Source organism: Amycolatopsis nivea, assembly GCF_004522235.1.
GTDB classification, from domain to species: Bacteria; Actinomycetota; Actinomycetes; order Mycobacteriales; family Pseudonocardiaceae; genus Amycolatopsis; species Amycolatopsis nivea.
In genome coordinates, this window is sequence record NZ_SDLT01000050.1 from 1 (window position 1) to 57,671 (window position 57,671).

The window sequence follows — 57,671 nt, forward strand, 5'->3', positions numbered from 1 at the left end:
AGCCGCTTGACAAACAAAACCCAGGGATGTCTTCACGGACGGTCAGGCTGGGATCAGCGCTCCACGTCGCCGCGGATGAAGGCGTCGACCGCGTCGCGGGCGGTCGAGTCGTCGTACTGCTCCGGCGGCGACTTCATGAAGTAGGACGAGGCGGACAGGATCGGGCCGCCGATGCCGCGGTCCTTGGCGATCTTCGCCGCGCGCACCGCGTCGATGATGATGCCCGCCGAGTTGGGGGAGTCCCACACCTCGAGCTTGTACTCCAGGTTCAGCGGCACGTCGCCGAACGCGCGGCCCTCGAGGCGGACGTAGGCCCACTTGCGGTCGTCGAGCCACTGCACGTAGTCCGACGGTCCGATGTGGACATTGCCCTTGCCGAGCTCGCGGTCCACCTGCGACGTGACCGACTGGGTCTTCGAGATCTTCTTCGACTCGAGCCGCTCGAGCTCCTTCATGTTCAGGAAGTCCATGTTCCCGCCCACGTTGAGCTGCATCGTGCGGTCGAGCTGCACGCCGCGGTCCTCGAACAGCTTCGCCAGCACGCGGTGCGTGATGGTGGCGCCGACCTGGGACTTGATGTCGTCGCCGACGATCGGGACGCCCGCGTCCTCGAACTTCTTCGCCCACTCCGGGTCGGAGGCGATGAACACCGGCAGCGCGTTGACGAACGCGACGTTCGCGTCGATCGCGGCCTGCGCGTAGAACTTGTCGGCCTCTTCGGACCCGACGGGAAGATAGGAGACGAGCACGTCGACCCGCGCGTCGCGCAGCGCGGCGACCATGTCGACCGGAGCCTCGTCGGACTCCTCGATGGTCTCGCGGTAGAAGCGGCCGAGGCCGTCGAAGGTGTGCCCGCGCTGGACGGTGACGCCGAGCGGCGGCACGTCGGCGATCTTGATCGTGTTGTTCTCGCTGGCGGAGATCGCCTCCGAGAGGTCCCGGCCGACCTTCTTCGCGTCGACGTCGAACGCGGCGACGAACTCGATGTCGCGCACGTGGTAGTCGCCGAACTGGACGTGCATCAAACCGGGGACGCGCGCACCGGGATCCGCGTCGCGGTAGTACTGCACACCCTGGACCAGCGACGAGGCGCAGTTGCCGACGCCCACGATGGCCACCCGAACGCGGCGGTTCTCGCCCATGCCGGTTTCTCCTTCAATCTCATTCACTTGCATCTGCAGGTCTGCCGCCCCGTTGCGGCCCGCCGCTCAACTCGGTCCCGGCTGCTCCGGGCCGCGCTGCTCGGCTTGTTCGTGCGCGATCAGCTCGTTGAGCCAGCGCACCTCCCGCTCGCTCGACTCCAGCCCCAGCCGGTGCAGCTCGCGGGTGTAGCGGTCGATCTTCTCCTCGGCCCTGGCCAGCGCGTCCCGCAAGCCTTCGCGCCGCTCCTCGACGCGGCGGCGGCGGCCTTCCAGGATTCGCATCCTGACGTCGGCCGGTGTCCGCGAGAAGAACGCCAGGTGGACGCCGAATCCCTCGTCGTCCCACGTCTGCGGTCCCGCGTCGCCGAGCAGTTCGGCGAAGCGTTCCTTGCCCTCGGCGGTGAGCTTGTAGACGCGGCGGCCGCGCCGGGACCACGCCCGGTCGTCCGCCTCGTCGAACTCCTCGACGAGGTAACCGGCCCGCAGCAGCCGGCGCAAGGTCGGATACAGCGAGCCGTACGAGAACGTCCGGAACATCCCGAGCGTCTCGTGCAAACGTTTGCGCAGCACGTACCCGTGCATGGGCGCCTCGTGCAGCAATCCGAGGATCGCGAGTTCGAGCACACCACACCCCATTCCGGGAATACGCCGCGGCCAGCCTCGTTGATCACCGGGACCGGCTCAGCCAACCTACTCGCCGATTATATCGCGCCGATACATCGAAGTGGCGGAAGTAACCCGCGACCAGCATCCGCCCGCCGATCCGTGATCAGAGCGTTATCTAACTTTCGGCGTGTCCGAACGGTCGCCCAGGGTGCGGGAAAGCAGGGGGCACCGCGGACACAGCAAGAGCCCGTACTCTGTCCTCGTGCGAAACCAGCGGCAGGTTGTGGATTACGCCTTGCAGCGCCGTGCGCTGCTGGCCGGCGTCCGCTCCGGGCGCGTCGGAGACCACGAGGTCTGCGACGCGAGCCCGTACCTGCTCCGCGCGGCGAAATTCCACGGCAGACCCGAGGACCGGGCCTGTCCGATGTGCCGCCGGGCTCCGCTGCACCTCGTCTCCTGGGTGTACGGCGACGAGCTGAAGCACGTCTCGGGATCGGCACGCACCCCCGCCGAACTCGCCCGGATGTCGGGGATTTTCGGGGAGTTCACCGTCTATGACGTAGAGGTGTGCCGGACGTGCCATTGGAACCATCTGGTCCTGTCCTATGTCCTCGGCACGGGAGAGCCCCAGCCGACCCGGCCGCGAAGGACTGCCGGGCAGTGACGAGTACCACAACCGCTGCAGAACGCGGGGCGGCGCCAGTGCAGACAGTGCTGCCTTCGGAGGCCCATTCGTGAACGACGACCGCAACCGCTCCTGGCCGAGCCAGGAGCCAGATGCACCTCGCCGTGCCCGGCGACCGCAGGAGGACCCCGGTCCCGCCTGGCCAGCCGACGACGCGCCCCGGCGCCCCGCACCGCCCCGCCGTCCTCCCGCGGGCGGCCCGCGCCCGCCGCGCGCCCCGCGAGCCGAAGCCGGTCCCGAATGGCCGAGCGGCGACGAAGGCGGTCCGCAGTGGCCCGCCGACGAACCGCGCCGTCCGCAGCGCCCGCCACAGAACCGCGCGCCGCAAGGCCGTCCGCCCCAGGGCCCCGGCCCGCAGGACCGCGGTTCGGGCACCCGTGCGTCGCAGATCCTCGACGGACAGGGCGCGCCGCCTCCGCGTCGCCAGCCGCCCGCCGGACGCCCCGGTCCCAACGGCGGTCCCAACGGGAACGCCACCCAGGGCTTCCGGCAGCCGCCGCCCGGCGGACGGCCGCCGCAAGGCCGCCGGGTCCCGCCGCCGCCTCCGCCGTCCTATCCGGAAGCGGAGCGCGAACCGGACCTGATCACGCACGCCGCGCACAACGGCTACGCCCCCTACGACGACCGGTACGACGACGACCACTACGACCCGTACGACGAGGAAACCCGTCTCGCGCAGTACTCGGACGACGCGGACTTCGAGGACGACCCGGAAGGCGAGGAGGACGGCAAGAAGTCCAAGATCCCGCTCTCGCCGATGCAGCGCCGCAAACGCCGGTGGAAGATCGTCCGGCGCGTGCTGTACGCGATGTTCGGCCTGTTCGTCGTGGTGCCCGCGATCGCGTTCGTGATCACCTATTTCACCGTCGACGTGCCCTCGCCGCAGGAAGTGCTCGCGAAGCAGAGCCAGCCGATCACCTTCTATTACGCCGACAAATCGGTGATGGGCCGGGTAGTCCCGGAGGGCGGCGACCGCGAGCTGCTGCAGCCCAACCAGGTGCCCGAGGTCGTCAAGCACGCCGTGTACGCGGCCGAGGACGCGACCTTCGAGACCAACTCCGGCTTCAACGTGATGGCGATCCTGCGGTCGGTCTTCAACCAGGCGACCGGCGGCACCGGCGGCGGTTCGACCATTTCGCAGCAGTACATCAAGCAGGCGACCAAGAACGACGCCCCGACGCTGACGCGTAAATGGACCGAATTGGCGAAGTCGTTCAAGCTCAACAACGAGACGTCCAAATCGGACATCATCACCGGCTACCTGAACATCGTCTTCTTCGGCCGCGGCTCGAACGGCATCGCCGCCGCGTCGAAGGCGTACTTCGGCAAGGACGTCAGCCAGCTCAACGCTTCCGAGGCGGCGCTGCTCGCCGGGATGATCCAGGGCCCGAGCCGCGACCGCGACACCGCGTACGTCCAGAAGCGGTGGAGCTACGTGATGGACCAGATGGTGGCCAACCACTGGCTCTCGCCCGCCGACCGCAAGGCCGCGCAGCTTCCCACGATGATCCCGCGCGATTCGCAGAAAAAGGAGAACGCGGGCACGCTGGACTACTTCATCCAGCAGCGCATCCTCGACGAGCTGAAAGACAAGGGCTACGACGAGGACAAGCTGTACTCCACCGGCGCGAAGATCTACACCACGATCGACCCGAACGCACAGAAGACCGCGGTGCAGGCAGTCCAGGACAACATGGAGGGCCAGACCGACGAGAACCTCCGGGGAGCGCTGGTCGCCGTCGACCCGAGAACCGGGGGCGTGCTCGCCTATTACGGCGGGCCGACCACGGTGAAGAACGACGCGGGCAAGGACGTGCTCGCCACCGACTGGGCGAACACCCCGCAGAACCCCGGCTCGTCGATGAAGGCCTACGACCTCACCGCCTGGCTCAAAATGGGCAAGGGGCTCGGCGAAACCTTCGACGGCACCAACAACCGCGAACTCGGCGGGCGCGTGGTCCGCAACGCGGGCGAGAGCGCCAGCTGCGGTCCGCAGTGCACGGTCAAGAAGGCTATGGAGGTCTCGGCGAACACCGTGTTCTACGACATGGTGCTGAACTGGACGAAACCGGCCAGGGTCGCGGAAGCCGCGAAGGAGGCGGGCGTGATTCCCGCCCCGAAGGGCAAGGCCAAGCTCGGCACGAGCGACGCCAACATCGCCCTCGGCGGTGGCGCCACCTCGGTCACCCCGGAGGACATGGCCGCCGGCTATTCGTCGTTCGCCTCCGGCGGCCTGCGCCGTGACCAGCACTTCGTCGCGAAGCTCACCAACTCCCAGGACGAGGTCATCTTCGACGACACCAACGGGCAGGGAAAGCCCGCGTTCGACGACAGCGCGGACAAGAGCAAGCAGATCGCGGGCAACGTGACCGACGCGCTCATCCCGGTCATCGCCGAATCGCACCTCAAGTGCCCGAGCGGCCACGAGTGCGCGGGCAAGACCGGTACCCAGCAGTACGACCCGAAGGACAGCGACCCGAGTTCGTACAGGGACCGCAACGCCCAGACCTGGATGGTCGGGTACACGCCGTCGGTGTCGGCCGCGGTCTGGGTCGGCGGCGACGGCAACAAGCCGCTGCACGACAAGAACGGCAAACCGATCTACGGCAAGACGGTCGCGGGGCCGGCCTGGCAGGACTTCCTCACGAACTACCTGAAGGACAAGCCGGGCGAGAAGTTCGACAAGGTGCAGCCGATCGGCAAGGACGCGGACGAGGTCGTCACCTCGAGCAAGGCGCCCCCGCCGCCGCGCGAGACGTCCAGCGAGCAGGCTCCGCCGCCGTCCACGACGTCCTCGTCGTCGGCACCGCCGACCAGCTCGTCGCATCCGCCGTCCTCGACGACGACCAGCCCGACCAAACCGGGCGGCATCTTCGGCGGCGGCACCGAAGGCGGCAACCCCGGCAGCGGGGGCGGTCCCGTGGTGAACGGCGAACCGCCGCGGCGCACCGGCTGACGCGCGCCCGAACCCCGACTGTGCCGATCGTTACTAATCCGACCACAGCCACGGCCGAATGACTTCGCTGCAACGGTTACGTGCCGCTGCGGGGTCGGCCTACTTTTGGTCGGATTAGTAAAAGAGGCTCCTCTCCACCGCGGAGAGGAGCCTCTTTTTGCCGGTACCGCCCGGCTGGGGGTGCGGTAGGTTCACCGACGGTCTCCTCCCCCGCGAAGGGGATCGGCCAGGAGAGTGAACCTCGACCGGGGTTGCCGCGTCTGGTCATCAGAGGGCCTTCTGCGTCCGCAGGCTGCCCGTGTCCGAGAAGAGGATCCGCAGTGAACGACGACCGCAGCCGCTCCTGGCCCGACCGGGATCCCGACCCGCGGCGTCAACCACCTCCGTCCCAGCCCGGACCGCCGCCGTGGGCGCGCGGCCCGCAGCGTCCCGCCGCCGGCCCGACCGGTCCGGCGGGTTCTCCGCCGCCGCCCGGCCGCCGCCCGCCACCTCCCGGACGCCGCCCGGTTCCGCCGCCGCAGCGCGAGCCGGAGCTGATGACCCACCGGATGATCGAGGACGATTACCGCGATCCGGGCTATCGCAACGACGGCTACCGGGACGCGGAGTACCGCGACGAGGGTCCGCTCGACCCGGACGACGGATATCCGGCGGAAGACCTGGACAAGAAGGGCCGCACGCCCGCGCAGCGCAAAAAGAGACGCTGGAAGATCATCCGGCGCTGTGCGTACGCGTTCGTCGGCATTTTCATCGTGATCCCGGCGATCGCCTTCGTGATCACCTACTTCATGGTCGACGTGCCCTCGCCGCAGAGCATCGCGCAGGGCCAGAACCAGGCCGTGACCTACCTCTACGCCGACGGCAGCCCGATGGGCAAGGACGTGCCTCCCGGCGGCAACCGGCAGATCCTGACCCCGGCGCAGATCCCGGACGTGGTGAAGCACGCGGTGATCGCGACCGAGGACTCGACGTTCGAGACCAACTCCGGCTTCGACGTCACCGGTCTGCTCCGCGCGGCGTTCAACCAGCTCACCGGCAAGGCGGGCGGCGGGTCCACGATCTCGCAGCAGTACATCAAGAAGGCCACCGACAACGACGCCCCGACGCTCACCCGTAAATGGACCGAGCTGGCGAAGTCCTTCAAGATGAACCAGACGTACGAGAAACAGGACATCATCACCGCGTACCTGAACATCATTTACTTCGGGCGCGGGGCGTACGGCATCGGCGCGGCGTCGCAGGCCTTCTTCCACAAGGATGTTTCCAAGCTGGACTATTCCGAGGCGGCGCTGCTCGCCGGGCTGATCCAGCAGCCGGGCCGTTCGGAGAACCCGAAGGTGGCCCAAGGCCGCTGGAACACCGCGCTCGACCGGATGCTCGAGAACAAGTACATCACCGCGCAGCAGCGGCAGTCGGCGAAGTTCCCGGACGTGATCCCGCTGGAGGAATCGAAGGACGACGCGAACGCGCCCTACAAATTCGTCGTCACCCAGGTGAAGGCCGAACTGGCGCAGCACGGCATCGACGACGACAAGTACTACTCGGGCGGCTACACGGTCCAGACCACCATCGACAAGCACGCCCAGGAGGTCGCGACCCAGACGGCGACCGACGCGCTGAAGGACCAGTCCGACGACCGGCTGCTCGATTCGCTGGTGGCGGTCGATCCGAAGACCGGCGGGGTGCTCGCGTACTACGGCGGGCCGGCGACCATCGAGGTGAACGGGAAGAAGCAGGGCGCTCGCGACTGGGCGAACACGCCGCAGAACCCCGGTTCGTCGATGAAGGCGTTCGACCTCACCGCGTTCCTGAAGATGGGCAAGGGCATCAACTCGACGTTCGACGGCAGCAACAACCGGGTCTTCGACGGCCGCGTCGTGCGCAACGCGGGTCCCAGCTCCAGTTGCTCCGGGCAGTGCACGGTCGCCGAGGCGATGAAACGGTCGGCGAACACGGTGTTCTACGACATGGTGCTGAACGAGACGCATCCGGGCCCGGTCGGGCAGGCCGCGCAGGAAGCGGGCGTCAAGACCAAGGACAACGGCGGCCAGTCGCTGATCTCCACCGCGGACGCCAACATCGCGCTCGGCGGCGGGAACACCCAGATCACGCCCGCGGACATGGCCAGCGCGTACGCGACGTTCGCGGCCAACGGCATCCAGCGCGACCGGCACTTCGTGCTGAAGGTGACCAACTCCCAGAAGGAGGTCGCCTACGAGGCGCAGCCGAGTGCGGGCAAGCCGGCGTTCGACAGCAGCGCGGACAAGGCCAAGCAGATCGCGGGCAACGTGACCATGGCGCTGGGTCCGGTGATCGACTTCTCGCACCTGAAGTGCCCGTCCGGCCACGAATGCGCGGGCAAGACCGGTACCCAGCAGCACACGAAGCGAGCGGGCGAACCGGCGTGGGCGGCGAACGCGAACGCGCAGACCTGGATGGTCGGCTACACGCCGTCGGTCTCGGTCGCGGCGTGGGTCGGCGCGGACGGCGACCAGGCGCTGCACGGTTCGGGCACGTCGCCGATCTACGGTTCGACGATCGCGGGTCCGATGTGGCAGAAGTTCCTCGACGGATACCTGAAGGGCAAGCCTGCGGAGAAGTTCGACCAGGTGCAGCTGATCGGCGCGCAGGCCCCGCCGCCGCAGGGGGACGAGAACGCGGGCGACGAGCATCCGCCGCAGCAGACCAACAGCAACCAGCCGGACCCGGGCGGCGACGGCAACGACCACGGCGGGCCGATCACCGGCGGGCCCAGCCAGCCGCATTGGCCGAGCGGGCTCCCGCACTGGCCGTCGGGCAAGCCGTCGTCGTCGCACAACCCGCCGACCGGCGGTCCGTCGACGGGCGAGGATCCGCCGCAGGAGTAAGGAAAAGGCCGTGGCCGCGACGGTGGGGGGAGGCCGTCGCGGCCACGGCCGTTCGGAGGGCGGCCTCAGCCGCCGAGTGTGATCACGCGTCCTTCGGCGCCTGAGCGGTGCGCGGCTTCGATCACGCGCAAAGTCTCGACCGCGCTCGCCGGGTCCACCGGGAAGTCCGCCTCGCCGCGCAGCGCGTCCCGGACCTGGGCGTAAAACGCTTCGTAGCAACCGGTTTCGGTCGGCACCGCTTCGGTTTCGTCGTTCACTCCGAGCAGGCCGGCGTCGCTTTCCGGCTCCACGCCCCAGCCGTCGTCGCCGGGGCGGAGACCGGCTTTGATCTGCGGTTCCTGGACGTCGAGGCCGTACTTGGTGAACGTCGCCTGATCGCCGAGCACGCGGAAACGCGGGTTGCGAGTGCCGGCGAGCGCGGACGACCACAGGTGCGACCGCACGCCGTTCGCGTGATGCAGAGCCACGAACACGTCGTCGTCCACCTGGACGCCGGGGCGGCGGCGATCCACCTCCGCGTACACCTGGGCGACCGGCCCGAACAACTGCAGCGCCTGGTCGACGATGTGCGCGCCGAGGTCGTACAGCAGACCGCCCGCCTCGGCCGGGTCGCCGAACTCGCGCCAGTTGTCCTTGATCTTCGGCACCCAGCGGTCGTAGCGGGATTCGAAGCGGAAGACGGTGCCGAGGCGACCGGATTCGAGCACCTTGCCGACGGTCCGGAAATCCGAATCCCAGCGGCGGTTCTGGAAGACCGTGAGACCGACGTTCTTGGCTTTCGCCGCGTCGACGACCTGCTGTCCTTCCGCCGCGGTCGGCGCGAACGGCTTGTCCACGACCACCGGAAGCCCGGCCTCGATCGCGCGGAGGGCGAGCGGCACGTGCGTGCGGTTCGGCGTGGTCACCACGACCAGGTCGAGATCACCCGCGCGGGCGAAAAGTTCGTCCGCGTCCGGGACCACCTCGGCGCCCGGGTAGTCGGCGCGCGCCTGGGCGGCCCGGTCCGAGTTCCCGGTCACCAGCACGGCCGGGACCAGGCCGGGGGTCGCCGCGACCAGCGGCGCGTGGAAAACCCGGCCGCCGATCCCGTATCCGAGGATGCCGACCCGCGCGTCATCAGCCATGGCCCCTATTAAACAACACTGTTGCGTAATAGGCCACCCGTCCGCGATGATCGGCCGATGGCGGAAACCGGCGTCAACCTGCGCGGGCTGCGACGCCACAACCGCGCGCTGCTGCTCGGGCACATCCTGCGCGCGGGCGGGCTGAGCCGGGTCGAACTGGCGCAGCGGTCCGGGCTGACCCAGCAGGCCGTATCGAAAATCGTGTCCGACCTGCTTCCGGAAAGGCTGCTGGACGTCGAACGCGCGCCCGCGGCCGGGGTCGGCAAACCGCGCACGATGCTGCGGCTGCGCGCGGAAGCCCGCTGCGCGCTCGGCGCACAACTCGACCGCGACGGCTTTCTCGTGCTGCGCACCGGCCTGACCGGCGAGGTCGAGGAGATCGTGGAGGGCCCGCTGCCGATCGGCTTCGGCCCGGAAGCCGCGGTGACCGCGATCGCCGACGGCGTGCGCAAACTGGTCACCGACGTCGATCCGGCGCGCGTGCTCGGGCTCGGCGTCGGCGCGGTGGGACCGCTCGACCACCACGCGGGCCGCGTCCGCGACGCCACCAACATGCCCGGCTGGCACGACGTTCCGCTGCGCGATCTGCTCGCCGAACGCACCGGTCTGCAGGTCACGCTGGACAAAAACACCAACTCCGCCGCCTTCGCCCATGCTTGGCCGGAGGAAACCTCGGCCGCGACCGCGGTGGTCCTGGTCGGCACCGGAATCGGGGTGGGCCTGCTGATCGACGGACGCGTCTATCGGGGACCGCGCACCAACGCTGGTGAGTTCGGCCACACCACCATCGCCTACGCCGGACCGCGCTGCGCCTGCGGACGTCGCGGCTGCGTCGAGGTCATGCACCGCGCCGCCGGCACCCCGCACGACGCCGCCCGGCTGCTCGGCATCGGGCTCGCCGACCTGGTGCAGGTGCTCGATTTGGAACGGATCGTCCTGTTCGGACGGACGGTCCGCGGCGCGCCCGAGGTCTACCGCGAAACGGTCTCGCAACAGCTGCGCGACCTGCTGCCGGTGCCGTACTGGCAGCGCATCGACGTCGAATTGAGCGACCTCGACGAGGAGGCGGTAGCCCTCGGCGCCGCTTTCGAGGTGCTTGCCGGGTTTTACGAGGATCCGAAATGACCGGCACCCCACCCGCGGACCGATAGCATCCCGACGTGTCCCGCGTCTCCCAGCCCGCCGCCGCCGAAGAGCCGGATTCGGCTCCCCGCACGCTGACCCCGGCGGAGCGGATCGCCCCCAGCCGGCACGACCCGCTGGTGGCCGCGGCGACGAGACCCGTCGGCGGTCCGCTCGGCGAGCACGCGGCGGTCGGCAGGCAGTGGTTCTGGTCGCCGCAGCGCGTCGGGCTCGCGATGGCCGTGCTCGCGCTCGTGGTGTGCTGGTTCGGCAAAGCCTCGTGCATCCAGCAGTACAGCGACTCCAACGGCGTGCACCAGCTCGACTGGCGCTCCGGCCGTCCGTTCGTCGCGATGTGCTACTCCGACATCGTCCCGCTCTACAGCTCGGAAAAGCTCGACGACGCGCGCACCTTCCCCTACGTCACGTCGTGGCAGGAGGATTCGCAAACCGCGGAGAACCAGACCCGGTACATGGAATACCCGGTGGTCACCGGCCTGTTCCAGTGGATCAACGCGAAACTCGCGGCGGGCTGGACCTCGGTCGCGAACGCGGGCTGGCTGCCCGGCGCGCTGCCGGTGGCGATCTACTTCAACATCTCCGCGTTCTGGCTCGCGCTCGCCTGGCTGGTCACCGTGTGGGCCACCGGGCGGACGACGAAACGCAGGCCGTGGGACGCGGTGCTCGTCGCGATCTCACCGCTGGTACTGGTCCATACCTTCACGAACTTCGACGCGCTCGCCACCGCGGCCACCGCCGCCGGGATCCTGGCGTGGTCGCGAAAACGCCCGGAGGTCGCCGGAGTCCTGTTCGGACTCGGCGTCGCCACCAAGCTGTATCCGCTGCTGCTGCTCGGCGTACTGTTCCTGTTGTGCCTGCGCGCCGGGAAACTGCGCGCGTGGAGCCGGACCGCGGCGTTCACCGTGCTGGCCTGGCTGGTGGTGAACGTCCCGTTCATCGTGGCCGCGCCGCGCGGCTGGTGGGAGTTCTTCCGGCTCAACACGTTGCGCCCGATGGACCCGGATTCGCTCTACAACGTGGTCTCCTACGCCACCGGCTGGGCGGGCTTCGACGGCGTGCTCCAAAAAGGACAGTCGCCGACCGTGCTGAACATCGTGGTCGCGGTACTGTTCCTGGCTTGCTGCGCGGGAATCGCGTACGTCGCGCTCACCGCGCCGCGCCGGCCGCGGTTCGGACAGCTGGCTTTCCTTGTCGTGGCGGCGTTCCTGCTGACGAACAAGGTGTGGAGCCCGCAGTACTCGCTGTGGCTCGTCCCGCTGGCGGTGCTGGCGATCCCGCGCTGGCGTCCGCTGCTGGCCTGGATGGTCATCGACGCGGCGGTGTGGGCGCCCCGGATGTTCTATTACCTCGGCGTCGACCACAAAGGACTGCCCGCGGGCTGGTTCCTCGGCGGCGTGGTCATCCGCGACCTCGCCGTCGTCGGGCTGTGCGTGCTGGTGCTCCGCGAGATCTACCGGCCGCGCACCGACCTGGTCCGGCTCTCCGGCGACGACGACCCGGCGGGCGGCGTCCTGGAACGGGCCCGCGACAAGGTCACCTTCGCGTCCTTCCGCCGCTCCCGCACCGAGCAACCCGTCTCCTGAAGTCCGTGAAGGACTCCTCCCGGGAACCTGATTCCCTCAAGGAGTCCTTCACGGCCGCTCAGGCGAGTTGTTTGCGCAGGTACGCGATGTCGGCGGCCTGGCCTTCGCCCGGCGTTTCGACGACCACCGGCGCACCCGCCTGGCGCACGACCTCGGCGAGCAGCTCCGGTTCGATCGTGCCGTCGCCGTCGACCACCGACGCGTGCCGGTCGCGGTTGGAACCGTGCTCGTCGCGCGAGTTGTTGCAGTGCACCAGGTCGATCCGGCCGGTGATGGCCTTGACCTTCTCCACCGCGGTCGCGAGATCCCAGCCGGCCGCGTAGGCGTGGCAGGTGTCGAGGCAGAAGCCCGCGCCGAACTCGCCGACCTTGTCCCACAGCCGGGCGATCACGTCGAGTTCGCGGGTCATCGCGTTGTCGCCGCCCGCGGTGTTCTCGATCAGGATCGGCACCGCGAAGCCGCCCTTTTCCGCTTCGCGCTCGAAGAGCTTGCGCCAGTTGACCAAGCCCTCCTCGACGTCGTCGCCCGCGCCGACGTGCCCACCGTGCACGATCAGGCCCTTCGCGCCGATCGCGGCGGCCCCGTCGGCGTGCTGGGTGACGTTCTTGCGGGACGGGATGCGGATCCGGTTGTTTTTGGACGCGACGTTGATCAGGTACGGCGCGTGGATGAACACCTCGACCGGGGAGGCCTTGATCTCCTCGCCGTGCGGATGCGGTTTCGGTGCCTTCCACCCCTGCGGGTCGGAGAGGAAGAACTGGACGACGTCGGCTTCTCGCTCGGCGACGGCGGCCAGCGGATCGTCGTCGCGGACATGGGCGCCAATCTGCATGCCCTGACGCTACTACCGGGCGAATCTCCCCCTTCGGCCCGAGTTGGTGACGCTCGTGGAGTACCGTGAGCGCGTTCCGTGATCCAGTCGGGGGAGGAAAGACATGCGGAAACGCGCTGGACGGACGATTTCGCTGGGAGTCGCGCTCGCGGCGCCGCTGCTGTCGGCGGTCCTGGCCTTTCCCGCCACCGCGTCCGCGGACCCGAGCCCGACGGTGACCGGCGACTGCGAATCCACCCTGCAGAACGGCAAGGACGGCACCGGCCTCGCGCTCGACGCGGGCGCCCCGCTCAACGCGCCGAACCGGCTGACGGTCGGCCTCGATTCGAAGGCGAAGCAGACCGACGGCAACAACACGTTGCTCAACCTCCCGGTCGGCGACACCGTGCGCGCGCTGGGTGTCGGCGAGGCGCCCGTCGTTGGCGAGACGGCCGCGAAGGACACCTGCCCGTTCGTGCAGGCCGCGGGGAACGGCGTCGGCAACGCGACCCAGGGACTGGTCGGCGGACTTCCGGGAACCCCGCTTCCCAGCCCGCCGCCGAGCCCCAAGCCGCCGAACCCCACGCCGAACCCGCCGTCCCCGGCTCCCGGCCCCGGCGGCCCTGGCCAGCCCGTCCCCGGCGGCGACACGCTCGGCCCGGTGACGTCGGTCAGCGGCGACCTGTCCGGCCTCGACTCGGTGTCCGGCATCTTCACCGGGGCCGCGATGCTCCCGGCGAGTTTCGTGCAGGCCCCGATCGTCACCCAGGTCGTGCCCGGCCAGCTGCCGCAGGACCAGGTGCCGACCGTCGACGCGAAGAAGTCCGGCACCGCCGAGGCGCTGCCCGCGGCCAATCCGCCCGCCCGGCTGCCGCTGCTGATCGCGGTGCTCGCGCTCGCGCTGGTGGCCGCCGCGCTGGTGCGCGCGTGGCTGCGGCGCAAGCCCGCCTGACTCTTACCCTGAGTAGCGCCCGCTTCCACCCGAATGCCTGACCTCGGAGGGGAGGCGGGCGTTACTCGTCTTCGTTACCGTCGTTGTCCACAGCAAGGCAGGTACAACGGACGCGGCGAAAGGGTCGACGGCCATGCAGCAGCACCGGGCACGGAGGGCCACCGCGGTGGGCGCCGCCGCTTTCGTCCTGGCCGGCTCGGCCGCGCTCGCCGCACCAGGAACCGCGTCGGCGGACACTCTGACCACCCCGTGCGGTTCCACCATCACCGCCAAACCCGGCGACCACGTCCAGGGCACCCTTCTCGGGCTCCCGCTCGACCTCGGCATCGTCGGCCAGGTCTCGGGCGTGCTCACCAGCACCGTCAACGCTCTCTGCAAGGTCACGGTGAACGTGGTCAACACCGTCGTCTCGCCGGTCCCGGTGGTCGGCGCGCCCGCCGCGAGCGCGGTCAACGGCGCGGTCGCGGGCGGCACCGCCGCGGTGCAGCAGGGCGTCGCCGCCGTCAGCCAGGGCCTCACCGGCGGCCAGCCGGGCAAGCAGAACCCGGGCCCGAACCCGCAGCAACCGCCGTCGTCCGGCGGAAACAGCGGCAGCCCGCAGCAGGGCGGATCGCCGGGCCAGCAGTCCCAGATGCCGGGCTCGACCAGCCCCGTACTCGGCGATTACGGCGGCGCGGGCGGCGGGGCCGCGCCGTTCTCGGCCTTCCTGCCGAACTTCAGCGATTTGTCGTACGGCTACAACACCGGATACGCGCCAATGCGCGATTACAGCGGCATCCCGATGGCGATGGCCGGATTGTTCAGCCCGTCGCCGTCGCTGCGCTACGGCAGCCAAATCCCGGGTTACGCGCCGCAATACGGCATTTCCAACCCGGACGGCTCGAACGGCGGCGACCGCACCATCCAGAACGCGGGTAACGCCCAGGCATTGCCGGGCACCGGCGGCAACCACACGAACGGGTTGGACTGGCCAGTTCTGGTGGCAGTTTTGGCACTCTCCGGAGTCAGCGCTGGCCTGGTCCGCACCTGGGTGCTCCGCCGAATGGCCGCTGCAGGTTAGGCCAACTCACCAGTATCTTTACCGGAGTCCATTCGTTGTTCCTGATGCGACGAACCATGCCCGCGGACCCCGGAGGATAGTGCTCGTGCGGAAAATCCCCACCTGGAAGCGAACCCGTCGAGCACTCACCGTCACCGCCCTCGCCGCCCTCTTCACCGGCGGCGCGTTCCTGGGCACCGGCACCGCGTCCGCGGCGACCACGCTCGCGAACCAGTGCAAGGGCTCGGTCACCGGCGGCATGGGCGATGCGGTCGTCGTGCCCGGTTCGGCGGTCAAGGAGATCGTCCGCCAGTCGGCGAAGGACCAGGTCAACTTCTGGCGGCTGCTCACCGTGTGGCCGGATTCGCTGGCGAACGCCATCGCGAACAAGGGCAACCTGCAGGTCGGCGCGATCCCGAACTCCGCGGGCGGCACGATCAGCGGCGACGCCATCGGCCAGGTCGTCTCGAACGCGCTGAAGGACGAGTGGGGTCTCGGCGTGCTGCCGGACACCAAGACCAAGGTGCTGAACGGGATCCGCAGCGGCGTCGCGTCCGCGTGCGGGCTCACCACGGTGGCGAACAACTACCAGGCGCCGTCGTCCTCGAGCTCGCCGTCGAACGGCGGCACCCAGTCGAACGGCAACGCGCCCGCGCAGAACGGCGGCGGCAACCCGCTCGGCGACTACCAGCCAGGCTCGACCGGGATCGCCCCGCCGCGCGACTACGGCAACATCCCGACCGCGACCCCGGGCAACCCAGGCGTGCTGGGCACCGCGATCGCGCCCGGCGCGCGGTACGGCTCGCTGCCCGGTTCGGGCGCGCTGCCGCAGCAGCCGTCGGCCGGACAGGACCCGCAGGGCCAGCAGGGCCCGGACATCCGCAACGCGGGCAACGCCGAGGCGCTGGCGAGCCAGGGCGGTGCCTCGGACGTCCAGCTGCCGATGCTGCTCGCGGTGATCGTGCTGGCCGGCGTCACCGCCGGGCTCGTCCGCACCTGGGTGCTGCGCCGCGTCAGCTGACCCGCCGCACCGGACTGTCGGACCCGCCGGGTACGCTTACCTGGACAAACCCTCCTGTCACGGATCCGCCGTGACCGCGAGCCCATAGGAGGTGAGTGGTTATGTCACGCCATTACGAGGTAATGGTCATCCTGGACCCGACGCTCGACGAGCGTACGGTCGCGCCCACGCTGGACAACTTCCTCAACGTGATCCGCACTTCGGGCGGAAGCGTCGAGAAGGTCGACGTGTGGGGCCGCCGTCGCTTGGCGTACGAGATCAAGAAGAACGCCGAGGGCATCTACGCGCTGCTGGACCTGAACTCGACGGCCGAGGCCGTCAAGGAACTGGACCGCCAGCTGTCGCTGCAGGAAACCGTGCTGCGCACCAAGGTCATGCGCCGCGAGGTCAAGGCCGCGGCCAAGCCCGCGCCCGCCAAGGCCTGATCCGAGCCCGATCCGAAGGGACGCCATCCGTGGCTGGAGACACCGTCATCACCGTGGTCGGGAACCTGACGTCCGACCCGGAGCTGCGCTTCACCCCGTCCGGTGCGGCGGTCGCGAACTTCACCGTCGCGTCCACCCCGCGCACCCTCGACCGCCAGAGCGGCGAGTGGAAGGACGGCGAGGCGCTGTTCCTGCGCTGCAACATCTGGCGGCAGGCGGCGGAGAACGTCGCCGAGTCGCTCACGCGGGGCGCCCGCGTGGTGGTGCAGGGGCGGCTGAAGCAGCGGTCTTTCGAGACCAAGGAAGGCGAGAAGCGCACCGTCGTAGAGCTCGAGGTCGACGAGATCGGCCCCTCGCTGCGCTACGCGACGGCGAAGGTCAACAAGGTCAGCCGCGGTGGCGGCGGCGGCGGTGACTTCGGCGGCGGAGGCGGCGGCTTCAACGGAGGCGGCGGCAATCGCGGCGGCGGCGGCAACAGCGCGCCCGCCGACGACCCGTGGGGCTCGGCCCCGCCCGCGGGCGGTGGCGGCGGAGGCTTCTCCGACGAACCCCCGTTCTGATCTCATCTCTTTCTAGAATTCCAGGAGTACAACAGTGGCCAAGCCACCCATTCGCAAGCCCAAGAAGAAGGTCTGCGTGTTCTGCAAGGCCGAGAAGAAGGGCCGCCCGGAAACGATCGACTACAAGGACACCAACCTGCTGCGGAAGTACATTTCCGACCGCGGCAAGATCCGTGCCCGTCGCGTCACCGGCAACTGCAGCCAGCACCAGCGCGACATCGCCATCGCGGTGAAGAACTCGCGCGAGATGGCTCTGCTGCCCTACACGTCCACCGCGCGCTGAGGGGAGCACTAGTCATGGCGAAGATCATTCTCACCACGGACGTGGCGAACCTTGGCGGCCCCGGCGACATCGTCGAGGTCAAGGACGGCTACGCCCGCAACTACCTGCTGCCGCGCGGTTACGCGATCGTGGCCAGCAAGGGCGCGGAGAAGAACGTGCGCACGATCCAGCGCGCACAGGAATCCCGCCGCATCCGCGACCTCGACCACGCCAAGGAAATCAAGGCGACCCTCGAGGGCCTCGGCGCGATCCAGCTGACCGGCAAGGCCGCGGCTGGCTCGAAGAAGCTCTTCGGCTCGATCACCGCCGGCGAGATCGTCGACGCGATCAAGGCCCAGGGCGGCCCGCTGCTCGACAAGCGCGTCCTCGACCTGCGCGACCACATCAAGACGGTCGGCAAGCACTCGGTCAACGCCCGCCTGCACCCGAACGTCAAGGTGGACCTCCGCCTCGAGGTCAAGGCTGTGGCCGCGAACTGACGGCTTTTCTGTGAAACCGCCCCTGGGAGATCCTCCCGGGGGCGGTTTCGTTTTCCACCCCGGTGGCCGCGAAACCACCGCAGGTCCCCAGCTCAGAAGCCCTCCGGCGAACTTGCCAACAGCGAGCGGGAACCAACTCGCGTGCGTTAACATCCAAGATGCTGATCTCGCCGGGGAAGAGCGAGGCATGGGTTATAAGGGGGCTAGCGAGATGCCTGAAGGAACTCCCGCATCCGGCGCGAACACGGGGGTTCAGGTGCCCCCAGTCCCGCCGATCATGGTGGGCAGCTACGGCAAGGCCGGCGGCTACAAGTTCACCGAGGACGAGGTCGACTCAGTCATCAAGCAGTGGCAGGACCTGCTCACCGACCTGACCAAGGACCGCAGCTACGCCATCACCGTCGCGGAGGTGAACCCGCCTGCTGACGAAGTGGCCAGCCACACCTTCGTCAACCAGGGTGCCAACCCTTCGGGGAAGAGCCTCTTGGACGAGCACGAGAAAATGGTCAAGTACACCCTGAACTTCATCGACGCGCTCACTGCGGCGAAGAAGAAGATCACCGTTGCCGAGCTGCACAATGCCGAAGACATGAAGAAGCAGACACAGAGTGGGCTCTGATCACCACATGCCAAAACACATCGCGCGGCTCGCCGCCGGCACTGTCGTCGCCCTCAGCTTGCTGACTGCCTGCAGCGGCGGGACCGGCGGCACTGCTGAACCTCCCGCGTCCGGTACCCCCGGCTCGACGAGTTCCGACAACTCGTCGAGCAACGGCGTACCGAAAGTCCCGGCACCGCTTCCGACTGAGAAGCTGCTCGCCGATCCGTGCTCGGCTCTCAGCGACAGCGACGTCCAAGCGCTCGGCCTCGCCTCGCCCGGGAAGGCCAACGACAACACGCCGCGCGGGTGCGACTGGCAATCTTCGGATCCGGAGCTCAGCTCGAACGGGATCGTCATCTCGCCGCTCCCGCAAAACAAGAACGGCCTAGCCGACACCTACTCGATGAAGTCGAGCCAGGCGTACTTCGAGCCGACCCAGATCGCTGGTTACCCCGCAGTTTTCGCTTCTGCGCAAGACTCGCGCAAGTCTGGCGCGTGCGCGCTTGTCGTCGGCGTCACCGATCAGCTCACCGTCGCCATCGTCGATGGAATTAACAAGGGCAAGAACCACGACAACCCGTGCGAGCCGCTGACCAAGATCGGCACCGCGATGATCAACCACCTCAAGACAGAGTCTTGATCGCTACACGGCTGTAGCAGGCCCGGAAGGAAGATTCTCATTATGGGGAATGAGGACAACAGCACAGGCAACACGCTGAAGAACACTGCCAAGGGTGCGGCCATCGGAGCCACCTACGGCGCCGTGCTCGGGCCTGAGGGAGCAGTCGTCGGAGGCGTGGTTGGCGGCCTGGTCGGTGCGGCAACCAGCATCTTCAGCGGCGGACCGCACGCCGAACATGCCCAAGCGAACGTCGGTGGCGGGTCAATCGACGCGTACACGATCTACGACAAGATCAGCAAAGGCAACACCAGTTCGCTCGACGGGGGCAGGAGCGCAGCCGACACGCTCAAGCAGCGGCACTCCGCTCGCTCTCAGCAGATCGATGCACTGAACAACAAGATGAGCAGCGCTTGGCAGGGCAACAGCGCGGGCGCGGCCCAGTCGGGCGCGAATGCGCTGAAGATCTGGCACGACGACTCCGCCAACAATCTTGGCAAGAGCCAGACCTTCATGACCAACCAGGTCGACGCGTTCCACGACGTGCACGGCAAGGTCCAGGAACTGCCCAAAGACCCGCCCGAAATGAAGTGGTACGACCACCAGCCGTTCAGCGACAAAGACGACGAGATCGACAAGTACAACCAGAACAGCCAGACGAACGTCCAGGCCTACACCGCGTACTACGGCTCGAGTTCCCAGAACGCCGGCGGGATGCCGCAGTACAACGTGTGGCAGGGCAACAACATTTCCGACGGCAGCACCGACCCCGGCAAGTACGGCGGCGGTCCGGGCACCGGTCCCGGCGGCAGCGGCGGATTCAGCGGCGGGCCGGGCGGTGTCGGCGGCGGCGGCTTCACCCCGCCGAAAACGAACCCGCCGAAGTTCACCCCGCCGGGCGGTGGCGGCGGCAACTACAAGCCGCCGAAGGTTGATCCGCCGAAGTTCACCCCGCCGGGCGGTCCCGGCGGGCCCGGCCAATTCACCCCGCCTGGCGATGGCACGACGACCTCGGGCTGGACGCCGCCGACGACTGACCCGGCGAAGTTCGACCCGAGCACCTTCGGCCCGACCGGCGGCGGCAGCGGGTACGGCGGTGGAAGCGGGGGCGGCAGCGGTGCCGGTGGCGCTTTCGGACCCGGCGGATTCGGCGGCGCGGGCTTCGGGCCCGGCGGCAGCGGTTCCGGTGCGGCGGCAGGCGGCGCCGGTGCAGGCGCTGGCGGCGCAGGCGCCATGGGCGGCATGCGTGGCGCCGGCGCAGCGGGCAAGGCCGGTGCGGCAGGCATGGGCGGCATGGGCGGCGGAGCCAAGGGCGGCAAGGGCCAGGAGGACGAGGAGCACCAAACCAAGTACCTGCTGGAAGAGGACGGCAACGACATCTTCGGTTCCGACCAGATGACCGTTCCGCCGGTCATCGGTGAATGAGGCTTGGCGACGTGATCACCCTCGACCGGCCCGTGACCTTCACCGCCTACACGCTGTGCAACCTGATCCGGCGGCGGGGCGCGGAGCCGCACAAGGTCATCGGCGAGACAGCCGCGTTCTATGTGCCCGAGGACCAGCGCAAGCTGGACGAGCAGGTCAATGCGGGCCTGCAGCAGGCAGGCTTGATGGGACCGCGGGGGATCGACCGCGACCTGCTCGCGTTGATCGACTCCATCTCGCGGCCGCATTTGGAGTACTACGGCTGGTTTGACGGTCAGTTCGAAGACGGCAGCCCGGCCAACTTCTCCGCGCTGGTGGGCAGCGGCAACGGCGGCGGATTCGGCCTGGTCCGGGTCGGCCGCCAGCCGACGCTCGCTGTCACCCGGCAACGGCCGGAACTGCTCCTCGAGACCTTCCTGGACATCGTTCCGGCCGCCCGAACGCCTCCTGGGCAAGCCCTGCTCGTCGACCGCAAGGAATTCGAGACCGGGCGAGCCAATGACTCCGGCGAACCGCGGAGTTCGATCATGGTCGGCGACCAGGGCCGGAAGCACCAAGCATCGCCGCTGAAGGAGATTCAGCGGATCATGCAGGCGCCGCGGACCGGCAACGGCACGTTGTACGTCGCTGCCCGGACGGCAAACGGCGCACGCAAGCGAATCCCCAAGCCGATCAACTTCGTGGACATCGACGAAGGGCGCTGGCTGATGGAGGAGCGGCCGGGCCGCGAATCCATCGTGGTGTACACGCCGTGGTCCAGGCAGACCGTCTCCGAACGGCTCCGCCAGGCCCAAAGCGCCTTGGGCTGAGCACCCGAGCGTTACTCCGGGTGGGGTTTCCGGCGCGGCACCGTGCGGTGTCCGGCCGGTGAACCTCACCCGGTTTCGCGTTTGCACGCGGTTAACCTGCACTTTTGCCGGATCGCTCACTGTGCGCAGCCATCGGCTGGGCCGCGTGGGGAATTCTCCTTCGTTCAGCCTATCGAGGCAGTGATCTACCGTGCGTAGCAACCATCCACAGGGCGGTGGACCAACGCGGGGGCGACACGCCGAAGAACCAGTTCGGCACGACACGCCGGACGAGTTTTCGGGAAGTTCTCCACAGTCTCTGCACAGGCCTTGACCTGCGGGTTCAGTGAAGCCGATCTGCACTGTCCCCACTTTGTCCACAGGCTCGCGGGTACCTGTGATTCGTTGCCCCCAGTCATCCACAGGTTGTCCACAGCACGGTCAACAACCGGAATTGCGCTCGTCCTTCCGGGGGATCTAGCGTGCGTTCGCGCCCGGTACTCCCGGTGGCTCCGCGTGGCGGTCACCGGTGCGGGGAACCGTCCGGTCCATCATCGAAGGGGGCCGGACGGGCGGGTGGGAAAGCCGGGCCGATTCCGGCATACTCGAACAGGTGTTCGCCTGGGCTGACCGTCACGGGCGGCAGCGGGCGGGTGCGGTTCGGCACAGGACAGGCGCACGCGAGACGACGGGGACGGCCGGTACGACGGCTGGGCGAGGGGAGGTGTCCGGGCAGTGGCGGTGACCGATGACCGCGGTCCGGCGTACGCGGAGTCCGATCCGGGTCCGAGCGACCCCGGCCCCGGCGGGTTCGACCGCCAGCCGCCGCAGGACATCGCGGCGGAGCAGTCGGTGCTCGGCGGCATGCTGCTGTCGAAGGACGCGGTCGCCGACGTCATCGAGGCGCTCGGACCCGGCGACTTCTACCGGCCCGCGCACCAAGCCGTCTACGACTGCATCCTCGACCTCTACGGCCGCGGCGAACCGGCCGACCCGATCACCGTGGCGGCCGAACTCGAGCGGCGCGGCGAACTCGGCCGCGTCGGCGGCGCGCCGTACCTGCACACCCTCATCGCGACCGTGCCCACCGCGGCCAACGCGGGCTACTACGCCGAGATCGTGTCCGAGAAGGCGGTGCTGCGCCGTCTCGTGGAGGCGGGCACGCGCATCGTGCAGTACGGCTACGGCGCGGCCGCGGCGGACGGCGCGAACATCGACGAGGTCGTCGACCGCGCGCAGGCCGCGATCTACGACGTCACCGAACGCCGCACGAGCGAGGACTACGTCGCGCTGGAGGACCTGCTCCAGCCGACCATGGACGAGATCGACGCGATCGCCTCGCGCGGCGGCCAGTCCCAGGGCATCCCGACCGGATTCGCCGACTTCGACGAGCTGACCAATGGCCTGCACCCCGGCCAGATGATCATCGTCGCGGCCCGTCCCGGTGTCGGCAAGTCGACTCTCGGCCTGGACTTCGTCCGCTCCGCCTCCATCAAACACGGCCTGACCAGCGTCATCTTCTCCCTGGAAATGAGCCGGACCGAGATCGTGATGCGCATGCTGTCGGCCGAGGCGAAAATCCGCCTCGCCGACATGCGCGGCGGCAAGATGTCCGACGACGACTGGACGCGGCTGGCCCGGCGGATGAGCGAGGTGTCGGAAGCCCCGCTGTTCGTCGACGACTCGCCGAACATGACGATGATGGAGATCCGCGCGAAGGCCCGCCGGCTCAAGCAGCGGCACGACCTCAAGCTCGTGGTCGTCGACTATCTGCAGCTGATGACCTCCGGCAAGCGCGTCGAATCGCGGCAGCAGGAAGTCTCGGAATTCTCCCGTCAGCTCAAGCTGCTGGCGAAGGAGATCGAGGTGCCGGTGATCGCGATCTCCCAGCTGAACCGTGGTCCGGAACAGCGCACCGACAAGAAGCCGATGCTGTCGGACCTGCGTGAATCCGGCTCACTGGAGCAGGACGCGGACATCGTCATCCTGATCAACCGTCCGGACGCCTGGGAACGCGACGACCCGCGCGCCGGCGAGGCCGACCTGATCCTGGCGAAGCACCGTGCCGGTCCGACGAGCACGATCGTGGTCGCGCACCAGCTGCACTACAGCCGGTTCGCCGACCTGGCCCACGACTGACCCGAGCCGGGCCTGCCGGTCGTTCAGGAGCGGCCGCCGGGAGCCCAGTCGTGTACCTCGATCGCGGCGTAATGCTCCGCGGTGAGGAGTGCGCGGGCCGTGGCGGCATCGGTGGCTTGCACCAGGGCTGCCGTGCCGAGCCAGGCGGTTCCGTCGTCGGACCACAGGGGGCCGTAGGCGATCAGGGACTCCGTGGTGGGCGGTTCGAGGTCGACGGCGGGGCCGGATCCCAAACCCAGCACCAAATACAGGTTCGCCACCTCCGGATCGCCGGGGAATTCCCACATCGTGCGGCCAAGGGCGTTGTCCCAGCGGCGGATCAGGACGTCCCGATAGGCACCGGCCTGGTAATTCGGTTCCGCGAAAGCGAATTCGCGGACCGCGGCGGCGTCGGGGAGATCGACGATATGCACGCTGCCGGTCGGCACTTCGCCGTCCAGGGTCGGGCCGCGGGCGATCAGTTCGGCGACGAAACCGTCCATATAGGACCAATGCGCTTCGACCAGCTCGGCGCGCAACGCGGCGGAGCCTGGGCGGTCCCGGTGGTAGCAGAAGAACTTCACCGGTCGAGTCTGGCGCACGGAGGCGGCCGCCGAGGACGAATTCGCCAAGTCCGCGAACCAGGCGTACCGTAGTAGTTGAAGTTTCAAACACTTGGAGGCAGTCATGGCGACCCGCACCCCGGTCCTGTACCTGAGCCACGGTGCGCCGCCGCTCGCCGACGACGCGACGTGGACCCGGCAGCTCGCGGAATGGTCCGCTGACCTGGCGAAACCTCGCGCGATCCTGGTCGTTTCGGCGCATTGGGAGGAGGCGCCGCTGACGCTCGGGGCGACCACGACGGTCCCGCTCGTCTACGACTTCTGGGGCTTCCCCGAGCACTACTACCAGGTCAAATACGCCGCGCCGGGTGCGCCGGAGCTTGCCGCGCGGGTGCGCAAGCTGCTGCATTCGACCGCGACCCCGGTGCACGACGCCCCGGACCGCGGCCTCGACCACGGTGCGTACGTCCCGCTCGTGGAGATGTTCCCCGAAGCCGACGTCCCGGTGCTGCAGATCTCCATGCCCTCGCTCGATCCTCAGGCGCTCTACGACCTCGGCCGCAAACTCGCGCCGCTGCGCGACGAGGGCGTGCTGATCATCGGCAGCGGATTCTTCACCCACAACCTCCGCGCGATGCGGGAGGTCGACGGCAGCGACGGAACCCCGCCGGGATGGTCCGCGGAATTCGACCACTGGGGCGACGAGATGCTGCGCGCCCGCGACCTCGACGCGTTGCTCGACTTCCAGCACAAGGCCCCCGCCGCCGCGATGGCGCACCCGCGGATCGAGCACTTCGCGCCGCTGTTCGTCTCGCTCGGCGCCAGCTCGGCAGAAGGCGAGGGCCGCACGGTGATCGACGGTTTCTGGCACGGACTGGCGAAGCGGTCGCTCGAATTCTCCTGACCCAGCACAAAAAACGGGCCCGGAAGCACGTGGCTTCCGGGCCCGCCCAGGTTATCCCCGGCTCGCTTCAGGCGAAGCGATTCACTTCTTGAAGATGCTGGTCACCTTCGCGGCCAGCTTCTGGAACGCACCCAGCGGACCGGTCGCGTCACCGATCGCCGGCACGGCCGGAGCGGTCGGCATCGTGGTCGGCAGGGTCGTCGGCGCACCCGGCACGGCGGGCAGCGCGGCGACGGCCGGCAGCTGGTTCAGCGTCGGCAGCGACGTCTTCACCGGCAGCTGAGCGGGCAGGGCCGGAACGTCCGCACGCTGCGCGGCGGCACCCGGCAGGGCCGGAACGCCGGGCAGAGCCGGAACGGCCGGGGCCGACGGCAGGTGGATGCCGTTCTGCAGCCCGGAGACCTGCGGCAGCGCCGAAGCACCCTTCAGCTGGTTCAGCTGACCCAGCGCGGACAGGCCGCTGACCTGCGGCACGTCGGCGCGCTCGGCACCCGGCAGCGCCGGGGCGGGGAGCGTGGTGGCGGTGGGCAGACCCGACAGGCCCGGCAGCGCCGGAGCCGACGGCAGCGACGGCGCGGCCGAGGAACCGCCCGGCAGACCCGGCACGGCCGGCAGCGCGGGGAGCTGGTCAGCACCCATCTCGCCGCCGAACGGCACGTCGATGGCCGGCTCGGGGTCGACCGTCGTCGAGTTGGGAGCCTCGGCGGTGGCCACGCCGACGACCTCCAGCGGCACGCCGAAGATCTGCACCAGCGCACCCAGCGGGTGGTAGTAGTCGAAGCCGGACAGCGCCGAGCCGGTGCCGTCGGTGTGGGTGGCGTCGCTGCCGTCGGTCACGGTGGTGACGTTGTCGCCGACCGCGTGCGCCACGCCGCCCACCGCGACCGCGTCGCCGAAGACCTGCGCCACAGCCGGGACCGGGAGGTCGAGGATGTCGCCCGAGATCGAGCCTTCGGTACCCGAGGTGGTGTCCTCGCCCGCGTCGGTCACGACGGTGTTGTTCATGGCGTCGCCCGAGGACACGCCCGCCGCGGAAACCGCGTCGCCGAAGACCTGCGCCACCGGAGCGGCGTCCGCGCCGACGATGTCGCCCGCGACCGCGCCACCGTCACCGTTGGTGGTGGCGTCGCCGCCCGCGGTCGAGGTGATGTCGTTGGTGGCGGTGCCGTGGCCGATCGCGCCTCCGGCGAGCCCGTCGCCGAAGATCGTGCCCGCACCGGCGACCGGAGCCTTGACGATGTTGCCGGCGAGCGCGCCGTCCTTGCCGTCGGCCGTGGCGTCGCCGCCCGCGGTCGAGTCGGTCAGGTTGTCCGACATGCCGGTGCCGATGCCGGCCACCGAACCGCCGACGCCGTGGCCCTGCACCGGCAGCGAGACCGGGGCCTCGACGAGGTTGCCCGCGCCCGCGCCGCCCGCACCGGTCGCGTGCACGTCCTGGCCCGCGGTGGAGGTGGTGTCGTTGCTGGCCTTGCCGTGGCCTTGGCCGACGAACGAACCGCCGATGCCGAACAGCTGCACTGGGGTCGACACCGGGACGGTGCCGAGGTTCGAGCTGAGGAAGCCGTTGTCGTCAGCGGTGTTGCCGCCGCCGCCCGCCTTCACGACCTTGGTCTCGGAGCCGTCGCCCGAGCCCTGCCCGATGAACGAGCCGCCCACGCCGAACACCTCGGCCGGCGCGGCCACCGGGACCTGCACGATGTTGCCCGAGCCGGACGAGTCGTTGCCCTGGGTGCCGTCGTAGTTGCCCGCGGTGACGGTCTTGGTCTCGGTCGAGGTGCCCGAGGCGTTGCCGATGTGGCTGCCGCCGATGCCGTGCACCTCGGGGGCGCCCGCGATCTGGCTGTTGATGATGTTGCCGGTCAGCGTCGAGCCGTTGCCGGTCGTGTAGCTGCCGTCGCCGGAGGTCGCGGTGGTGGTGTTGTCGCAGTTCGCGACCGCGCGGCCGATGTAGGTGCCGCCCACGCCGCACGCCTCGACCGGAAGCGCCACTGCCGGGTCGACCACGTTGGCCGAGCCGGCGGCGTCGTTGCCGTTCGTCTTCACGAAGCCGCCGGAGGTGGCGGTGGTCTCGTGGGTGGAGGAGGACGCCTGGCGGCCGGCCACGCCGGTGGTGGCGTTGCCGATCCACGAGCCGGCGACGGACGCGACGTTCGCGACCGGGCTGGCCTGCGCGGCGGCGGCGTTGCCGGACAGGAACGACTGGTCGCCGTCGGTCTCGATGTAGGTCGGGATGCCCTTCAGGCTGCCCGGACGGGTGTCGCCCGCCTTCGCGTCAGCCGAGGAGCTCGAGGTGGAGTCCGCGTCCGAGCCCCACACGCCGCCGGCGTTGCCGTTGAACTTGACCGGCAGCGCGATCGGAGCGCCGACCACGTTGCCGCTGCCCGCGGCGCCCTTGCCGTTGGACTTCATCGAACCGCCGGAGGTGGCGGTGGTGTCGGCGTTGTAGCCGCCGCTGTAGGCGTTGCCGAGGATCCAGGACGCGGCGTTGCCGGTCACCTGGACCGGGGTCGCGAACTGGCCGCCGACGACGTTGCCGGACAGGCCCGAGCCCTCGCCGGTGGTGTCGATGTTGCCGGTCTCGCTGGTGCTCTGGTGCGCCGAACCGCCGTGGACCGCGCCGCTGCCGCCGGCAAGGCCGACGCCGTTGCCCGCGATCTGCACCGGGAGCGCGTAGTCGAGCGCCACGACGTTGCCCGCGATGCCGGAGTGCTTGCCGTCGGTCGCGACGTCCTGGTTGTGGCTGTAGGTCTGGTCGTGGTCGCCGCCCTGCACGTGGGCGTCGCCGATGACACCGACCGCGTTGTCGACGATCTGGATCGGGACGACGACGTCGCCGTTGACCTTGTTGCCCTTGAACGCGTCGTGGGTCGGCGTGAGCTGACGGGGCGCGTCCGCCTTCGGGAGGCTGTCGGTCAGGCTGCCCGCGGAGCCGCCGGGCGTCTTCGCCGAGGCGAGCGCTCCCTTGACGGCGGAGGTGACGGGCTTGGTGCTGATCTCGTTGTGGTGCGCCGGGAGGTCGACCTGCCCGAGCGGGGTGCCGATCGCGTTGTTGGCCTCGTCGATCGGGACGGTGACGTTGAGATCAAGCGGGGAGGCCGGGGTGTCCGGGTTGACGTTCTCGTCGGCCGAGGCGATGCCGGTGCCCAGCATCAGCAACCCACCCGTGACCAACGCGGTCTGGAGTCCGCGCTTTGCCCAGGTCTGCATGGGATTTTTCTCCTTCATATCGGGGTCCCTTGCGGGTTTGTGGAGGTGCGCCCTGTTTCGTGAGGGAATGCACCGGGAATGCGTGCGCGGAAATTGCGCAGCGCGCGAAAAACCCGCGGGAGATGTGTCGATGACGGTGACGGCACACGAAGATGTGCGCGTGGGTGCGTCAACGACCCCGCGGGTGAAGTGGATCAGTCAGGAGTGACGCCGGGCTGCTCGCCCGGGGTGCGCGGCGTGTGCGCGAGGCCGGTGCGGGTCGAACCCGCCACGGCGTTGTCGACGGCGGCGACGACCCAGGAGGGAACGCCGAAGTTCAAACCGTCGAGGTGTCCACCGGGCGCGGTGCTGCCACCGGCCGGGGAGTTCGGGATGGAAAGCGGCGCGGCGGGAAGCTGCGCCGGGGAGAACGGGGCGCCGGGCAGGTCGCGGTCGCCGTGGTGGCGCTGCGGCAGTTCGGCGCCCTGCACCGGATCGACGGACTGGACGTCCATCGCCGGGAAGACCGACTGCAACGCGTCAGACGTGGTCATCGCGGCCGCGCCGAGGTTTTGCTCCGCCTCGGCGGGCTGCTCGGGAATGCCGGGCGCCGGCGTCTGCTCGGATTCGGGAGCGGGCGCGGTCGGCAGTTTCGGCAGGTCGACCAGGTTCGAGGGAGCGCTCGGGTCGAGCAGATCCCACAGCTTCCGGCCGAAATCCTGCGCGGCGGGCGGCGGGGTGGTCGCCTCGGCGATCACCTGGCGGGCGTCCTCCGGCTTGCGCGCGATGTGCTCGAGCGAGCCGAGCGTGCGCTCCACCGGCTTGACGACCGCGTGCTGGCCGAGGTCGCTCACCGCGTCGCTGACCTTTCCGGCGGCCTGCTGGCCTCCGGCGAGGTCGTCGCGGTGCGCGCCGCCGAGCTGGCCGAGCGAGCAGGTGGGCCGCGACGTGCCTGGTTCAGACCACGTGGTGGCTCCCTGGCCGCACGACGAAAGCCCTTGCACCGCACCGGTGACGTCGCCCGCGAACCGGGCCGCGCCGTCGGTGACGTCGCCGATTCCGGCGGCCGTCGCGTCGGTGACCGGCGTGACGCTCGCGTCGACCGGGTCCGCCGAAGCGGCGGAAGAGGAGACGGTCCACGCGGCCGCGGTGGCCGCGAGCGCGCCGCCGACGACGAACAACGCACGCGACGCGAGACGGCCGAAGCGCGTCGCGCCCCGCCTCTCGTGCACAGCGTCGTCCGTCACAGGTGATTTCTCCTCGGGTAAAAAATGATTTCGGTTTTTGCCGGGAACGACACAGTTCCGCGGTGGTGCAAAACCGAGACAACCAAATTTAGGGGTCGCCGCGCATCCTTGACACGGCTTGATGCCACCATCGTGTGAACAACACAGAGTGTGGCCGGGTCTCACGATGGGTCATCCCCGGAGAAGACGGCCGGTTACTCCGGAGTCGGTTCGCGCGGCCCGGCGAAACGGTGATTCGCGCCCCGCACCGGGCGATCCGCCCGGTTTCGGTCGACGGGGCCGATACGGTTGACCCCGTGAGCCAGCCAGGGCGCGGACAACGCGAACAACCGTCCCTTTCCGAACCAGTCGCCGACGTCACCGGCTTCATCCCGCGCGGACTGCGCGTATCCGCCGCCCTGTCGTGGCGGTTCATCGTGGTCGTCGCCGCCCTGTACGCCGTGGTGTGGCTGCTGGGCTACCTCGCCTCGGTCGTGGTGCCGGTGTCGATCGCGCTGCTGCTTTCGGCGCTGCTCGCCCCCGCGGTGTCGCGGCTCGTGCAGATCCGCTTCCCGCGCGGACTGGCCACGGCGATCGTGCTCGTGGCCGGGCTCGCGGTGCTCGGCGGGCTGCTGACCTTCGTGATCACCCAGTTCTCCAGCGGCCTCCCGGAACTGCAGCAGCAACTGACCACGAGCCTCAACCAGATCAAGGACTGGCTCATCAACGGTCCGCTGCACCTGCGCCAGGAGCAGATCCAGGACTTCATCAACCAGGCCATCGGCTTCCTGCAGAACAACCAGGCCTCGATCACCACCACCGCGCTGACCACCGCGGGCACCGTCGGCGAGATCCTCACCGGCTTCGTGCTGACGCTCTTCGTCACGATCTTCTTCCTCGCCGGCGGCGACGGCATCTGGTCGTTCCTGGTGCGCGGCGTGCCGACGCGGGTGCGCAATCGCGTGGACGTGGCGGGGCGGCGCGGCTTCGCGTCGCTCGTCAGCTACATCCGCGCGACCGCCGCGGTGGCCGTGGTCGACGCGGTCGGCATCGGCATCGGGCTGTGGATCGTCGGCGTGCCGCTGGTGATCCCGCTGGCGACGCTGGTGTTCCTCGGCGCGTTCATCCCGATCATCGGCGCGCTGATCACCGGCGGCGTCGCGGTGCTGATCGCGCTCGTGTCGAAGGGCGTCATCGGCGCGGTGGTCGTGCTGGCCATCGTGGTCGGCGTGATGCAGCTGGAAAGCCATGTGCTGCAGCCGTTGCTGCTCGGCCGCGCGGTGCGGCTGCACCCGCTCGCGGTGGTGCTGGCGATCGCCATCGGCCTGGTCGCCGCGGGGATCGCGGGCGCGCTGCTCGCGGTGCCGCTGCTGGCCGTGCTCAACGCCGGGGTCCGGTCCCTGCTGCACGAACACGATCCGGATCCGGCGACCGTCGACGCGCTGCACAGCCAAGCCGCCAACCCGAACGACGATCCGGAAGAGGGCGCGGACGACAAGGAGTCCGGCTCCGGCAAAGACACAGAAAGCACAGAAGACAAGAAGTGACTGTTCGACCTTCCCGAGATCCGGCGGCACCGCTGTGGCGCGGTGTCGTGGTGCTGCGCGTCGTCACGTGGTTGTTCGCGCTGGCAGTGGCGATCGCGCACCACAACGGCTTCCAGCGGCCGTGGCTGGGATGGGTCGTCATCGGAGTGATGGCCGTGTGGTCGGTCGTGTCGAGTCTGGCGTACGTGCGCGAGAACGGACGGCGCCGCTGGCTGGTGATCTTCGACCTCGTCCTCACCACAGCGCTCCTGCTCACGTCGCCGTGGATCCTGTCGGAGGCGCAGTTCGACAACGCGACCACGCCGTTGATCACCACGGTCTGGGCGGCAGTAGCACCGATCGCGGTGGCAACGCGTTTCGGCGCGCGCTTTGGCGTATCGGCGGGCCTCGTCGTGGCAGTAAGCACTGGTGTCGCGCGCGCGAACGTCGACATCGACGTCATCCGTGACGGAGTGCTGTTGTGCGCGAGCGGTCTCCTTGTCGGCATGGCGGCGACGCTCGCGCGTAGCTCCGCCGAAGCGCTCGCGCGCGCACTTCGCACCGAAGCAGCGACAGCCGAGCGCGAACGGCTCGCGCGCTCGATTCACGACAGCGTGCTTCAGGTACTCGCGCGCGTACGGCGTCGCGGTCTCGAAGCAGGCGGTGAAGCAGCGGAGTTGGCAAGGCTCGCGGGCGAGCAAGAGGTCGCGTTGCGCGCGTTGGTGAGCACCGAGCCGACGCGGTCCGGCGACACCGTGGACCTCCGTTCGGCGTTGCAACTGCTGTCGACCACGTCGGTGCAGGTCTCGACGCCGGCCGGAACCGTGGACCTGCCCGCGCACGTCACCGAGGAACTCGTCGCGATCACCCGCGAAGCACTGGCCAACGTGGAGAAACACGCTGGTCCGGACGCGCACGCCTGGGTCCTGCTCGAAGACCTCGGCGACGAGGTCGTGGTGAGCGTCCGCGACGACGGCCCGGGGATCGCGGGCGGCAGGCTCGAACAGGCGGCGGCCGAGGGCAGGCTCGGGGTGGTGAAGTCGATTCGCGGCCGGGTGGACGACCTCGGCGGGACCGCGGTGCTGGACAGCGCTCCCGGCCGCGGCACGGAGTGGGAAGTGCGGGTGCCAACCACGATGAGGGACGGGCGATGACGGAACGGACGATCTCCGTGATGGTGGTCGACGACCACCCGATGTGGCGCGACGGCGTGGCCCGCGACCTCAGCGAGAACGGGTTCGAGGTGGCCGCGACCGCGCCGGACGCCCCGGCGGCGATCCGGATCGCGCGCGCGGTGCGGCCGGACGTGGTGCTGATGGACCTGAACCTCGGCGGCACGTCCGGCGTCGAAGCGACCCGCGAGATCACCGCGGCGGCGCCGGACACGCGGGTCCTGGTGCTCTCGGCCAGCGGCGAACACAACGACGTGCTGGAAGCGGTGAAGGCGGGCGCGTCGGGTTACCTGGTGAAATCGGCGTCCGCGGCGGAACTGGTGGACGCGGTGCGCCGCACGGCCGACGGCGACCCGGTGTTCACCGCCGGACTGGCCGGACTGGTGCTCGGCGAGTACCGGCGGATGGCCGACGTCCCGGACGGCGCGCCGGAGCCGCCGCGGCTCACCGACCGGGAGACCGACGTGCTCCGGCTGGTCGCGAAAGGACTGACCGCGCGGCAGATCGCGGAGCGGCTGGTGCTGTCGCACCGGACGGTGGAAAACCACGTGCAGTCGACGTTGCGGAAGCTCCAGCTGCACAACCGGGTCGAGCTGGCGCGCTACGCGATCGAGCACGGCCTCGACGAGGACTGATTCTCAGGAGGTCGCGACCCCGGCGGCCTGCTGCGCCGCGGCGAGTTTCGCCTTCCCCAGCCGCCAGGCTGGCTCGCCCGGATGCCACGCCGCGACCGCGCCGTCGTCGATGACCAGGTCGCCGGCTTCCGTCCAATCCAGACCGGAATGCTTCAGGTTCTCCGTCGAATACGGCATCGAGGGAGCCTGCTGCCAGCTGCCGTCGCGCAGGTTCAGCAGCCACAGATCCCGGGTCTGCGTACCGGTTCCGGGGAACGACGGGGTGCCGAAATCGACCGCCGCGACATCGCCGTCCCGGCTCGGCAGGACGTACGGGTTGGGCGCGGGCACCGGCAGGGCCACCGGTTTCCGCGCTCCGCTGCGCAAATCGAGCACGGTCAGGTCGGTCAGCCCGCCGAGGACGAGCCGATCACCGGCGGCGGCGAGAATGCGCGGCGACTGCTGCACGGTCCGCCCGGTGGCCGGGTCGATCAGGACGTCGACGGTTTCGGCGGTGCCGCTGCCGACGGTGATCAGCAACCCGTGCGAGGTCTCCACCCGGACGAGCGTGTGGCACGACGCCACGGTGCCCCGGCCGAACGAGGTACCGGTGAGCGCGACGTGCTCCAACCGGCAGAGGTCCGGACCGTCCTCGCGGATCAGCCACACGCTCGTGCCGTCCGCGCCAGGAGCCGCACTCACCGCTTTGCCGAGCGACCGCGGGGCCGAAAGTCCCAGGTAGACGTACACCTCGGCCGGGTCGCAGGAGGACTGCTGGCAGGTCGGCGCGGTCAGCACGACCGGGGTGTGGCCGACGCGCAGCACGGACACCGTCCGCTGCCCGCCGGGAACGCCGGGCAGGGTTGCGCGCACACCCGAATCGGCGTCGAACACCGTCGGCGGCGACGTGGCCAGCAGCAACTCCACGCCGATGCCGCCGGTGGCGACGAGCCCGTCGAGGCCGGTCGGCGGAGGAGTGGTCGGAGCCGGCCGCGCCGAACTCACCGGGGCGGGCGCGGGAGCCTCGCTCGTGCAGGAGGTCAGCAGACAGCAGGCCGCGGCAAGGGCGACCATCGCGCGAAGTACGGGTCCGTTCAGGGTTTTTCCCCGATCTGCCAGCGGAAATCGAGTTCTACCATCGATGCCATGGCCGAGGAAGAGACGACCGCCGCGCAGCCCGCGACCGAGACCAAGCCGTTGACCGCGCGCGACATCCGGGTGTCCGACGACGAACGCGAGCACGTCGTGGGCGTGCTGCAGAAAGCCATCGGACAGGGGATGCTCACCCTCGACGAGTTCACCGAACGCACCGACCAGGCGCTCGCGGCCCGCACCCGGGGCGACCTCAACGCGGTCCTCGCCGACCTGCCCGGGCTGGTGCACCCCGGCGCGGCTCCGCAGTACGCGCCGACGCCCGAACCGCCTGGCTACGGGCCCAACTACGGACTGGGCCAGCGGCTCGAGCTCAACGCCAAGTACTCGTCACTGCAGCGCAGCGGCCCGTGGCAGGTCCCGGCCGCGATGGTGGTGCGCAACAAGTACGGCAGCACCAAACTCGACTTCACCGAGGCCCGCGTCGCCACCCCGGTGGTGCAGATCGAACTCGACTCGAAGTGGGGTTCGGTCGAGCTGATCATCCCGCAGCACGCGGCGGTGGACTACAACTCGATCACCGAGATCAAGTTCGGCTCGCTCGACGACAAGACCGGCAGCAACGGCCGCGCGGGCACCCCGCGCTACGTGCTGACCGGGCGCATCCACGGAGGCTCGCTGGTCATCCGCCACCCTCGGCGGGGCATCTTCGGCTGACCAGCGCCCGGCGCCGGATCCGGTTACCCCATCTCTCACCCGGATCCGGCGTCCCCTGACTAGGAAAGAGCGTCCGCGACGGCCTTGCGCGCCGCGGCCGGATCGGCGGTGGCGAGCGCCGCCGAGGCGATCTCGCGGGCCTTATCCCTCGACACCGTCGCCAGGCTCGCGCCGACCGCGCGGACCGCCGGGGCGTTCATCGACAGGCTCGTCAGGCCGAGCCCGGCCAGCACCAGCGCGAGCCGCGGGTCGGCCGCCGCCTCGCCGCAGACGCCCGCCGGTTTGCCGGTCGCTTCCGCCGCGTCGCCGATCAGCTTCAGCAGACGCAGCAAACCGGGCTGCCACGGGTCGTTCAGCTTCGCCACCGCGCCGAGCTGGCGGTCGGCGGCGAAGGTGTACTGGGCCAGGTCGTTCGTGCCGACGGACACGAAATCGACCACGCCGAGAATCTCCCGCGCGAGCAGCGCGGCGGCGGGGATCTCGATCATCACGCCAGCGCGCGCGATCCCGGCGGCGCGCACGCGTTCGGCGAACCACGCGGCTTCCTCGACGGTGCCGACCATCGGGGCCATCACCGAAACTTCCGCGCCGGAATCCTCCGCCGCGCCCGCGATGGCTTCGAGCTGCCGGTCGAGCACCTCCGGCCGGTCGAACGCGATCCGCACGCCGCGCACGCCGAGCGCCGGGTTGGGCTCGTCGTCCGGGGACAGGAACGCGAGCGGTTTGTCCGCGCCCGCGTCCAGCGTGCGCACGATGACCGGCTTGCCGCGGAACGGCGAAAGCACTGCGGCATAAGCTTTTCGCTGCTCTTCGACGGACGGCTCGACCGGTGCGTCGAGGTAGCAGAATTCGGTGCGGAACAACCCGACGCCCTCGGCGCCCGCGTCCGCGGCGGCCTGCGCGTCGGCCGGGGAGCCGACGTTCCCGTACACCTTCACCCGGTGCCCGTCGGACAACTCGCCGACGCCGTTCCATTCAGCCGGCCCGGACGCGGCGGCGGTGACGATCGGCGCGGACGGGTCGACTGCCTCGATCACGCCGGTGTCGCCGTCGACCGACAGCGCCTTGGCGTCGGAAGCCAGCAGCCCGCGCACCGCGACGACCGCCGGAATCCCCAGCGCCCGCGCGAGAATCGCGGTGTGGCTCGTCGGACCGCCCTCCTCGGTGACCAGCGCGAGCACCTTCGCCGGGTCGAGCCCCGCGGTGTCGGCGGGGGCGAGGTCGCGGGCGACGAGAACGCTCGGCGACGTCAGTTCAGGCACCCCGGGCGGGGCGATGCCGAGCAGTTCGGCGACGAGCCGGTCGCGCACGTCCCGGACGTCGCGGACCCGCTCGGCCATGTACCCGCCCGCGGCCGCCAACGCGTCGGCGAATCCTTCGGCGGCCTGGTAGACGGCGCGGGCCGCGGGTAGGTTCCGCGCCGTCACCAGCTGTTGAGCCTGAGACGCGAGCGCCGGGTCGGCGGCCATCGCGGCGGTCGTGACGAGGATCGTCGCGGCTTCCCCGGTCGCGGCCTCGGCCTGCGCTTCGAGCCGCGCGGCGACCGCCTGCGCGGCGGGTTCGATCCGGGCCGCCTCCGCCGCCGGATCGTCCGGCGCGGGCGTGCTGGCGGGTTCCCCGAGCGGCTCGGCGACCCGGACGACGGGTCCGCTCGCGCGTCCGGGGCTCACCGCGACCCCGGTCAGCGAGGAACCGGCAGCGGACTCGGCCGGAGCGGCAGCACTCTCAGACATGGTCTAGACCATAGCTCACGTAGACCGCGATCTCTCGCGGCGCCGCGACTGATTCCCGATTTCGCACCCGTTCGACCACCGGACGCACCTCCTCGTGCCACCACGCGCGGGCCAGTTCCGCGCGATCGCGCAGCACCCGGCCCCGCAAAGTCTGCCGGAAACCCCAGGCCTCCGCCGAGTCCGCGAGCCGGAACCAGTCCGCCGGGTCGTCCAGCCACAGGTCGGTCCGGTCGGCGTCGGCGAGCGGGACCCGCTCCAGGAACATCCGTTCGGCCCGCTTCGACGGCAGGTCCGCCAGTGTCAGGCAGCGCATCGCGAACGCGACCGTGCAGACCGACCGCACCTCGGCGAGCACCGCCTCCGCCCCGCGCGCCCTGGCCAGCGCGATCCGATGGTGCCCGTCCTCCACGAAGTACATGTCGCCCAGCCGCACGAGCCGCACCGGCGGAAGCTCCCCGACCGCGTCGGCGATCGCGCGCCAACGGTCCCGCAGCGCACGGTTGCGGGGCCGGAACAGCCGGTCGAAATCCTCGGCGCGCGCGAGGGAGCCCACTACGCCGTCGACCGGGACTTTGCGCAGGCCCTCGTAGGTTTCCGCGGTGCGGCCCAGCGCGGCGAGCGTCTGGTCGAGCGGCATCAACGCCAGCGGATCACGCGCTGCCGCGATCCTCCGCAACCGGGTCGCGTACCCCTGCCACCACGCCGAACCGAACGAATCGCCCACGTGACCTGCAACACGGCCCGGACGCGGCTCATTCCAGCTCGGCCGCCGTCGGATACGACGGCTGGGCGCCATGCCGGGTCACGGTCACCGCAGCGACTTTCACCGCCCGGCGGGCAGCTTCGACCAGGTCAGCGCCATCGGCGAGAGCCGCCGCCAGGGCACCTGCGAATGCGTCACCCGCGCCCGTGGTGTCGACCGCTTCCACCTTGGGCGACTCGACGGTTGTCGACTTGTCGCCCTCCAGCACCGCCGCGCCCTTGGCCCCGAGCGTGACCACGGCCGCGCTCGGGCCGAGCTCGAGCAGCTTGCGCGGGTCAGCGTCCTCCGAACCGAGCAGGTAGGCGGCCTCGTGCTCGTTGACCAGCAGGACGTCCAGCGCGGCCAGCGTTTCCGGCGACACCTCGGCCGCCGGCGAGAGGTTCAGCAGCACCCGCACGCCGTTTTCCCGCGCCCGCACCACGGCGCGTTCGATCGTCGGCAGCGGCACTTCCAACGAGGCGACGAGCACCCGTACGCCGTCCAGTGCTTCGTCGGTGATGTCGCCGGGTTCCAGCGCGGAGTTCGCGCCGGGGGAGACGAGGATTGAGTTTTCCCCGTCCGGAGTCACGGTGATGTAAGCGATTCCGGTAGGCCGATCGACAGTCCGAACGAATTGCGTATCGACACCCGCATTCGACAACGAATCCCGCAGCAATCGACCGTAGGGGTCGTCGCCGACCGCACCGAGCAACGCGACGTCCGCGCCGAGTTTTCCCGCCGCGACCGCGGTATTCGCGCCTTTGCCGCCGGGGGACAACGCGGTGTCGCCGCCCAGCACCGTCTCGCCGCCGCCGGGACGACGGTCGACCGGGACCACCAAATCGGCATTCGCGGACCCGACTACCAGCACCGCAGCACTCATGCCGCCACTCTGCCATGGCCCTTCCTTTCCGCCGTCGGTGCCCGAAAGTGAAAGCGTTTGTAACTTTCTTGGCGCTCAGTGCGACAATCAGGCGGAACAGCGGCTGTCCGTCACTCGATCGGGGGATCCGTATCCCCCAGGCGTCACTTCTGCGACGGGCTTCGCTCTTCTTCGAGCGTCACCGGACTTGAGCCGATGACGTTGCCCCGACCGGAAGCGCACCGGAGAGGGCATCGGGTCGCCGGCGCCGATCACGTAGCCCCCCGAGTGATCGGCGTCGGCGGCGCCCCGGTTCTCCCGCCAAGTGCCGAAATCGGTGTCCAGACCACCTAGACTGCCCAGATGAGCAGCCCCACACGCAGGGGTCGCGCGCGAGCGGCTACCGAATCCGACATCCGCCGGACCGCGCGGAACCTGCTGGTAGGCCAGGGTCCGGAAGCCGTCACGCTGCGGGCCATCGCCCGGGAGCTGGGGATCACCGCACCGGCTCTCTACCGCTACTACGAATCCCGCGACGACCTGCTGGAAAGCCTCCGTCTCGACGTCTGCACCGACCTCGCCGCCGAAATCGCCGAGGACATCGCGGAACTGCAGGACGAGGGCCTGCTGCAGCTGTTCCAGATCTGCAAGGGGTTCCGCCGCTGGGCGCTGACCCACACCAAGGAATTCACCCTGGTGTTCGCGTCGCCGACCGGGTCCACCGGCACCGCGACCGGCAGCGCGCTGCGCAGGCTCGACGAGCCGTTCGGCAAGATCTTCCTCGCCGCGGCCGGCCACGTGCTCGCCCAGCACGACCTGGTCATGCCGCCGAACGACGTGGTCCCGCCCGAACTCCGCGACGACCTCACCGCGTTCCAGCAGGATCTGCTGACGGTGCTCAAGGAGTCCGGGCGGGAGATCCCGCCGGAGAAGCTGGACCTCGGGCTCACCTACCTGATGATCACCTTCTGGGCGCGGCTCTACGGCCACGTGACCCTTGAGGTGTTCGGCAATTACCCGATCCCGGTGTCCAAACCGGACGTCCTGTTCGAGGCCATGCTCACCGACCTCGCCCGCGACGTCGGCCTCTACCGCGATTAGGCCGCGTGCCCGCCGTCGACCGACAGGGTCGCGGCGGTGATGTAGGCGCTGTCCGGCGAAGCCAGGAAAGCCACCGCGTCCGCGACTTCCGCCGGATTGCCGTACCGGCCGGCCGCAGTCATCGACGCCTGGTCCGCCGCGTACGGGCCGTCGGCCGGGTTCATTTCGGTGTCGGTCGGCCCCGGGTGCACCAGGTTCACCGTCACGCCGTTCGCCGCCAGTTCGCGGGCCAGCGCCTTGGTCAGCCCGACCATCGCGGACTTGCTGACCGCGTACAGCACCATCCCTGGCCCGGGCACGCGATCGGTCACGCAGCTGCCGATCGTGATCACCCGGCCGCCTTCGCGCAGGTGCTTGGCCGCCGCCTTGGTCGCGGCCAGCACGCCGCGCACGTTCACCGCCAGCACGCGGTCGACGTCGTCCATCCCGGTCTGCTCCAGCGGACCGACGAAACCAACGCCCGCGTTGTTGACCAGCACGTCCAGCCGCCCGAACTCGGCGACCGCCGCTTCCACCGCGGCTTCGACCGCAGCCGCGTCCGCGTTGTCCGCACCGACCGCGAGCGCACGCCTGCCGAGCGCCTTGATCCGGTCGACCACGGTCGCGGCCTGCTCGGCGTTCACCGCGTAGGTGAGCACCACGTCCGCACCGGCCTCGGCGAGCCGCAGTGCCGTCGCCGCACCGATTCCGCGGCTCCCGCCAGTCACCAGCGCCACTTTGCCGTCGAGGTTCATGTCCGCCCCTTCCGTTTGTTTCGCTTTCAACCATCGAAGCGCGAGCCGACGGGCGAAGCTGGCGTCTTTCGGTCGTGACGGTTCGGGCCCGCGCCAAGATCGGCACTTCCGGTGACCAGGTCGTTTCATCAGTGTCGATAACTTGACGTGAGTGTCACAAGCGGCTTACCGTTTCGCTTCCCGAGGCCCCCATCTCAATGACGAGAGAGGCACTGATGACCAGTCGACCAGCCAAGGCCACCCCAGTCAGAATCCGGACGGCGGCGACCGCCGCCTCGATCGGCACCTTCGTCGAGTACTACGACTTCGTCGTCTACGCCTACTTCGCTTCGGTTTTCGGTCCGCTGTTCTTCCCGGTGAAGTCCGCGCCCGCGTCGTTGCTGCTGACCTTCGCCGCCTTCGCGACCAGCTACCTGGTACGCCCGCTGGGCGCGATGATCTTCGGCCCCCTCGGCGACCGCTACGGACGTCGTTCGGTGCTTTCCGGCGTGATCCTGCTGATGTCGGCCGCCACCACGCTGATCGGGTTTTTGCCCGCATACGGCCAGATCGGGGTGGCCGCGCCGATCCTGCTGACGGTGATCCGGCTGGTACAGGGGATATCCGTCGGCGGCGAGTTCGGCGGCGCGATCTCCTACGTAGCCGAATTCGCGCCGGCGCGGCGCCGCGGCTTCCTGCTCTCGTGGCTGGGGGTGGCGATCGGGCTCGGGCTGCTGGCCGGCGCGCTGGTCTCGGCCGCGGTCAGCCGTTCCGTTTCGCCGGACGCTCTCGCGAGCTGGGGCTGGCGGGTGCCGTTCCTGCTGGCCCTGCCCCTCGGCCTGGTCGGCGTGTACCTCCGGCTCCGGCTTGCCGACACCCCGGAGTTCGTGGCCGCGGCTCGGGAAGGCGGCGTCGAAAACGCTCCGCTGCGCGCGAGCGTGCGACGCGATTTCCGCGCCATCGCCCTCACCGTCGCGATTCTCGCCGGCCTGACGGTCTTCACCTACCTCTACCTGATCTACCTGCCGACCTATCTGGTTTCGGTGCTGCACTACGGACGATCCGCCGCTCTGCTCGCGAACGTCGTCGGCATCGCGGCGTTCTGCGTCGGCATGCCGCTGTTCGCGGCGCTCAGCGACCGGTTCGGCAGGCGGCCGGTGCTGATCGCGGGCTCGGGTGCGCTGACCGCCTTGTCGTACCCGGGTTTTCTGCTCCTGGGCAGTGGGCGGACCGCCACTCTCGGGTGGACGCTGGCCGTACTGGGGCTGCTGACCGCGGCGACGTTCGCGCCCTGCCTCCCGATCCTGCCGGAACTGTTCGCGGTGGGCACGCGGTACACGAGCATGGGTCTCGGCTGGAACATCTGCGCGGTGCTCTTCGGCGGAGCGGCGCCGCTCGTCGCCACCAGTTTGATCGTCACCACGGGCGATCCGGCCGCACCGGCTTATTACGCGATGCTGGGCGGCGCGCTGAGTCTCGCCGCCGCGCTGGCCATCAAGGAGACAGCGGGAAACCGGCTGGCGCGGGCGGCGAACCAGGCCGTCGAACCGGATTCCCGAGTGCCCGCGGGCAATCCCGCCACCGCCCCGGAATAGCCGGTGGGCCGGGTCTGGCGGCACGCCCGGCCCGGCCCCCGCTTGGTACCGTCACCGAAGAAGACGTCGAGCGAATGGCGGCAGAGGTGGCGAAGCGGGCCGAAGAACGCCGCGCGGCAGGCGGTGCCGGTTCGCGCGGCCGCCCAAGGGACCCGGCGATCGAAGCCGCGATTCTCGACGCGACGATCCGGCTGCTCGCTTCGGCCGGGGTCGAGGGCACTTCGGTGGAAAAGGTCGCTTCGGACGCGGGCACTTCCAAGGTGACGGTCTACACGCGGTTCCGCAGCAAATCCGAACTCATCGGCGCCGCACTCGCCCGTCTGCAGATCGGCGACCTGCCCGCCCCGACCGGCGACCCGGAGAACGACCTGGTCGCCCTCCTCGCCGCGATGCGCAGGCAGTACGCCGAGGTCGGCGGGATGAGCATCATCGGGACCTGCCTGACCGCGGAGGCCCAGTCGGGCGAGTTCCTCGACATCGTCCGCGCCAGCACCCTGCACCCGCGCCGCGCCGCTTTCGCCGGGATCGTGCGGCACGCGATCGAGACCGGGGAATTCCGGCCCGGCACCGACGTCGAACGCACCGTCTCGCTGATCATCGGCGCGTTCTACGCCGACTATCTCGCCGGCGTCGAGATGGGCGAGGACTGGGACCGTTCGGTGGTCAAGGCCGTCCTCGACGGCGCGCGTTCCAGCAGCTGAACCCACGAGCGTCTTGACATCGGGCGTCGTCCGGGGCAAAACTATTTACCAGTCCGTTCAGTAAATAAAAGGACGGACCGCGGCACCGAAGCCCGAACTCCCGATGGAGCGTCACATGACCGAACCGTCGAACCCCCGCCACTCGGCCGACTACGACCACCTCGACCGGTCGCTCACCCGAGACCAGGTGTGGGACGCCTACACCGAAATGCGCGAGCGGTGCCCCGTGGCGCACAACTCGCGGCACGGCGGCCACCTGCACGTCCTTCGCTACGAAGAGGTCCGTGCCACCGCGAACCGCGCCGCGGATTTCAGCTCCGCCGACGGCGCGTTCATCCCGCCGAGCGGGCTGCCCCGGCTCGCCCCGATCGACTACGACGGCGACGAGCACCTGGCCTGGCGCGCCGCGATGCAGGCCCCGCTCACCCCGGCCGCCGTCCGTGCCCTCGCCCCGGACCTGGCCGAGGTCGTCGACCGGCACATCGATGCCTTCGCCGGCACCGGAACGGCCGAGCTGTTCTCCGCGCTCGCCGAGCCGATCCCGGCCCACGTCGTCGGCCGGGTCGCCGGTCTTTCCCCCGCCGACTGCGGGGTGCTGCGCGAGGTGGCCATCGCGGCGTTCCAGTCCATCGGCACCCCGTCCTTCGGCCAGCGCAAATCCGCGTTCGACGCGTTCATCCGCGGCCAGCTCGACCAGCGGCGGCGGGAACCCCGCGACGACTACCTGTCGCGGCTCGCGTCGGGGAAGCTCGGCGACCGCGAACTCGGCGACGACGACATCATCGGCGTCCTGATGACCTTGCTGCTCGGCGGCCACCATTCCACCGCCGCGGCGATGGCGGGCCTGCTGCACCACGTGCTGACCGAACCCGGCCTGCGCGAGGTCGTGGCGGAAGGCGGCGCGAAACTGTCCGCGCTCGTGGAGGAGAGCTTGCGGCTCACCACTCCGCTGCACATCTTCGCCAGGACAGCGACGAACGACACCGCCATCGGCGACACCCCGGTCGCGAAGGGGACGCGGCTGTTTCTCAACTACGCCAGCGCGAACCACGATCCGAGGCGGTTCCCGGATCCCGAGGCTTTCCGGCTCGACCGCACACCGAACCCGCATGTCGCGTTCGGTTTCGGCGCGCACCTCTGCCTCGGCCGCCACCTCGCGCGGGCCGAGCTGAAAGAAGTCGTGACCCGGTTGTTCGCGCGGCTGCCGGACATCCGGCTCTCCGGCGACATCGCGTATTCGACGCTCCAGGGCGGAAAACTCCTGGAGATCGAGCATCTGCCGGTCGTCTTCACCCCCGAATCAGCCTGAACGGAGCATGCCGTGCCTACTGTGATTTTCGTGCGTCCCGGCGGGGATCGCCGCCCGATCGAGGTCGGCGAGGGAGTGTCGGTGATGGAAGCGGCCGTGGACAACGGCATCGACGAGATCCTCGCCGAGTGCGGCGGAAACGCCACCTGCGCCACGTGTCACGTTTTCGTCTGTGCCAACGACCTGGACCGGATGCCCGCGGTTTCCGAACTCGAGAACGAGATGCTCGACGGCACCGCGGAACCACGCCGCGCGACGAGCAGGCTGGCCTGTCAGCTCGTCGCGGACCCAGCCCTCGACGGACTCACCGTCTACCTTCCGGAGACCCAGTGCTGACCCGCGGCGGGACGGTCGTCATCGGTGCCGGACACGCCGGATTCGCCGCCGCGACCTCGTTGCGCGACACCGGCGTCGACGGTCCGGTCACCCTGCTTGACGTCCACTGTGGACTGCCGTATCAGCGTCCGCCGCTGTCCAAGGCCTATCTGCTGGGCAAGGCCGACCGCGCCCGCGTCGCGTTCCGCCCGGCCGCCTACTACGAGCGGCGGGAGATCACGCTGCGGACCGGCCAGCCCGCCGTGGCGATCGACCGATCGGCCCGGACCGTCCGCCTGCGTTCGGGCGAAACGGTCGGCTACGACACGCTCGTTCTCGCGACCGGCGCCCGGGCCCGCCCGCTGCCGGTGCCTGGCCATGATCTGGACGGCGTCCTCGTGCTGCGGACCCTGCCGGACGCCGACGCGTTACGCGCACGGCTGGAGACCGCGCGCCGCCCGGTCGTCATCGGCGGCGGCTTCATCGGTCTGGAGTTCGCTGCGGTCGCGGCGGCCGGCGGGACTCCGGTGACGATTGTCGAAGCAGCGCAGCGGATTCTGTCGCGGTCGGTCTCCGCGCACACGGCGGCGCAACTGGAGAAAGCGCACCACGGTTGGGGAAACACCGTCCGCACCGGTACCGGAGTACAGCGAATCATCGGCGGTCCCGACGGCCAGGCCATCGGGGTCCGGCTCGCCGACGGCACGGAAATCACTGCGGACCTCGTCGTGGTCGGCGTCGGCGCCGTTCCGGAGACAGCACTCGCCGAGTCCGCCGGGCTCGCCGTGGACGACGGCATCGTCACCGACCGATACCTGCGTACCTCCGACCCCAGCGTCTTCGCCATCGGGGACTGCGCCCGGATCGCGGAGCGGAACGGCTCGCGCACGCGTCGCCGGGAGTCGGTGCAGAACGCCACGGACCAAGCTCGAACGGTGGCGCGCACGATAGGCGGAGCCCCGGCCGCCTACACGGCGTCGCCGTGGTTCTGGAGTGACCAGCACCAGCTCAAGCTGCAGATCGCCGGAGACCTCACCGGCTACGACGAGGCGGTCACCGCGCCCGGAGAAGGTGCGTTTTCGACCTACTGCTTCCGACACGGCCAGCTCGTCGCGGTCGAATCCGTCAACCGGCCGACTGACCACGTCGCGGCCCGCAAACTCCTCGAGCGCACCGACGTCTCGCTCTCGCAGCGGGCGGTCGGGCCGGGATTCGCGCTCGCCGATTTCCTGAAGTTCCGCTGACGCCCGGCCCGGGACGAGGTCCCGAGCCGGGCGTCAGCGGTTCACAGCACGATGTTGACCAGCCGGCCCGGCACCACGATCACCTTGCGCGGCGTCTTGTCGCCGACCAGCGCGGCGATCTTTTCGTCGGCCAGCGCGGTCGCCTGCACCGCGTCGTTCTTCGCGTCCGCGGCCACGGTGATCCGCGAGCGGACCTTGCCGTTGACCTGGATCGGGTACTCGACCGAGTCCTCGACCAGGTACTTCTCGTCCACGACCGGGAACGGCCCGTGCACCAGCGAATCGGCGTGGCCCATCCGGTGCCACAGCTCCTCGGCCACGTGCGGGGCCAGCGGAGCCAGCAGCAGCACCAGCGGTTCGGCCAGTTCGCGCGGGGTCGCCGCGGCCGAGCCGTACGCCTTGGTCAGGTGGTTGTTCAGCTCGATCAGCTTCGCGCCCGCGGTGTTGAACCGCATCTCCGCGTAGTCCTCGCGAACCCCGGCGATGGTGCGGTGCAACAGTTTCCGGTCCGCCTCGGTCGCCTCGTCCGCGGAAACCCGCAGCTCGCCGGTCTGCTCGTCGACCACCAGCCGCCACAGCCGCTGCAGGAACCGGTGCGCGCCGACGACGTCCTTGGTCGCCCACGGCCGTGACATGTCCAGCGGGCCCATCGACATCTCGTACAGCCGGAAGGTGTCCGCGCCGTAGGTGTCCGACATTTCGTCCGGCGTCACGGCGTTCTTCAGGCTCTTGCCCATCTTGCCGTATTCCTGCTTGACCTCTTCGTCGCCGAAGAAGAACTTGCCGTCGCGCTCGACGACGTCCTCAGCAGGCACGTACACACCGCGCTTGTCGGTGTAGGCGAACGCCTCGATGTAGCCCTGGTTGAACAGGCGGCGGTACGGCTCCTTCGACGACACGTGGCCCAGGTCGTACAGGACCTTGTGCCAGAAGCGGGAGTACAGCAGGTGCAGCACCGCGTGCTCGACGCCGCCGACGTACAGGTCGACGCCGCCCGGGTCGTCCACGCCGTGCTCGGCCGGGCGCGGGCCCAGCCAGTACGCCTCGTTCTCCGGCGCGCAGAACACGTCCTGGCTCGCCGGGTCGACGTAACGCAGCTGGTACCAGCAGGAACCGGCCCACTGCGGCATGACGTTCGTGTCGCGGCGGTACTTCTTCGGCCCGTCGCCCAGATCCAGGGTGACCTCGACCCAGTCCTTCGCACGCGACAGCGGCGGCGACGGCTCGGAGTCGGCGTCGTCCGGGTCGAAGGTCTTCGGCGAGTAGTCGTCGACCTCCGGCAGCACGACCGGCAGCTGGTCCTCGGGCAGCGCGATCGGCAGGTTGTTCTCGTCGTAGACGATCGGGAACGGCTCGCCCCAGTAACGCTGGCGGGCGAACAGCCAGTCGCGCAGCTTGTACTGCACGGTGCCCTCGCCCGCGCCGCGGTCCTCCAGCCAGGCGATGATCGTCTTCTTGGCGTCGGCGACGCCCATGCCGTTCAGGTCGACGGTGTCGTTGGCGGAGTTGATCGCCGGCCCGTCGCCGGTGAACGCCTCGCCCTCGAAGCCCTCGCCGGGATCGACCGTGCGGACGATCTCCAGCTCGAACTTCTTCGCGAAGTCGTAGTCGCGCTGGTCCTGTGCCGGCACCGCCATGATCGCGCCGGTGCCGTAGCCCATCAGCACGTAGTCGCCGACGAAGACCGGGATTTCCTTGTCGTTGGCCGGGTTCACCGCGTAGGTGCCGGTGAAGACGCCGGTCTTCTCCTTGTTCTCCTGCCGGTCCAGATCGGACTTGCGGGAGGCGGCGGCCCGGTACGCGGCGACGGCCTCGGCGGGCGTCTTCGCGCCGCCGGTCCAGCTTTCCGGGTGCTCGCCCGGCCACTGCGCCGCGGTCAGCTTCTCGACCAGCGGGTGCTCCGGCGCGATCACCATGTAGGTGGCGCCGAACAGGGTGTCCGGACGGGTGGTGAAGACCTCGATCTTCTCGCCGCCCGCGGCGAACGAGACCCGCGCGCCCTGCGACCGGCCGACCCAGTTGCGCTGCATGGACTTGACCTTCTCCGGCCAGTCCAGCAGCTCCAGGTCGTCGACCAGGCGGTCGGCGTACGCGGTGATCCGCATCATCCACTGGCGCAGGCTCTTGCGGAACACCGGGAAGTTGCCGCGGTCGCTGCGGCCGTCCGCGGTCACCTCCTCGTTCGCGACGACGGTGCCCAGGCCGGGGGCCCAGTTCACCGGAGCCTCGGAGATGTAGACCAGCCGGTGGTCGTCGATGATCTTGCGCTGCTCGACGGTGCTCAGCTCGGTCCACGGACGGCCGTCCGGCGTCGTGCGCTCACCCGCCGCGTACGCCTTCTCCAGCTCCTCGATCGGACGCGCCTTGCGGGCGTCCTCGTCGTAGTAGGAGTTGAAGATCTGCAGGAAGATCCACTGGGTCCACTTGTAGTAGTCCGGGTCGATCGTCTCGATCGAGCGGCGCTCGTCGTGGCCCAGCCCCAGCCGCTTCAGCTGGCGGCGCATCGTGGCGATGTTCTGCTCGGTCGTGGTGCGCGGATGCGTGCCGGTCTGCACCGCGTACTGCTCGGCGGGCAGGCCGAACGCGTCGTAGCCCAGCGTGTGCAGCACGTTCCGGCCGATCATCCGGTGATACCGCGCGTAGACGTCGGTGCCGATGTAGCCCAGCGGGTGCCCGACGTGCAGGCCGGAACCGGACGGGTACGGGAACATGTCCTGCACGAACAGCTTGTCCGAGGGCACCGGCTCGCCCGCTTCCGCGAGCGGGCCGACCGGGTTCGGCGCGTGGTAGGTGCCGTGGTCGGACCAGTGGTCCTGCCAGCGCTGCTCGATCTGCCCGGCCAGCTCCGCGGTGTAGCGGAACGGCGGGGCGTGCTCAGCGTCCGCGGCACTCTTCGCCGCGGCCCCGGTGGCCTCGTCAGACCCTGTCATCGCCGTCTTCCTCCGTGTCGAGCCACTCCCAGAAACAACTCGACCCCCCAAGCCAGAAGGCATGAGGGGTCGCCGCGCCGAGCCGGTCATCGGACCAGGTCAGCGCGGCAGGCCAAGGAGCAGCCGAGCCGTGTTCATGCACTCATCGTAACGCGCTGGTCAAAGCCGTTCCGACGGGACCGCCAAAGCGACGACCTGGGTGACTTGCGACGCGGAGAAGTTGTTGTCGCTCACGAGCACGAGGGTGCGTTCCCCGGACGGCAGCGCCGGGCCCCAGGTCATCCCCTCGATGTTGTCCACCGTGGAGAGCGGCAGGTCGGAGAGGTCGGCGAGCAGCTTCTTCTTCACCGGCTTGACGTGCTTCGCGGCGGTCAGGGACGGGGTGTGGAGGACGTTCGTCGCGCCGGTGGTGTCGATCTCGAAGATGCGCACCTTGTTGCCGACGCCGGTGACGAAGGACCGCTCCATCATCAGGAACTTCGTCGGGTCGGCCTGGTTCACCGCGAGCATCGAGGAAACCCCGGTGTCGGCGAACCCGGTGGCGGGCTTGGGCTCGGCGAAAAGCTTCTCCTGCGGGTACGCGTACTGCGCGAGCACGGGCCCGAAGCGGCTCTGCAGGGTGATCCGCGACAACGCACCCGACGTCGGCGTGGGCGGCGGCCCGTCCTGCAGCAGCGGGGCCTCGACCTCGCTGGCCAGCAGCGTGCCGAACCCGGTGTAGGCGAGGCCTTCGAGAACGTAATTGCGGCGCGGACCGGCGTCCGGCGTCATCCGCTCGTTGGCGGGCAACGGCAGGTCACGGACGTAGTGCCCGTCGCGGGTGGCTTCGCGGATCGAGGGCTGGATCAGGTGCTGGTCGGCGAGCCGATCGCCTTCCTGCGACCAGACGTAGTGCCCGGTCCACGGGTCGACGCGCAGTTCCTCGGGGTCGATCGTCTGCTCGTTCTGGGGAGCGGCCGGGTCGTTCTTCGCGAGCGGCGGATACGGCGTGCCGTCGGGGCGCAGCAGCGGATGCGTGCCGGTGAAGGTGACCGGACCCACACCGTTGGCTCCGACGTCGAACTTCGCGGTGTAGAAGCGGGCCGGGTTGATCGCGGACCGGTCGTCGCTGATGAAGGCGTAACCGCCGGTGCGCGGATCGAAGTCGACGGACGACAATCCGCCGACCGTGGTGCCCTGGAACTGCAGGTTGTGCGGCACACGCTGCTCGCCGAGCAGGCGGACCGGCCGCTGCGCGGCAGTAGCGGCGGTCCCGGTTCCGGGGACGAGCAAGGACAAGGTGACGATCCCGGCGGCGGCGAACAGCCGGTGTCGCGTGGACGAAGACATGGCCCGTAGCACAGCCGACGAGGGTATCCGGGACATTGCCGCGAGGTCACGCTTATCCTCAGAGGGTGTTCGCTATCGCGCTCGTTCCGATCGTCCTTGGTGTCGTCGTCGGCTGGGGTGGCTTCCTCGGCGTGCGCGGACGGCTGAGCAGGGCGAGCGGGGCCGGAGTCCGGACCGAAGCCTCGATGCGCAGCGAAGAGGCGTTCAAGCTCGCCAACCGGGTGGCCGGCATCCCGACCCTGGCCGGAGGCGCGGCCGCGGTCGTCTGCGGACTCGCCGGTCTGGCGATCCCCGCCACCGCGGGCCTGGTCGCCGCCGCGATCGTCGGACTGCTCGGCCTGCTGGTGATGGTCGTCGCCGGAGCCCGGATGGGCGCGCGAGCCGCCCTGACCGTGCCCGCCCCGTCGCCGGTCCCGTCCGGCTGCAGCGGCTGCGCGTGCGGCGCCGGCGGCTGCGGAGTCCTGCAGAAGTCCAGCGAGGCCTAGTTCCGCTGCAAATCGCCAGGATGGGTGGCCAGCAACGCGAGCGGCACCCCCTGGCGGCGCAACACCTGACCCCACAGGTCACGGCTGGGCGGCGCGAGAATGTCGCTCGGCAACGCGGGGACGATCACCCAGTCCTCGCGTTCGATCTCGCCCGCGAGCTGCCCTGAATCCCACCCGGCATAGCCCGCGAACACGCGCACGCCCCGCACCTTCGGCACGAGCACCTCGGGATCGCTGTCCAGATCGACCAGCGCGACCGGCCCCCGCACGGCAACCACGCCCGGAACGCTGGAAGCGGTCTCCCCAGTCCGCAACGCGGCGAGACAAAGCGCGGTCTTCTTGTCGACCGGCCCGCCGACGAACACCGACTGCGGCTCCGCGACATGCGCGCCCCACCCCGGCAGGACGTCATTCACCGGAACATCGGACGGCCGGTTCAAGACCACCCCGAGCGTGCCCTCCGCCCGATGATCGATCACGAACACCACGGTCCGCTTGAAGTTCGGGTCGAACATCGTGGGTGCGGCGACCAGGAGCGTTCCCGGTTCAACCTCGGCGTCCGCTGGCACGCCACCCATGATCCCATCACCCGCCGAGGGAAATCCTCCCGGCACGGGAACACCAGCACCACCCGCCCCGTTGAGAACAATGAGCCGGCGCACTCGTGTCCCCCGGGCTCACTGAAGAACCGCCTTTGTGGAATACCGGTCCGGCCGGAGCCACACTGCGCCAAGCCGCCGAGAGGCGAAACGAGTGCGCCGGTGTTCTCGAGTCCTGTTCGGTGCTTCGCACCTTCCCCTTCCACCGGCGCCGTGTACCCGGGGGGCCGAGCCCCCCGGACCCCCGCGGTGCCTTCGGTGCGGTTTTCGGGGTGGGCGGGGGCGGAGCCCCCTTTGTTTTGGCAACCGGTGCTGGTGGGGTTTGTTGCTTCCGGGGTGTGGCACCGATCGGTGGTCAGCGAGCTGGCTCGGGTGCAGCGGCTTTCCCGGGGGTGAGATGCCGTGGCTCGCGCCGGGGCTCCGGCTCGACTTGACTGGATGTGGGTTGGCTTTGTTGTCTCGGGCCGTTGCTGGCTGGGCAGGCCAACTCGCCGCCTCGTGACCTGACGCCCACCAATGTGGGTGGGTCTCTGTGCTTCGGGGTCGTTGCTGGCCGGGCAGGCCAACTCGCCGCCCAGCGACCTGGCCCAATGTGGGTGGGTTCTGTGCTTCAGCGCCGTTGGTGGCTGGGCAGGCCAACTCGCCGCCTCGCGACCTGGCCCCAGCCAATGTGGGTCGTTGTTGTTTCGGGGCGTTGTTGGCTCGCCGGGCCAACTCGCTGCCCGGTGATCTGATTCGGGCAGGTGCGGGTGGGCCTCTGCTGCCTCGGGGCCGCTGCAGGCTCGCCGGGTCAACTTGCCGCCCGGCGCTCTGACTCGCGCGGACGTGGGTGGCTTGTTGCTCGGGGCCGCGCCTGGCTGGACAAGCCAACTCGCCGTCCGGCGATCTGATTCGAGCAGGTGCGGGTGGGCTTTTGTTGCCTCGCGCCGCTGCGGGCTCGCTGGGCCAGCTCGCCGCCTGGCGATCTGGCTCGGGCTGGCCTGAGTGGGCTTTGTTGCGTCGGGGTGGCGTTGGCTCGCCGTTCAGGGGCTTGGGCCGAGTGAGGTTGGGTTGGGCGTTGTTGCTTCGGAGGCGCTGTCGGCTGGGCTAGTTCGTTCGCCAGGGGTGACGCGCCGCGATCTGCCCCTAGCCAGCCCGGCGTGCTTGACTGTCGATTTGTCGTCTTTTTGGGGTACTGGGGTGGTCAGTAGGGTTGTGTGGTGCGGGTGGGGGAGTGGGTCGTTCGGGAGCCGTTGTTTCGGCGGTTGTTGTTTACGCGGTTCGCGGCTCAGTGGGGGGACGGGGTCTTTCGGGCTGGGCTGGCTGGGGCCGTCCTGTTCAATCCGGAGCGGGCGGCTGATCCGTTGGCCATCGCGGAGGGGTTCGCTGCTCTGCTGCTGCCGTATTCGCTGGTGGGGCCGTTTGCTGGGGCGTTGCTCGATCGGTGGGACCGGCGGCGGGTGCTGGTGTTCGCCAATCTGGTGCGGGCCGTGGCGATCTTGGCGTCCGTTGTTGCGGTGGGGGCTGGGGTCGGCGGGATCGGGTTGTTTTCGCTCGCGTTGCTTGCGGAGGGGATCAGCCGGTTTATCGGGTCTGGGTTGTCTGCTGCGTTGCCGCATGTAGTGGAGCCGTCGGCGGTGGTTTCGGCTAATGCGGTCGCGGCGACGCTCGGGTCGGCGATCGCGGTCGTCGGTGGCGGGTGTGCGATCGGGTTGCGGACGGTGTTCGGGGCCGGGGATGTCGGGTCGGCGGAGACCACTGCGTTTGCTGCGGTCGGGGCGTTGGTGTCCGCCGTGCTCGCGCATCGGTTCGCGAAGGGTGTGCTCGGGCCGACTGTGGTTGACGAGCCGACTAATCCGGTGGTGGCGGTCGCGCGCGGGCTGGCTGATGGGGCTCGACATGCGTGGCGGGCGCCTCGGGTTACGGCTGGGTTTGTCGCGTTGTTCGCGCATCGCGCGGCGTATGGGATTTCGTTGCTGCTCAGCGTGTTGCTGATGCGCAATTACTTCGCTGACGACGGGATCTTTCGCTCGGGACTGCCCGGGCTCGGCCAGATGGTCGCTTGCGCGGGAGCAGGAATTCTCGTCGCGGGGCTGGTGACGGCGCGGCTGATTCGGTCGCTTGGGCGGACGTGGGCGGTGCTCGGGTCGCTGCTCGTTTCGGCGGTCGCGCAGGCCGCGTTCGGGTTGCCGATGTTGCTGCCGTTGGCGTTGATCGCGTCGTTCCTGATCATGGGGACCGGTCAGGTCGTGAAGCTGTCCGTCGACTCGTCGGTGCAGCTGGATGTCGCGGACGAGGCTCGCGGGCGGGTCTTCGCGCTGTACGACACGCTGTTCAACATCACCCAGGTGGTGGCGGTTTCGCTCGCGGCGCTCTTCGTCAAGGACAACGGGTACTCGCCCGAGCTCATGGTGGTCGCGACCGCGCTCTATCTGCTGGGCGGGGCCGGATACCTGCTGGCCGGTCGGCGGCGCGGCGATTCGCTGCCGCAAACCGTTGAACCCAAACGGGGGTAGTAACTCACCGTTGGGCATTAGGGTGACTTGTGACCCGGTCGAGTTAATCTCGGCACGCGCAACCGACACGGGGGGCCACCGTGAGCACCATCGGCGACGACCGTGCCCGTCTCGACGCCGCGCCGGCTGTCCTGACCTCGCCCGACGGGCTCGTCCGCGCGACCGCCGGGCCGGCCGGCACGCTCGGCAGGCTTGAGTTCGCGCCGGACGCCTTCGAGCGGACGACCCCCGCGCAGCTCGCGTCGACCGTCCAGGCACTCGTGCAGCACCTGGCCGACGCACCCGAACCGCAGCACAGCTCCTCGATGCCCGCCCCGCGGCCGACCCCGCGTCGTGTCCGTCCGCGCGGAACCGTTCCGCAGAACCGCCGTCGCGGGTCCTGATGTCGTCCGCTCCGGACGCAATGATTCACGTGGAACCAACGGGTACCGGTCAGCAGGTGCTCGTCGAGATCGGTCGGCTGATCAAGGCGCACCGGGCCGATCCGGACGCGCTGGCCGGCATCGGATTCGCCCAGCTCGGCGACCATTACGAGGTGCAGGCCCGCAACACCGTCGCCACCACCGAGATGGTCCAGCGTCTCACCGACTTGCGTGCCGAGATGTACCAAGCGGGCCGCGGCACCTGGGTTCAGGCGCGCTACGTGCTCACCCCGGACGGCGCGTTCGACTTCGACTACTTCACCGACGACGAGCCCCCGTGGACGACGCCGCCCGATTCGTCCGCCTACCTCGCCGAACTCACCACCTTTCCCCGCGACGACGAGCACCTTCCCGACTGGTGGCGGCTGCACGTCGGGCTCCCGCTCGGCGTCGTGTTCCGGCACGCCACCGCCGGGACCGGCGAACCGTTGTCGGAGGAAGAGCTGCCGCTCGTGCTGCGGTACCTCGAACGCGAGGCCGAGGTCGGCGAACGACACCGCACTGACGGCACCTGGATTTGGCCGGTCGAAGTGGCCGAGCGCTTGAGAGAACACGGCACAGCGCCCGAGCCCGAACTGCTCCAGCACATCCGCGACCGGGGCTTTCACCCGCCATACGTCGACCATCTGGTGCGCCGCACGGCGGAAGCCGACCTGGCCGGGAAACCCCGTCCGCGACCGACGCCGGACGACCTCCAGCGGACCGCGGGCGACGTCGCCGCGGAGCGGGAAACCAACCCGGACCCGGTCCTGTCCGACGCCGAACTCCTGACCCACCTCGAACACCGGCTCGACTCGTTCGGCGTGTGGGCCGACGTCCGCTGCCTCGGCGGGCGGGAAGCCGGGAAATGGAGCCTCTACCAGGTCAAAGCCGGATGGGCGGTCGTCGCGCCGGACGGTCGGGAGCAGGTTTTCGCCCGCCTCGAAGACGCCGCGCACCACCTGCTCGGCGCGCTGCTGCTGCATCCCGCCCGCGCGACCAGCGGCCGCGAAACCCCGCTGGAAACGGCGCGGGAGGTCGCCGACTGGCCGGTCCAGCCCGTGCCGGGTGACCCTCCCCTCACGCTGCTGCGGAACAAGAGACTCACTCGGTTGGCGGAAGGTACCGTCGTTCTGCGATTCGGCGAAGAACCCGGCAACCTGGTCCACCACCAGGCGGTACGGTTCGCGACGACGTCCCTGCCACTCGAACGGGAGCGCATGACCAGCACTTTTCGCCTCCGAAGATCACTCCACGTGATCACCGGGGTGACGGTGCCCTGGGCGAACCTTCCCGGCGGCGCGGTGGCGTACGTCTTGCCCAAGCCGATCGCGGAGCACGAGTCCGACGGAAGCCTGGAGAGGATCGAGTAGGTGGAAGCGGCGGAAGCGGTGGAGAAGGTCGGGAAGTGGTTGCGCGCCGTGCACGGCCCCGAGGTCTCCGGGCCGGGCGGCCTCCGGGTCGACCACGACCGCGTGCTGCGGGTCCCCGAAGGCTGGTCGATCCCCTACAACACTGTCGCGTTCCTCGACGACGGCCGTCCGGACAAAGAACTGTTCCCCGCCCCGTCGGTGCTCGTGCGCGAGCCGGACGGCGAGCTGCGCCAGGCGCATCCGCATCCGGGCGGGCTCAGCACCCCGGTCGCTTATCCGGGACAGGAGAGCTGGCGCGAGGTCGTCGACCCGGAGTACGCGAAGGCCGGGCTGGGCGAACTCGGCGTGCCGCTGCCCGCGGTCGCCGGCTGGGTGAAGGTCGACAACGACGGCCACCAGACCGGTGACGAACGCGAAAACCCCGAGTACAAGGCCGGTCCGATCCGCCGCGGCTACCCGAAGCCGGAAAACCCGCTGGAAACGCTCCTCGCCTTCGCGAGCGTCGGCTGGCTGTCGCGCGAGCAGCTGCTGATCGGCCTGCTGCGCTGCGAAGTCTTCGTGCCGTTCGACCTCAAAACCGGCGCGACCGACCGGTTCTACTTCTCCGAGGAACGCAACGAGCTCCGCGTCTTCAGCTCGACCCGGCATCTGCCCGCCCGCGAACACGCCTGGTGGCGAGTCGACTTGGCGACATTGGCCGAGTTCGAACACCCGCCGAACCTGGTGATCAACGGCGGTCCGGCGACCTTCGAGGACGTCGCCGGCGCCGAGCTGACCGCGATCGCGAAGCGGTTTCCCCGCCAGGAACCGCGGGTGGACGAGAACGGCCGCTGCCCGGAGATCGAAGAAGACCTGGAGAAATTCGCCGTCGAAACCGCCGCCCGGATCGGGCTGGAGAAGCCGGTCGACATCCCGAAGGCAGCCGCGGAACGCGCGCGGCGGCACGGGTTCGAGCTGACCGCCGACGAATGCCGCAAGACCGTCCTCGGCCGGTCGTGGCTGCGCCGGTTCGAACAGCCGGAGCCGAGCCGCTCGCGGCCGAACGACCTGCGCGCCAACGGCCTCGTGCCGTCCTGGGACAACGACGGCCGGATCGTCCCGAAGCTCGACACCTTCGGCAAATACCCCGAGATCAGCCTGGAGAACTTCCGTTACGGCTGGCAGCGGGTCGTCGGCGCGTGGGTCGGCTTCGCGCTCGGCGAGGCGCTCGGCTCGGCCGTCGACCGGATGCGGCTGGACGAGATCGTCTCGACCTACGGTCCGGACGGCGTCCGCGACCTGCCACTCGCGTTCGACCAGCCGGGCCGGATCGGCTCGATGACGCAACGGCTGCTGTTCCTGACCGAGGCCGTGATCCGCAGCCCGCACCGCGAACAGCCGGAATCGCGCGACGTCGAAAAGCTGTTCCCCGGCGTGGTCCGCGGCGCGCTGGGCCGCTGGCTGCACACGCAGGGCGCGGCGATCCAGAACGCCGACGGTTTCCTCGTCAAGGTGCCCGAACTGCACGCCCGCCGCGCGATCGACGACGCCGAGCTCAACGCGTACCACGCGCTGGTCACCGGCGATCCGCAAGCCGCGCCGATGTCGGGTCCGGCCGCGCTGCTCGGCGCGCTGCCCGCGGTGCTGACCGCGGCGGGTCCGGGCACCGGGTTCAGCGGCGGCATCGGCCAGGTCGTGCGCGATCTCGCCGGAGTGACGCACCAGCCGGACGACGTGGCCGCCGCGACTTACCTGGCGTGGGTGTTCGAGAAGGCGCTCACGAAGGATTCGTTCAGCTATCCGGTGTGGAATCTGTCCCGCGAGGTCCTCGAGGAACACGACGGCCCGGAGTGGGGGCCGGTGCGCGACCTGGTGGCCGAGGCGGTGCCGTTCTTCGGCGAGCACGGCCTGCCGGACCTGCGGATGCCGGAGCTGATCGGCGACGGACACAGCACGCTGTCCGTCCTCGGCCGCTCGTTCGCCGCGTTGTCCGGCTTCGAGAACTACCCGGAACAGGCCATGCTGCGCGCGGTGAACCACTCCGGCCGCAGCGCGCTCACCGGCGCGTTGACCGGTGCGCTGCTCGGCGCTCGGGTGGGCGTTCCCGGCCTGCCCCGGAAGTGGGTCGAGCAGCTTGAGCTGCATCACCTGATCGAACAGGTGGCGACCGACGCGCTGTGGCATTTCGACCGCCATTCGGCGCGGAACGCACTCGGCGACGCCTGGGTGCAGCGCTACCCACGGCACTGATCGGTCACCCGAGCAGGTATTTGTGGGCGCATATTCTCCCGTCTCCGGTGACCGATGGTCGGGTCGTGACACGGTCAGATAGGTTCGTTGCGGCTACACGGGGGACTTCGGGGAGGAACCAGACGTGCGGTACCGGGTGGAATCGGGAGAACGCCCAGACGGCCTGTACGCGACGCTCGACGATCGCACTTTCGCGGCACAACGCTCGACCACCGACGGAACGCTGCTGCTGACCGTCGTCGGCGACGAGGAAGCGCCGGAAGGGTTCGACCGCGAGCACGAGGGGAAGCCGGCGCGGGTCGTGCTCGCGAACGAGGTGCCCGCGACGTTCGATCTGCGCACCTACGTCGAATACGACGACGAACTGTTCGAGGTCGCGCCAGGCGACCAGCCGAATCTGACCCTGCGCTGGACGCGGCACGATCCAGTGCGCGCCGCGCAGCTCGGGCTCACCGATTTCTCGGTGACCGTCCCGGGCAAGCAGCTCACCGGGCTCTGGCTGACCCGGCACGACTACGGCGAGCCGAAGGCCGAGACCGAGGGCGGCGACCAGACCCGGATTCTGCGGGGGATCGGCCGCACACTGCGTCAGGTACCCGGCGGGTGGACGCGGGTGGCGGCGCAGTTCCGGCAGGTCGGCGATTACTCCGAGCTGGAGGTCCGCGCGGTCGGCGACGAGAACGGTCCGGTTTCGGTGGCGCTGCCCGGCACGCCGCAGCTGAGCACGCTGTTCTCCCAGCTGCGCGCTGCGATGTACCAGCCGGAGACCGGCACCTGGTTCCAAGGCACCTTCACGCTCGACGCCGATTCGCAGTTCGATTTCGACTTCGACGCCGACCAGGAGCCGGACTGGCGGCTGCCGCCCAACGACGGCGGCGAGCCCGCCCGCGAGTCCTACCTCGTGGAGCTGACCCGTTTCCCGCGCCCGGACAAGCACCTGCCGGACTGGCTCGGCGCGAAAGCCGGGCTGCCGCTGACCGTCGGGTTCCGCCAGGCGCGACCGGTCGATGCGCACAACGAGGGCGAGCGCCCGGTGGTGAACCGCCCGCCGGTGCCGCCGGACCAGGTCCGCGGCGTGCTCGACTACCTGTTCCGCTCGCCCGTCGTGCTGCACCGGCCGGTGCCGCAGCCGGACATCTTCGCGCCTGGCGCGCCGCCGGACGTGCCGCAGGCCTTCCACACCGACGGCACCTGGATCTGGCCCGCCGCCGTACCGCACTACCTGCGCAAATACGGCGTTCCGCCGGAGCCGGAACTGGTCGAGCACATCCGCGCCGCCGGGTTCCGG

Annotated in this window: 49 protein-coding genes (1 of these 49 running past the window's edge); 34 read left to right on the forward strand and 15 right to left on the reverse strand. The window is 69.7% G+C overall.

Annotated features, from left to right (window positions below):
• Positions 1–53 precede the first annotated feature (53 nt).
• Positions 54–1,142 (reverse strand): inositol-3-phosphate synthase, encoded by a 1,089-nt coding sequence (locus tag EIZ44_RS38835; RefSeq protein WP_037809059.1) that lies wholly within the window; start codon positions 1,140–1,142, stop codon positions 54–56.
• Positions 1,143–1,208: 66 nt separating this feature from the next.
• Positions 1,209–1,766 carry a PadR family transcriptional regulator gene (locus tag EIZ44_RS38840; RefSeq protein WP_037716279.1) on the reverse strand — a complete coding sequence of 186 codons (558 nt, stop codon included), beginning with the start codon at positions 1,764–1,766 and terminating at the stop codon, positions 1,209–1,211.
• A 244-nt stretch (positions 1,767–2,010) separates the two neighbouring features.
• On the opposite strand from EIZ44_RS38840, the gene EIZ44_RS38845 reads away from it, so the two are divergent.
• The 3 genes from EIZ44_RS38845 (at position 2,011) to EIZ44_RS38860 (ending at position 8,256) form a co-directional block, all read left to right on the forward strand.
• Positions 2,011–2,412 (forward strand): DUF5318 domain-containing protein, encoded by a 402-nt coding sequence (locus EIZ44_RS38845; RefSeq protein WP_043831456.1) that lies wholly within the window; start codon positions 2,011–2,013, stop codon positions 2,410–2,412.
• 70 nt (positions 2,413–2,482) lie between these two features.
• Positions 2,483–5,389, forward strand: coding sequence for a transglycosylase domain-containing protein (locus EIZ44_RS38850; protein ID WP_240691533.1), 2,907 nt, complete (start codon positions 2,483–2,485; stop codon positions 5,387–5,389).
• Between the two features lie 536 nt (positions 5,390–5,925).
• Positions 5,926–8,256 carry a transglycosylase domain-containing protein gene (locus tag EIZ44_RS38860; RefSeq protein WP_205673447.1) on the forward strand — a complete coding sequence of 777 codons (2,331 nt, stop codon included), beginning with the start codon at positions 5,926–5,928 and terminating at the stop codon, positions 8,254–8,256.
• Between the two features lie 65 nt (positions 8,257–8,321).
• Here the strand turns inward: EIZ44_RS38860 and EIZ44_RS38865 are convergent, their stop codons facing one another.
• Positions 8,322–9,380: a Gfo/Idh/MocA family oxidoreductase gene (locus EIZ44_RS38865; RefSeq protein ID WP_134733996.1), complete on the reverse strand. Its 1,059-nt coding sequence runs from the start codon at positions 9,378–9,380 to the stop codon at positions 8,322–8,324.
• Positions 9,381–9,437: 57 nt separating this feature from the next.
• Between EIZ44_RS38865 and EIZ44_RS38870 the strand changes: the two genes are divergently transcribed.
• Together EIZ44_RS38870 and EIZ44_RS38875 are read left to right on the forward strand one after the other, a co-directional pair.
• Entirely contained in the window at positions 9,438–10,505 is a 1,068-nt protein-coding gene (locus tag EIZ44_RS38870) for an ROK family transcriptional regulator (protein WP_134733997.1), read from the forward strand.
• Positions 10,506–10,540: 35 nt separating this feature from the next.
• Entirely contained in the window at positions 10,541–12,106 is a 1,566-nt protein-coding gene (locus EIZ44_RS38875) for a glycosyltransferase family 87 protein (protein ID WP_134733998.1), read from the forward strand.
• 58 nt (positions 12,107–12,164) lie between these two features.
• On the opposite strand, the gene EIZ44_RS38880 is transcribed toward EIZ44_RS38875, so the two are convergent.
• Entirely contained in the window at positions 12,165–12,938 is a 774-nt protein-coding gene (locus tag EIZ44_RS38880; protein WP_037809070.1) for a deoxyribonuclease IV, read from the reverse strand.
• Between the two features lie 103 nt (positions 12,939–13,041).
• On the opposite strand from EIZ44_RS38880, the gene EIZ44_RS38885 reads away from it, so the two are divergent.
• The 12 genes from EIZ44_RS38885 to dnaB all read left to right on the forward strand — a co-directional run bounded on the left by EIZ44_RS38885 (position 13,042) and on the right by dnaB (position 23,248).
• Positions 13,042–13,869, forward strand: a complete 828-nt coding sequence (locus EIZ44_RS38885) for a hypothetical protein (RefSeq protein WP_037809071.1) — start codon at positions 13,042–13,044, stop codon at positions 13,867–13,869.
• A 166-nt stretch (positions 13,870–14,035) separates the two neighbouring features.
• On the forward strand, positions 14,036–14,929 hold the full coding sequence (locus tag EIZ44_RS38890; RefSeq protein ID WP_134734021.1) for a hypothetical protein: 894 nt from the start codon (positions 14,036–14,038) through the stop codon (positions 14,927–14,929).
• Positions 14,930–15,008: 79 nt separating this feature from the next.
• The gene (locus EIZ44_RS38895) at positions 15,009–15,929 is read left to right on the forward strand and encodes a hypothetical protein (protein WP_134733999.1); all 921 of its coding nucleotides are present in this window, start codon (positions 15,009–15,011) and stop codon (positions 15,927–15,929) included.
• Positions 15,930–16,030: 101 nt separating this feature from the next.
• Complete coding sequence (gene rpsF / locus EIZ44_RS38900; RefSeq protein WP_093572314.1) at positions 16,031–16,354, forward strand: 30S ribosomal protein S6; 324 nt, start codon at positions 16,031–16,033, stop codon at positions 16,352–16,354.
• Positions 16,355–16,383: 29 nt separating this feature from the next.
• Positions 16,384–16,914, forward strand: coding sequence for a single-stranded DNA-binding protein (locus EIZ44_RS38905; RefSeq protein ID WP_037809077.1), 531 nt, complete (start codon positions 16,384–16,386; stop codon positions 16,912–16,914).
• A gap of 34 nt (positions 16,915–16,948) precedes the next feature.
• Positions 16,949–17,197: a 30S ribosomal protein S18 gene (rpsR, locus tag EIZ44_RS38910; RefSeq protein ID WP_009085242.1), complete on the forward strand. Its 249-nt coding sequence runs from the start codon at positions 16,949–16,951 to the stop codon at positions 17,195–17,197.
• A 14-nt stretch (positions 17,198–17,211) separates the two neighbouring features.
• On the forward strand, positions 17,212–17,676 hold the full coding sequence (gene rplI / locus EIZ44_RS38915; RefSeq protein WP_009085244.1) for a 50S ribosomal protein L9: 465 nt from the start codon (positions 17,212–17,214) through the stop codon (positions 17,674–17,676).
• 256 nt (positions 17,677–17,932) lie between these two features.
• Positions 17,933–18,295, forward strand: coding sequence for a hypothetical protein (locus EIZ44_RS38920; RefSeq protein WP_240691535.1), 363 nt, complete (start codon positions 17,933–17,935; stop codon positions 18,293–18,295).
• A 7-nt stretch (positions 18,296–18,302) separates the two neighbouring features.
• Positions 18,303–18,917: a DUF3558 domain-containing protein gene (locus tag EIZ44_RS38925; protein WP_134734000.1), complete on the forward strand. Its 615-nt coding sequence runs from the start codon at positions 18,303–18,305 to the stop codon at positions 18,915–18,917.
• Between the two features lie 42 nt (positions 18,918–18,959).
• Positions 18,960–20,321, forward strand: a complete 1,362-nt coding sequence (locus EIZ44_RS38930) for a hypothetical protein (protein ID WP_037809081.1) — start codon at positions 18,960–18,962, stop codon at positions 20,319–20,321.
• An 11-nt stretch (positions 20,322–20,332) separates the two neighbouring features.
• Positions 20,333–21,130, forward strand: a complete 798-nt coding sequence (locus tag EIZ44_RS38935; RefSeq protein ID WP_240691536.1) for an ESX secretion-associated protein EspG — start codon at positions 20,333–20,335, stop codon at positions 21,128–21,130.
• A gap of 714 nt (positions 21,131–21,844) precedes the next feature.
• The gene (gene dnaB / locus EIZ44_RS38940) at positions 21,845–23,248 is read left to right on the forward strand and encodes a replicative DNA helicase (protein WP_037809085.1); all 1,404 of its coding nucleotides are present in this window, start codon (positions 21,845–21,847) and stop codon (positions 23,246–23,248) included.
• 23 nt (positions 23,249–23,271) lie between these two features.
• Here the strand turns inward: dnaB and EIZ44_RS38945 are convergent, their stop codons facing one another.
• A complete protein-coding gene (locus tag EIZ44_RS38945; protein WP_134734001.1) occupies positions 23,272–23,811 on the reverse strand; it encodes a YciI family protein in 540 nt (179 codons plus the stop codon).
• A gap of 103 nt (positions 23,812–23,914) precedes the next feature.
• Here EIZ44_RS38945 and EIZ44_RS38950 point away from each other — a divergent pair, with 103 nt between their 5' ends.
• Positions 23,915–24,694, forward strand: a complete 780-nt coding sequence (locus EIZ44_RS38950) for a dioxygenase family protein (RefSeq protein WP_037809087.1) — start codon at positions 23,915–23,917, stop codon at positions 24,692–24,694.
• 81 nt (positions 24,695–24,775) lie between these two features.
• On the opposite strand, the gene EIZ44_RS38955 is transcribed toward EIZ44_RS38950, so the two are convergent.
• The gene (locus EIZ44_RS38955; RefSeq protein WP_240691537.1) at positions 24,776–27,901 is read right to left on the reverse strand and encodes a beta strand repeat-containing protein; all 3,126 of its coding nucleotides are present in this window, start codon (positions 27,899–27,901) and stop codon (positions 24,776–24,778) included.
• Positions 27,902–28,095: 194 nt separating this feature from the next.
• The gene (locus EIZ44_RS38960) at positions 28,096–29,127 is read right to left on the reverse strand and encodes a hypothetical protein (protein ID WP_134734003.1); all 1,032 of its coding nucleotides are present in this window, start codon (positions 29,125–29,127) and stop codon (positions 28,096–28,098) included.
• Between the two features lie 296 nt (positions 29,128–29,423).
• Between EIZ44_RS38960 and EIZ44_RS38965 the strand changes: the two genes are divergently transcribed.
• Genes EIZ44_RS38965 through EIZ44_RS38975 form a run of 3 tightly spaced genes read left to right on the forward strand, consistent with a single transcriptional unit; the run spans position 29,424 to position 32,439 of the window.
• Entirely contained in the window at positions 29,424–30,653 is a 1,230-nt protein-coding gene (locus EIZ44_RS38965; protein WP_134664185.1) for an AI-2E family transporter, read from the forward strand.
• Positions 30,650–31,786: a MacS family sensor histidine kinase gene (gene macS / locus EIZ44_RS38970; RefSeq protein ID WP_134664183.1), complete on the forward strand. Its 1,137-nt coding sequence runs from the start codon at positions 30,650–30,652 to the stop codon at positions 31,784–31,786. Before EIZ44_RS38965 ends, macS begins: the two co-directional genes overlap by 4 nt.
• Entirely contained in the window at positions 31,783–32,439 is a 657-nt protein-coding gene (locus EIZ44_RS38975; RefSeq protein ID WP_037809091.1) for a response regulator, read from the forward strand. Before macS ends, EIZ44_RS38975 begins: the two co-directional genes overlap by 4 nt.
• A gap of 3 nt (positions 32,440–32,442) precedes the next feature.
• Here EIZ44_RS38975 and EIZ44_RS38980 read toward each other — a convergent pair whose 3' ends face one another.
• Positions 32,443–33,492: a hypothetical protein gene (locus EIZ44_RS38980; RefSeq protein WP_167754415.1), complete on the reverse strand. Its 1,050-nt coding sequence runs from the start codon at positions 33,490–33,492 to the stop codon at positions 32,443–32,445.
• A gap of 72 nt (positions 33,493–33,564) precedes the next feature.
• Between EIZ44_RS38980 and EIZ44_RS38985 the strand changes: the two genes are divergently transcribed.
• Positions 33,565–34,227, forward strand: a complete 663-nt coding sequence (locus EIZ44_RS38985) for a DUF1707 SHOCT-like domain-containing protein (protein WP_037809093.1) — start codon at positions 33,565–33,567, stop codon at positions 34,225–34,227.
• 59 nt (positions 34,228–34,286) lie between these two features.
• On the opposite strand, the gene ptsP is transcribed toward EIZ44_RS38985, so the two are convergent.
• Genes ptsP through EIZ44_RS39000 form a run of 3 tightly spaced genes read right to left on the reverse strand, consistent with a single transcriptional unit; the run spans position 34,287 to position 37,585 of the window.
• Positions 34,287–35,960 (reverse strand): phosphoenolpyruvate--protein phosphotransferase, encoded by a 1,674-nt coding sequence (gene ptsP, locus EIZ44_RS38990; protein ID WP_134734005.1) that lies wholly within the window; start codon positions 35,958–35,960, stop codon positions 34,287–34,289.
• Positions 35,953–36,684 (reverse strand): hypothetical protein, encoded by a 732-nt coding sequence (locus tag EIZ44_RS38995; protein ID WP_134734006.1) that lies wholly within the window; start codon positions 36,682–36,684, stop codon positions 35,953–35,955. The genes ptsP and EIZ44_RS38995 overlap by 8 nt, the downstream gene beginning before the upstream one ends.
• Before the next feature lie 28 nt (positions 36,685–36,712).
• Positions 36,713–37,585 carry a ribokinase gene (locus tag EIZ44_RS39000; RefSeq protein WP_134734007.1) on the reverse strand — a complete coding sequence of 291 codons (873 nt, stop codon included), beginning with the start codon at positions 37,583–37,585 and terminating at the stop codon, positions 36,713–36,715.
• 342 nt (positions 37,586–37,927) lie between these two features.
• Between EIZ44_RS39000 and EIZ44_RS39005 the strand changes: the two genes are divergently transcribed.
• Positions 37,928–38,665 (forward strand): TetR/AcrR family transcriptional regulator, encoded by a 738-nt coding sequence (locus tag EIZ44_RS39005; RefSeq protein ID WP_134734008.1) that lies wholly within the window; start codon positions 37,928–37,930, stop codon positions 38,663–38,665.
• Here the strand turns inward: EIZ44_RS39005 and EIZ44_RS39010 are convergent.
• A complete protein-coding gene (locus tag EIZ44_RS39010; RefSeq protein WP_037809098.1) occupies positions 38,662–39,399 on the reverse strand; it encodes an SDR family oxidoreductase in 738 nt (245 codons plus the stop codon). The two genes, EIZ44_RS39005 and EIZ44_RS39010, sit on opposite strands and share 4 nt — an antisense overlap.
• 215 nt (positions 39,400–39,614) lie before the next feature.
• On the opposite strand from EIZ44_RS39010, the gene EIZ44_RS39015 reads away from it, so the two are divergent.
• From EIZ44_RS39015 to EIZ44_RS39035, 5 genes are all read left to right on the forward strand, one after another.
• Positions 39,615–40,973, forward strand: a complete 1,359-nt coding sequence (locus tag EIZ44_RS39015) for an MFS transporter (protein WP_167754416.1) — start codon at positions 39,615–39,617, stop codon at positions 40,971–40,973.
• Positions 40,974–41,047: 74 nt separating this feature from the next.
• Positions 41,048–41,674, forward strand: a complete 627-nt coding sequence (locus EIZ44_RS39020; RefSeq protein WP_051728655.1) for a TetR/AcrR family transcriptional regulator — start codon at positions 41,048–41,050, stop codon at positions 41,672–41,674.
• Positions 41,675–41,789: 115 nt separating this feature from the next.
• Positions 41,790–42,983, forward strand: coding sequence for a cytochrome P450 (locus EIZ44_RS39025; RefSeq protein ID WP_134734010.1), 1,194 nt, complete (start codon positions 41,790–41,792; stop codon positions 42,981–42,983).
• 12 nt (positions 42,984–42,995) lie between these two features.
• Positions 42,996–43,319, forward strand: a complete 324-nt coding sequence (locus EIZ44_RS39030; protein ID WP_037809101.1) for a 2Fe-2S iron-sulfur cluster-binding protein — start codon at positions 42,996–42,998, stop codon at positions 43,317–43,319.
• A complete protein-coding gene (locus EIZ44_RS39035; protein WP_134734011.1) occupies positions 43,313–44,542 on the forward strand; it encodes an NAD(P)/FAD-dependent oxidoreductase in 1,230 nt (409 codons plus the stop codon). The genes EIZ44_RS39030 and EIZ44_RS39035 overlap by 7 nt, the downstream gene beginning before the upstream one ends.
• A 41-nt stretch (positions 44,543–44,583) precedes the next feature.
• Here the strand turns inward: EIZ44_RS39035 and leuS are convergent, their stop codons facing one another.
• Both leuS and EIZ44_RS39045 read right to left on the reverse strand, forming a co-directional pair.
• Positions 44,584–47,472 carry a leucine--tRNA ligase gene (leuS, locus tag EIZ44_RS39040; protein ID WP_240691538.1) on the reverse strand — a complete coding sequence of 963 codons (2,889 nt, stop codon included), beginning with the start codon at positions 47,470–47,472 and terminating at the stop codon, positions 44,584–44,586.
• A gap of 159 nt (positions 47,473–47,631) precedes the next feature.
• Positions 47,632–48,801: an esterase-like activity of phytase family protein gene (locus EIZ44_RS39045; protein WP_205673445.1), complete on the reverse strand. Its 1,170-nt coding sequence runs from the start codon at positions 48,799–48,801 to the stop codon at positions 47,632–47,634.
• Between the two features lie 65 nt (positions 48,802–48,866).
• Here EIZ44_RS39045 and EIZ44_RS39050 point away from each other — a divergent pair, with 65 nt between their 5' ends.
• Positions 48,867–49,286, forward strand: a complete 420-nt coding sequence (locus EIZ44_RS39050; RefSeq protein ID WP_134734012.1) for an SdpI family protein — start codon at positions 48,867–48,869, stop codon at positions 49,284–49,286.
• On the opposite strand, the gene EIZ44_RS39055 is transcribed toward EIZ44_RS39050, so the two are convergent.
• Positions 49,283–49,864: a YqgE/AlgH family protein gene (locus EIZ44_RS39055; RefSeq protein WP_037809108.1), complete on the reverse strand. Its 582-nt coding sequence runs from the start codon at positions 49,862–49,864 to the stop codon at positions 49,283–49,285. The genes EIZ44_RS39050 and EIZ44_RS39055 overlap by 4 nt on opposite strands.
• 1,217 nt (positions 49,865–51,081) lie before the next feature.
• On the opposite strand from EIZ44_RS39055, the gene EIZ44_RS39060 reads away from it, so the two are divergent.
• The 5 genes from EIZ44_RS39060 to EIZ44_RS39080 all read left to right on the forward strand — a co-directional run.
• Positions 51,082–52,380 carry an MFS transporter gene (locus tag EIZ44_RS39060; RefSeq protein WP_051728657.1) on the forward strand — a complete coding sequence of 433 codons (1,299 nt, stop codon included), beginning with the start codon at positions 51,082–51,084 and terminating at the stop codon, positions 52,378–52,380.
• A gap of 80 nt (positions 52,381–52,460) precedes the next feature.
• Complete coding sequence (locus tag EIZ44_RS39065) at positions 52,461–52,763, forward strand: hypothetical protein (protein ID WP_037809111.1); 303 nt, start codon at positions 52,461–52,463, stop codon at positions 52,761–52,763.
• 20 nt (positions 52,764–52,783) lie between these two features.
• Complete coding sequence (locus EIZ44_RS39070; protein WP_167754417.1) at positions 52,784–54,154, forward strand: TNT domain-containing protein; 1,371 nt, start codon at positions 52,784–52,786, stop codon at positions 54,152–54,154.
• Positions 54,155–56,383 carry an ADP-ribosylglycohydrolase family protein gene (locus EIZ44_RS39075; RefSeq protein ID WP_134734014.1) on the forward strand — a complete coding sequence of 743 codons (2,229 nt, stop codon included), beginning with the start codon at positions 54,155–54,157 and terminating at the stop codon, positions 56,381–56,383.
• A gap of 124 nt (positions 56,384–56,507) precedes the next feature.
• On the forward strand, positions 56,508–57,671 hold the 5' portion of the coding sequence (locus EIZ44_RS39080; protein WP_134734015.1) for a TNT domain-containing protein. It continues 729 nt past the right edge of the window; the window shows 1,164 of its 1,893 coding nt (coding positions 1–1,164); it begins with the start codon at positions 56,508–56,510; its stop codon lies off the right edge, out of view.

Bases quoted from the DNA above. Each gene is read 5' to 3' on its own strand.
- EIZ44_RS38985 (WP_037809093.1), top strand. From the start codon at position 33,565: ATGGCCGAGGAAGAGACGACCGCCGCGCAGCCCGCGACCGAGACCAAG.
- EIZ44_RS39015 (WP_167754416.1), top strand. From the start codon at position 39,615: ATGACCAGTCGACCAGCCAAGGCCACCCCAGTCAGAATCCGGACGGCG.
- EIZ44_RS39045 (WP_205673445.1), bottom strand. From the start codon at position 48,801: ATGTCTTCGTCCACGCGACACCGGCTGTTCGCCGCCGCCGGGATCGTC.
- EIZ44_RS38880 (WP_037809070.1), bottom strand. From the start codon at position 12,938: ATGCAGATTGGCGCCCATGTCCGCGACGACGATCCGCTGGCCGCCGTC.
- EIZ44_RS38975 (WP_037809091.1), top strand. From the start codon at position 31,783: ATGACGGAACGGACGATCTCCGTGATGGTGGTCGACGACCACCCGATG.
- EIZ44_RS39055 (WP_037809108.1), bottom strand. From the start codon at position 49,864: ATGGGTGGCGTGCCAGCGGACGCCGAGGTTGAACCGGGAACGCTCCTG.
- EIZ44_RS38930 (WP_037809081.1), top strand. From the start codon at position 18,960: ATGGGGAATGAGGACAACAGCACAGGCAACACGCTGAAGAACACTGCC.
- EIZ44_RS38870 (WP_134733997.1), top strand. From the start codon at position 9,438: ATGGCGGAAACCGGCGTCAACCTGCGCGGGCTGCGACGCCACAACCGC.
- EIZ44_RS39000 (WP_134734007.1), bottom strand. From the start codon at position 37,585: ATGAGTGCTGCGGTGCTGGTAGTCGGGTCCGCGAATGCCGATTTGGTG.
- EIZ44_RS39070 (WP_167754417.1), top strand. From the start codon at position 52,784: ATGATTCACGTGGAACCAACGGGTACCGGTCAGCAGGTGCTCGTCGAG.
- EIZ44_RS38950 (WP_037809087.1), top strand. From the start codon at position 23,915: ATGGCGACCCGCACCCCGGTCCTGTACCTGAGCCACGGTGCGCCGCCG.
- rpsF (WP_093572314.1), top strand. From the start codon at position 16,031: ATGTCACGCCATTACGAGGTAATGGTCATCCTGGACCCGACGCTCGAC.
- EIZ44_RS38955 (WP_240691537.1), bottom strand. From the start codon at position 27,901: ATGCAGACCTGGGCAAAGCGCGGACTCCAGACCGCGTTGGTCACGGGT.
- EIZ44_RS38885 (WP_037809071.1), top strand. From the start codon at position 13,042: ATGCGGAAACGCGCTGGACGGACGATTTCGCTGGGAGTCGCGCTCGCG.
- EIZ44_RS38835 (WP_037809059.1), bottom strand. From the start codon at position 1,142: ATGGGCGAGAACCGCCGCGTTCGGGTGGCCATCGTGGGCGTCGGCAAC.
- EIZ44_RS39020 (WP_051728655.1), top strand. From the start codon at position 41,048: ATGGCGGCAGAGGTGGCGAAGCGGGCCGAAGAACGCCGCGCGGCAGGC.
- EIZ44_RS38865 (WP_134733996.1), bottom strand. From the start codon at position 9,380: ATGGCTGATGACGCGCGGGTCGGCATCCTCGGATACGGGATCGGCGGC.
- EIZ44_RS38980 (WP_167754415.1), bottom strand. From the start codon at position 33,492: ATGGTCGCCCTTGCCGCGGCCTGCTGTCTGCTGACCTCCTGCACGAGC.
- EIZ44_RS38925 (WP_134734000.1), top strand. From the start codon at position 18,303: ATGCCAAAACACATCGCGCGGCTCGCCGCCGGCACTGTCGTCGCCCTC.
- EIZ44_RS39005 (WP_134734008.1), top strand. From the start codon at position 37,928: ATGAGCAGCCCCACACGCAGGGGTCGCGCGCGAGCGGCTACCGAATCC.
- EIZ44_RS39025 (WP_134734010.1), top strand. From the start codon at position 41,790: ATGACCGAACCGTCGAACCCCCGCCACTCGGCCGACTACGACCACCTC.
- leuS (WP_240691538.1), bottom strand. From the start codon at position 47,472: ATGACAGGGTCTGACGAGGCCACCGGGGCCGCGGCGAAGAGTGCCGCG.
- EIZ44_RS39010 (WP_037809098.1), bottom strand. From the start codon at position 39,399: ATGAACCTCGACGGCAAAGTGGCGCTGGTGACTGGCGGGAGCCGCGGA.
- EIZ44_RS38860 (WP_205673447.1), top strand. From the start codon at position 5,926: ATGACCCACCGGATGATCGAGGACGATTACCGCGATCCGGGCTATCGC.
- ptsP (WP_134734005.1), bottom strand. From the start codon at position 35,960: ATGTCTGAGAGTGCTGCCGCTCCGGCCGAGTCCGCTGCCGGTTCCTCG.
- rplI (WP_009085244.1), top strand. From the start codon at position 17,212: ATGGCGAAGATCATTCTCACCACGGACGTGGCGAACCTTGGCGGCCCC.